Origin of the sequence: Micromonospora noduli, from assembly GCF_003264365.1 — a bacterium.
GTDB lineage: Bacteria > Actinomycetota > Actinomycetes > Mycobacteriales > Micromonosporaceae > Micromonospora > Micromonospora noduli.
Genome location: NZ_PYAK01000018.1, coordinates 1 through 57,671, shown reverse-complemented (window position 1 = coordinate 57,671; position 57,671 = coordinate 1). Strand labels below are relative to the sequence as shown.

Below are 57,671 nucleotides of genomic sequence, written 5' to 3'. Positions count from 1 at the left end.
TCCAACTCCGCGCGGCCGTCGGTGATGCGCCCGTCGGCTGGAACCCGCCCACCCGGGCGCACCAGGACCAGGTCGCCGACATCCAAGTCGCTGACCCGGACCCGTTCGGGTTGACCGTCACCGTCGAGGCGTTCGGCGTCGTCCGGGAGTAGCGCGGCCAGGGCCGACAGTGCGCCCTGGGCCTGGCCAATGGCCTTCATCTCCTGCCAGTGCCCGAGCAGCATGATCGTGACCAGAGCCGCCAGCTCCCACCAGAAGTCCAGGTCGAACGCGCCGAGCGCGGTCGCCGCCGAGGCCACGTACGCGACGGTGATGGCCATCGCGATCAGCAGCATCATCCCCGGCGCCCGGTCACGGACCTCCCGCACCGCGCCCTGCAGGAACGGCCACCCGCCGTAGACGAACACCACCGTTCCCAGCACCGGGCCCACCCAGTCGACACCCGGGAAGTCCAGCCGATAGCCGAACCACTCCATCACCATGTGGCTGGTCACCACGATTGGCACCGTCAAGACCAGGCTCAGCCAGAACTTACGGCGGAACATCTCCGGGTCGTGCCCGGCGTGCTTGTCATGGCCGTCGTGCCCACCGTGCCCGGCATGGCCGTCGTGGGTGCCGGGCTGTACCGGCTGTCCGTGCGGGCCCTCTCGGCTGCTGCGGTGATCACCGTGGCCGTGTCGGTCCGCCGTCTCGGCGGGGGTCTGCATCGTGTGGTGCTCGTCCTCGTGCGACATCCTCATCGCCTCCTCACCCTCAAGATACCCCGGGGGGGTATTTGCGTCCAGGCATGTCGATGTCTCGCACGTCACCCACACGAACTCAGCATTTGTCAGCGACGCAGGAAAGGAGACCGCAGTTCGTCACTTCGCCACCAAAGGAGCAGCGGCCGCCTCTGTGGCAGCAGATCAGACGACGACGCCATCAGGCGCACTGGCCGGTGCTTCGCCACCGAACGCAGGACCGGCCCGTCAGCCCTCGATGGGCGTTCGGCGGGCACCGACGGGCCAGAGGATCGTGGTCGGGACGCCGTGGTGCCTCGCCCAGTCGATGGTCCGGTCCGTCGACGCGGGGTGACGGCCAGGTTTGCCGTCCCATACCGCCACGAGTCGCTGCACCCGTCGGACCAGCTCCCGGTTGGCAACCACGTAGGCGGCGGTGTCCGAGCGGTCGTAGCCGGTGTGGACGACAGCTGCCGCCCGGTCGAGCAGCTCGTCGAAGGCCAGCCGATTCTCCGGGCTGATCACCGCGACCCGGTAGTCGCGGGCCGGCAGGATCACCTCGTAGGTGCCGCCCAGATCGAGGATCGTGCGCGCGAAGACCTGGTCCGCGCCGGCCGCCAGGCAGGTCACGCCGTGCACGGGCCGGTCGCTGATCCGGCCCAACTCGACGCGGAGAGCCTCGGCGACGAGCAGCTCGGTGTCGCGGGTCAGGTTGATGTGCCCGGTCACGCCGACGCGGACCGGGCCGAGGTCAGGCGGCATCCCTCGGGCCTCTCCGCTGCGCGGGCACCGGGGGCGCCAGCCGGATCAGCTCGAACCCGCTGTCGGACAGCACGTCGGGCAGTGCCCGAATCCCCTCGCGATTCTGCTCCTGCACGTCGGACGGCAGCTCCTCCCACGGCCGCAGCGCGGGATGCCGCCGCTGGACGTCATCACGCGGGTCGCCGTACGTCCAGCCGTCACCGCGCCGTTCCCGGCACCACCGGTCGTGCTCCAGGCGGGCGAGTTCCTCGATCCGGTCGTCAATGGCCTGCCCGGCGGCCGAGGCGTCACCGGTGCCACCGTGCCGGGGCGCCACGACGCAACCGAGATCCAACAGCTTGGCGGCGATGTCCTGCACGTGGGCCCGGTTGGCCCGCCGCAACGACTCGGGTAGTCGTGACCAGTCCACCATCGCCGGGGCATCGCCGAGTCGTACCCCGGCGCGCTGCTGGGCCTGGACGTACCGCTCGTGGATCAGCCGGGCCAGCCGCTCGGTGAGGTCCTCGGCGATCAGCCGGGCGTCGCAGGCGTGGGTGAGCACCGGATAGAGGCGGAGCTTGCCGTGTACCTCGTCGAGCAGGTCGTGACGGGAGTCGCCGTGGAAGGCCGCGGCGAGCGCCGCCTGCCGGTAGACCGGCACGAACACGGCACTCTCGGCGCCCTGCCACAGGGCGGGCGTGTCCAGCACGAACTGCAGGCCGCTGATCTCGTCCGGTGCGCAGACGTAGATGCGGTCGTAGCGGTCGCGACCGAGACCGACGACACCGTCGAGATCCAGGTCGTACGCGGTCAACTGGCAGACGGTGGCCAGGAACGGGTAACGCGACGACGCTAGAGCGATCTCGGTGCCGGCATCCGGTGCGACGACGTCCACCCGCAGGGGTGGCACGACGCTGCCCCCGGGGGTGTCGGCGAGGGATGCGCGCCAGTGCCGGGCGGTCTCCACCAGGAGAGCCCGGCGGAAGGTGCCGGTGCCCGCGATGAGGATCCTGGTTGGTTGGTCTCCCCCGCTGGGCAGCGGGTGGTGCCGGTGCAGTGCGCGTGCGGCGACGTCGTCGACGTGGAAGTAGTCCAGCCGCAGCCGGCTGGACCCGGCGGCACCGAGTCGTCGGGCCTGCAGGGACAGACACATCTCCGAGTCGCGAACCAGGATGTAGACCCGCGGTGGTTGCCGTCGGTCCTGGATGAGCCGGTTGGCGGTGTTGGCGATCGCGTGGTTGCGGTCGTCGTCCTCGCTGCAGGCGTAGATGGTGTGGGCTCGCGGCAGGCCGGCGCCGCGTAACACCTCGGGGCTGGTCGGGTCGCCGACCACGCCGAGGTACCGGCGCCACCGGTACTCCAGCGGCCCGAACGGTTCGGAGCGCACCACCACCACACGTTCACCGTCGGCGAAGAGCCGGTCGGCGAGCATGTGGGCGAACTGGGAGTCGCCGCAGACCAGGACGTGACCACGTGCCCGCCGGGCGCGCAGACGGCGACTCTCGGCGGCCAGCAGCAGCCGGCTGGCCTCGGCCACGGCGAGGAGCGTGAACAGCGGGGCAGCGAACCGGGCGACCTGCAGCTGCCACGGGTAGGGGCCGGCGTCCTGGAAGGGTTCGGCACCGAAGACGAAGAGCTGCAGGTCGTAGTAGAGCACGTCGTACGGATCGTGGGCGACGTCCGGTCGGGCCTGGAGCAGGCGCTCGAAGCCGACATAGCCGAGGACGAGAGCGGTCAGCCCGATCACTCCGAAGAGGACTCGCAGACTCCAGCCGGCCGAGCGGGACGAGCCGGCGACCGGATCCGTCATGAGCTCATTGTATTTGACGAGGTCGATCGGATCTCCGCTCGACGCGCACGCGTGTGCACCTACGGCTCCGGATCGATCACGGAAAGTCGTCGGGTCGGGTGTCGGGCAGCGTGGCCAGCAGTTGCCCGGCCAGCCGCCGCACCGCGCCGTCATCCTCCTGATGCGCGAGCCGCACGAGCACCTCCCGGGTCCGGGTATCCCTGTCGTAGTGACGGGTCAACGCGAGCAGCGCGGTCCGGCGGATCTCCCAGTCATCGTCGTCAGCCAGCCGCAGCAGCAGGTCCCGTACCCCCGTGCGGCCGGCCAGGCTGGCGCCCAACTGCTCCACGGCCCGGCGGCGAACCTCCAGGGCCGGATCGTCGCGGACCAGCCCGACCAGCAGCACCTGAACCTCCGGGTCGGCGCCGAAGTGCTCGCCGAGCGCGGCGGCGATGCGGGCGCGGATCGCCGGGTCCTGGTCCGACAGGCGGCGCATGAGCCGCAGCGTCACCGCCATGGACGCCGAGCCCTGCTCGGTCAGACAGCGCACGGCCGCATCGAACACGGTCGGGTCGGTGTCGGACTCGACGCATTCCAGCAGCACGTCGGTCGCCAGTTCCGGGCTCCCGTACGCGCAGAGGGTCTGTACGGCGGCCAACCGTATGCCGACGTAGCTGTCTCGGCGGGCCCGCCGGCACAGTGTTTCCATCAGGCCCGGTGCGTCGCCGTGGCGGGCGAGCGCCTGGGCGGCGGCGCACAGCACGTTCGGGTCGGGGTCCCGACTGACCTGCTCGGCAAGGCACTCCCGCACCTCAAGGTCCGCCGGGTCGGCGAGACGGGCCAGGCTACGGGTGACCCGCAGCCGGACGATCGGGTCCCGCTCCTGGGAGGCGCGGCTGATGAGCAGATCTCGGGTCGCGTGGCCGAACAGCGGTCGCCCGGTGAGCAGGTCGACCGCGGCGAGCCGGACGCTCGCGGTCGGATCGCGTCGAGCGCTCTCCAGCAGCAGTTCCCCGGTGCGGTGGTCGGGATAGGCCTCGGCAAGCGCGCGCACCGCGGCGAGGCGAACCGTCGCGTCCTCGTCGACGTGAGCCGAGCGGGCCACCACGGTCCACCCGGTGTCGTCGGCACGGTCCCGGTCGATCAGAGCGGTGACCGCGGCGGCCCGCACGGAGGACTCCTCGTCCTGCTCAATCTGATCGATCAGCCGGGCCCGGCAGCGGCCCTCCGGGTCGGGTACGAGCGCCAACCGCTGCACGGCGACCACGCGGACCCGCGCGGACGTGTCCGAGCCGGCCAGCTTCAGCAACAGCTCAGTGCTCTCCGGGCTGGGGCGCTCGGGCAGCAGCTCGGTCAGAATGCAGCGTCGGACCTCGTCCGGGGAATCGCCGGTGACCCGCTGCAACGCCGTGGTTCGTGCGGTCTCGACGTACTCCGGCAGAACCAGCAGACCCTTCAGCACGCACTGCACCACACCGGGGTCGGTGTCGGTGGCCAGCAGTCGCTGCATCGTCTCGGGTGCGTCCGGCAGGTCGGCGCAACGCGCCGTGAGCACTCCGGCGGCGGCTCGCCGCACCGCGACGGCGGTGTCCCCGGTGGCTCTGGCCAACACCTGACGGACGTCGTCGGAGAGTTCGGGCCGGGTGCCGAGGGACTGCACGGCCAGCGCCCGCACCGCGAGATCGGGAGAGCTGGCGAGGTCGCGCAGCACGTCCACGAGGTCGAGGTCGGCGCCGAAGTGGGCGACCAGTGCGCGTACGGCGGCCTGCCGCACCGCGGTGGAGACCTCGGCCTGCGCCTGGGCGAGCAGGATGTCCCGGCATCGGTGACTGCTGCCGCCGGTGGCGTCGAGGCGGCCGGCAGCCTCGGCCAGCCCGGCGACCAGGGTGAGGTGGGCCTGCCGCTCGCGGCCCTGCCCCAGCTCCCGGACGAGCAGGTCCTCCATCTGCTCCTCGGCGGTGGACAGCACCGCCGCGATCCGGGTGGCAAAGGGAGAGCCGGATCGCCAACTGGTCCGGACCCCACGGCGGCGGTACCAGTGCAGGAAGATCTCCCGGCCGGGCCAACTCGGACCGAGCGCCCGGATCGAGGACAGCAGCTCCTGCTCGGTGAGATCCACCAGGTTCGGGTCGTCGGCGGAGATGCCATGCTCGATGAGACGCACGACCTGACGCAGCACGGCATCGCCCGCGCCGGCCAGTTCGGCGGGCTGCGGCGCCTCGGCCACGCACTGCGCCGCCAGCACCAGGTTCCACGGCGGCCCGGTCAGGTTCAGCGGCGGCCACGGTTGAGTGGCCTCGGTGGCGAGCACGGTGACCAGCTCGTTGGCGGTCTGGGCGGGCAGGGCGCTGGCAACCAGTCGAAGCACCTCCCGCCACGACGGATCGGCCCAGCGCTCGCGAAACAGCGAACGCAGACGATCAGGGCCCCAGGTCGGATCGTGCTCGCATCTGTCCACGATCTCTTCGGCACAGAAGAACTCCAGGAACGCGCGGTGCACGAACCCGAACAGTCGCAGTCCGTAACGTTCCAGGATGAAGCTTCGCTGCCGCAATTTGTCGATCATCGAGTAGGCCATGGCGAGCGCCCGCTCATTCTCAAAACCGTAGAACGCGACGAGGTGGTCCCGGAAGATGCGCGCCAATTCGTCGGATTCAATGTAGTTTCCGGCGGGGCCGGACTCGCGGAACTGCATCCAATACGCCAGGTGACGCAGCAGCCGACGCTTCGCCTGCAGGTCCAGCGACGGGACGTCGCCGTGGCTCTCGCGCAGTTGCTTGGTCACATCCCACTCGGAGATCAGTACGTCGGTCACGTGCGCGTAGAGCCGGCGTCGGTTGCGGGGCAGCGGGTGACCCCGGCCGACGATCGCCATGAGCATCAGCAGCAGGGGGTTGCCGGCGATCTCGCGCATCGCCCGAGAACTGCCCACCACGTCGAGGATCTGCCGCCGCTGCCGCTCTGCCTCGGCAGCCGACGTGGGCATCACGTAGCGGTACCAGTTGCCGAGGAACCTCGCGATCTGCTCGTCGTCGAGATCCTCCAGGGTGAAGTGGTCGAAGCCTGCGTTGGCAAAGGTGTGCCGCTGGTAGCCGGCCGCCCGCGAGGTGACCACGGTCAGCACCCCCGGGTACTCGTTGGCGAACGTGGCGATCTGTGCGGCCACCTCTTCCCGCTGCGCCGGGTCGAACACCTCGTCCAGGCCGTCGAACAGGAACAGCGCCTGGCCGCCCTGGCGCAGGTACGACTCCAGCACGTCCTGGTCTATACCAGCCAGCCCCTGCTGGTGGCGGTGGCCGACGTAGTCGAGCAAGCCGTCGCACCGGCCGTCCCCATGATGGGTGGCGTAGGAGCGCAGCTCGATCAGGACGGGTAGGTACCGGTCCAGCGCACGCAGTCGAGGCTCGACGCAGACCTCGGCCAGCGTCAGCGCCAGGTACCGCGCGGCTGCGGACTTGCCGGAGCCGGGGTCGCCGAGCAGCACGATCGTGCGCCGGCCCGGGTCGGACACCACATCGAACAACGACAGCTCGTCCTTGGCCGCGTACTCCTCCCAGAGCCGCTCCACCTCCTCCGGGTTGACCACCCCGGGCAGCCCTCCGACGTCGTCGCCCGGCGTGGACCCGGCCCAACGCCACCACGCCAGCGGCATCTCCGGTCGCGCGTCCTCGTGGACGCGGGGCTCCACGAACACCTTGGGCAGCCCGACGGTGAGGTAGCCGATGGTGGGACGCGGTGAGACCGCGTCCACCGAGACGGCCTGGTATCTCAGCGACAACTGCTTGTAGTACTGGTTGCGAACGGCCGTCGGCAGGTGGGTGTCCGGGTCGGCGGGCTCGCGCGCCGGGGACCTGCCACTGCGTACGTCGGCCAGTGCGGCGGTCACCTTGGCGGTGAGGTCGTCCACGCCGGAGAAGAAGGCGCAGAGGTGGCGCTCCTTGAGCTCACGGCGCAACGCGACGATCTGCTGCCAGTCGGCATCGCGGTCGATCATGTCGACCGGCCAGGGAGTGTCCTCCGCGAGCAGGAAGACCAGGCAGGGCTTTCCCGCCGCGAGCGCCTCCCGGTACTCCAACTCGGTGATGGAGGACTCCTGGCCGGGCGGCCGGAACCCGTACCGCCAGGCGAACAGCCCCACGTAGAGGTCGCACCGGCGCACGTCGGCGAGGCAGCGTTCCAGCGGCGGCCGGATGTCGGCGCCGTACGCCTCCATGGCCACGTCGTCGATCTCGAGACGGCGAGCCACGGCGTGCACGGCAGCGCGGTATTCCAGCAGGTCCTTTTGTGTGGCCGAAATGTAGACCTTCATGAACGGCAAACTCCAGGGGGTGGCTGGCGACCGCACCATTGAAAATATCAGCCGCTGTCACGTCCGTCCGACCCGCGAACACTCCGAACGCCCGCCGTACATGGGATTCCCGCCGACCCCGGGCTTATGATGGCCATCAACAGATACGGATCCGAGGTTGAATCTCGCACTCGCGGAGTTTTGGTTGTCCGACGCGGATCCGTGTCAGTGCCGGTCACCAGGGGTGTACGTCAATCAGTATGAGCCGCAAACCGCGGGATGAGCGCGGGTCGGTTGCAGCGTTGCGGAGGAAGCCATGCTCACGGTCGGTGAGGTGCACACCAGCCTTCTGCAGCACAGCACGGCGTTGGCCCAGGAGCAGAGCGCCGAAGTGCTCGGCCTGATCGAGGGCGAGGCCGTGCTGACCTCCCGGCGTCCATCGCTGTACGCGGTGTCACCCGATGTGCGCACCGGTGTCGACTGCTGGCTCCCGAGCGCCAAGAAGCGCCAGTTACGTGGGGTGGGAGCCGTCGTCACCCGGGCCATCATCACCGGCGGCCGGATCGTGCAGGCCTCCTCGGTCATCCACGTCGTCGCCGGCGAACGCCGCCAGCCGTGGTCGCACTATCTGGCCAACCCCGGCGTCCTGGAGACGGTCGGCAAGCTGGACGTCGCCGACCTGAGCGCGGGCTTCCTGCACGGCAACAACGCCGACGTGCTGAACCTGGAGGCGATCACCGGCAGGGTGCTCGACGGTGTGCAGATGTCAGACCTACTGGACCGGCGCCCGCCACTGCGCACCGCCCGCACACGGCTGCGCTGGACCGCGCAGGCCGACGAGCGTCCGAACCGGGACGTCTCGGCGGTGGTCACCGTGGACTCGCCCACCCTGCGTACGGTCGAACTCGTGCTCGACCCGCAGGACGTGCCGGCCGCCGTGGCCGGGCTTTGCGAAGATCTCGCGTTGCACGACTGGCTGCTGACCATGCTGTCCTCGCTGGTGGAGTCCGCGGTCACCCGCTCGGCCTCCGGGCAGGAGCACGTCGAGCGGCTGCGGCCGGTGCTGGAGCACCTGCTGCACCTGTGGCTGCCCGGCGCGCGGGTGCACCCGCGGCTGCGGCCGATCTGGGACCAGTTGGAGCAGGTACCCGGGTTCAGCCGTCAGTGGAACTCGTCGGTCAACTGGATCCGGGATCAGATCAGCGTGAGCAACATGGCTCTGCTACGCGACCTGGCCGGCCGGGTGGCCGTCGACGAGCCGTGCCGACGCTGAGCACGCTCAGTCGCTGATGAACACGTAGCTCAGCCGGTCGACCAGCTCGCTGGGCAGGTGCAGGCCCTCGCCGCCGGCCCGTTTGGCGACCTGCTGCGCGACCGCCGGCGGCACCGCCACCTGGCCGAGGATGGTCCGTACGGCCAACTCCACCGGCAGGTACTGGGTGCCCATCAGGGTCAGCGTGCGATACGCGCAGAACGGCGCGGCCGCCGGGTTCAGCTGGACGATCGCCGGCAGTTCGTCCCAGTCCGTCGGCAGCTCGCCGGTGAGCTGACACGGCTGCGTCATCGTCTCGCCCCGATGCCGTAGCACGCCGAGTCGGGTCATCTGCCAGACCGAGGCGAGCAGGGCGCAGGCCCACACCCGGGCGTCCGGCTCGTCGGACCAGAGCTCGATGTCGACGAAGATGGAATGCCGGGGATCGCCGGACTGTAACGGCGGAGACCACGGACGTGGCAGGGTCATCGCCGGCGCGTCGGCGTGCCCGGGGGACCGTTTACCGTTGGACAACCAGCCCGACTCGCTCAACGGTGGACGACTCCCGGTGGTGTGCCGAGGTGGTTCCACCACCAGTGTGTCGACCACCAACCGGGCCAGTTCGGCTCCGTCGTGCCGAGCGAAGCTGGACTCCCGGGCCACGTAGTCCAGGATCAGGCCGTGCTCCGCCGCGGCGCTCTGCACCTGCGGGATCACCTCGCGGGGGGTACCGAAGCGGTGGAAGTAGTCGTCCAACATGAAGCAGGTGCTGATCCGCGGCTCCCGGTGTGCGGGCAGCCCTCGTCGGGCCAGAGCCGGGATCGCGGCCGACCAGTCCGCGATCCGCTCGAACTTGCGCCTCAGCTCCTCACACCCGTCGCCGAAGTCCTCCGCGTAGAAGTGCCCCAGCTCCACGGACAGATGCGAGTACGCCACGCTCTCTGTACGACGCACCGCAGCTGCCTCCTGGAACCTGACATCCATGCCGATCACGCGGTGTCCCATGCCGTCTCGTCGAAAAGCTTCTCGGTCAGGTCAACGAAGGCGTCCACCGTCTTGACGTTGGCAATTTTGGATTGCACGTCGTGATCGGAGATCAGCTGCTCCCGCCACTGCAGCAGAGGATCCAACGGCACCTCGCCGAGCAGCGTCGTACGCCCGACACCTCGTCGTCGGGCCAGCTCCGACAGCTCCGTGTCGCACTTGCGCAGGAACGCCTGCTGGGCGAGGCCGAGGTGGCCGACCTCCGGACCACGTGAGTCGATCACCGCCGTACGGATGAAGCGCAGCGACTCCCGTAGCCTGTCCGGCTCGTGGCCGTACTCCTTGCCCATGGCCACGATCCCACCCGCCTCGAAGGCCAGGTCCGCCGCTGCGGTGACGTGCTGGGGAGTCCACCGGTGGAAGACCAACCAGCGCACGGCGACCTTGCGCAGGGTCGAGGTCGCGGTGGCGGCCAGCGCGATCTGACTGGCGTACGACCGCCCGGCGCTGAGGTCCACCAGGGTCAGGTCGAACTCCTCCTCCAGCCGGAGGAAGAGCTCGGCGCAGCGCTTGGCGATGTCGTTGGTGAAACCGAACTCGCTACCGTTGCGTTGCCCCGGCAGGAGCACCAGCGGACCGGACCCGATGGGCCTCTGACGCAGGCTGGCACGTTCGGAGGTGCCCCACACGTCCAACTGCTCCGGAGACGGGATCTCCCCGCGCAAATATCGGTGCAGGCCGCCACCGTTGGGCCCGGCGCCCTCCACGCCATTGACGGCCTGCGGAATCTGGAACGTGATGCCGGCGGTCGGCGAGCCGAAGTCGTAGTCCAGGTAGCAGGTGGGGCGACCGGACAACGCGCTGCGGTAGGCGATGTTCGCCGCGGTCACCGACCGCCCGGTGCCGCCCTTGTGCGACGTGACGAAGACCAGCATTCAGATCCCCTCGCTGGCCTTCTGCTGCCCGGTGGCGACGTCGTTGAGCAGCAACAGGACAGTGTTCACCAGCGCGGCCGCCGTGCCGGGACGCTCGTCGACCAGCAGCTGCGCCCGGCCCAGGCTGGCTCGGATGCTGCGCATGCTGCGCTGCATCGCCTCACCGTCGAAGGTGCCTCGCATCAACTCCCGGTCGAAGAGGTATTCGGCCTCGTCGACGAGATCCTGCGCGTAGTCGGCCAGCCGGCCGGCTCGTGGGAACGGCCGCTCCCACAGCAGCTGACCGGAGGTGACCAGAGCCTGCACCACCCGCTCGGTCAGATACCAGGAGGGTGCGTCCGGCTTCGGCGCCAGGCCGGGAAAAGCACCACCGGCGTGGTCCCACAGCCCCTGGTGCCGGCCGTCCGGGATGCGCCGCAGCAGCAGGTGGTCCCACACCTCGTCGGCCAGCTCGAGCAGTTCACTGCGCCGTCGGGCGTTGCTCAGCAGACCGGCGACGGTGGTCGCCCGCTGTAGCAGCACCGTGGAGAATTCGTTCACGTTCCACGTCATGATCGGCTTTGACGTGTCGTCGTTCAGGGTCACCCGCTTGCCTGGCGCGTGCACGAACAGCGCCGGCTCGCCGGGCGACGCCCGCCGGGTGATCCGCGCCCGCTGCGCCAGCTCCACCAGCACCGAGGCGATCCGCCCGAGCTCCTCGTCACCGCCGCGCCCGACGGCGATCAGGCCCTTCACCGCCAGCGACGTGGCCTGGAGGGTGTAGTAGTCGGTCCGGTCACCGTCGGTCGTCCGCCAGGGGATGTCCTCGATGGGCCACCGCCGTCGGTTGCCGAAGGTCGCCACCGTCGCCCAGTACGTCCGGGTGAGCTCCCAGCGCAGTTGCAGCGCCCGGGACAGCCGCTGCTGCTCCTCGTTGAGCAACCCGAGCAGCCGGGTGCGTTCGGAGTTCAGGTCCTCGATGGCGTCCATCGCGATCACCGTGAAGTAGAGGTAGGGCGCATTCTCCGCGGAGCCCTCACGCTGCAGGCCGATCGGTTCGGTGGTCGGGACCTCCTCGGCCCCGGAGATGATCCCCCACGACCAGCCGCACTCGAACAGCATCTCGCTGTTGTCCAGGTCCTCGGTCACCCGGCCCGACCCGATGATCACGCTACGCAGGCTCGCCATCGTGTCCCGCAACTGCTCGCGCAGCGCCGCCACCAGCTCGCGGCGCGGCAGCTCGTCCTGGTTGACCATGTCGCACAGACGAGTGCCGTACTCGTCGGTGGAGGTGAAGACGAAGGTGCTGAAGCTGCGGAGCAGACCGACCATCGCCGCCGTGAGGCGCGCGCCCGCCATCGCCTCCAGTTCGTCCAGTTGCGCCAACAGGTCGCGCCGCTGGGTGGAGTCCCGGTAGACCTTGACGAAACCGATCGTCGCCAGCGTGAGTGTGACCGACACCGCGAACGAGTCGACGATGTCCAGGGAACGCTGCTCGTCGGTGAGCTCCGGACCGCCCTCCAGCGGGGTGAGGTAACTGCCCCCACCGAAGATCGGAGCGCCGGCGTCGTCGGTGTACCGCCGGAAATAGTCGATCATCACGCTGACCAGCCGGCGGGGAATCTCGATCGCGCCGCCGATCGGGCTGAGCGCCTCGATCACCTCTTCGTCGGCGCGGTCCGGGTCGTCCAGTGACAACACGGGGACCTTGGCCGCGGGGAGCAACAGGGTCAGCAGTTGCTCTGCGTCGCTGATCGAGTTGCTACCACTTCGGCTACCCCAGTGCCATTCACCGTTCGCCCAGCAACTGCGAACCGTAGCCCGCCAGATGTCGAGGATCTCCTGGCGCGGCTGCATCCGCATGATCCACCGCCGTCTGTTGTAGTCGTCGACTCGAAACCTCTGGTATTGCCGTGCCCACAATGGTCCACGATGACGTACAGCGTCATGGTAGCGGGCCAGTCGAGTGCCCCTTGAAAGGCTTCGATGGCCGCGTGTCGGCACTCCGGCCAATCGGGCACGATGGAATGTCCCGCCGCCACGCTGCACCGAGAGCACGACGTCGGCGCATCCCACAGGCACGCCTCGGCGCTATCCGCGGGTACGGCCGGTGGCCAGCAGCATGCTCAGATACCCGTCCCGCAGCGGCGGCTTGGGCCGCACCTCGTGGACGTCCAGGTCGTACGCGCCCGCCGCGATGCTGGCCACCACGTCGGCGCGCTGCAGTGACACCGCCGGGAACATCCGCGGACCGACGCTGTAGCCGAGGGACCCGAGCATGACCGTCACGGCGAAGGGCGACCCGGGCCGCAGCGCGTCCAGAAACCGACCGATCGCGTGCTCGGCCTCGGCCCGGTCGGCCGAGATGGAGCAGGCCACGAAGAACATCGTGCCGGCGCTCCAGGCGTGCCTCGGCAGGGTGAAAACGCTGGCCCGCACCACCCGGCCCACCTGCGCCAGGCGCCGGCGCGGGTCCGCCAGTGCCGCGTACGCCGGGTGCTCCGCGCACACCTGCCAGTACGGGTCCCAGAGCTCGTCGTAGCTGTCGACCTGCATGCGCAGCCAGTTCACGTTCGCCGTCGACCATTCACACAGGTCGACGGCCCTCGCGAACGGCAGAAGCGACAGCGCCGGATACAGATTCGCTCCGGACCCCACGTCGACGCACCGCGCGTCGGAGAGCTTCGCCTCGGCGAAGAAGTCTCGGATGCGGCAGAGGATCTCCCGATCGTCGGACCGCAGATCCGCGTAGTTGTGCCGGACATATGCCTGCGGGTCGAAGCTGTCCCACTCGACGTCGGAATTGACCGGCCTCGGCGACTGAATCGGCGAGCGTGGCGTCGACTCGCCGCAACCGCCCCCAGTCGCCGGGGTCAACGCCATGGACGGGCCTCCATCGGGTCGGCGAATCACATTGGTCGCTGAAGCGGCGCTCAGTGCACTGCCCATTATGTATCGGAGGTGGTGTTGGGTCACAAGTGTAGGAACTTCACCATCCGCCGGGAATGACGACGACAGGACGGTGGCCGGATGCCGACAACACGTCCGCACCAGCCCGATCGACACCTGGTAGGCCGCCGCCTTCGCAGCCCACCACGGGGCCGCGGTCGGGCACGTTCTCGACGCAGACCAATCTTCGTCGCCCGCAGGCCGACGCCTGCGAGCACTGCACGCACCCGTCGTCCACGCTCACGACGCGCCTCGCGTCAAGCTCCACACCTGGGGCTCGGTGCTCGTCGGCCCAATAACTGATCCCACCCGTTCGAACGCGGCTGGTAGCGTGCGCCGAACATGAAGATCATGGGGGAACATCGATGAACCGAACTCGACTCGTCCTGACTGGCTTGGCCGTTGCGGCGGCCATCGCGATGTCCGGCTGCGATCCGCAGCCCAAATCTGAGGGCACCGCAACCTCGCCGTCCCCGGCGGCCTCGAGCGCCGCCCCGACCGGCGGCGCGGCCACCACAGCGACCAGCACCGCAGCCAACGACGCGGCCACAGTGAAGGCCTGCGCCGACATCAGGAAGGACATCAAGGATAACGCGACCAAGGTCACCGAGGCCGAGAAGATCGGCCCGCCAGCCGGGCACTTCGCGGTCAGTGCCCAGTGGGCCGCCGGCTCGGTCGCGATCCTGGCGCACTCGATAGGCGCCAACGAGGCAGTCACCGCCGCCTCCGAAAAAATCCAGAACGAGATGATGGGCCTGAGCGACGCGTACAACAAGTCCGCCAAGGCCAAGCCCAGCAAGAAGGCCCTGGAAGACGCCATCAAGGAGCTGGACACCGCCTGCTCGGCCGGCTGACCGGTTCGACCACGCAATCGGCGGTGACCCTCACCCGGACGGTCACCGCCGATTCGCATGTCCGCGCGGCCTGCGGCACCTGGGTCAGCGGCCTCTGAGCAACCGACGGTCAGCCTGCGCGACGCCCAGCGAGCTACCGCGAAGAGCGGCGCGCTGTTCCCGCCAAGCCACACATCCGTCCAGATAGGTGGCTACTGCTGACGGAACCGATTCCGTACATCGGTGAAGACCGCCTAGCGAGGACCTGACCCCGCCGCTCATAGAGGCCTGGTTGTAGACGGCCACGGATCTTGCCGGCCTACACACCGACGGCGCGACGACGACCGTGCGGTTCACCCTGAACGGCTCCCCCGCTGCGGCGCTCGCCGGCCAGATAACCGATCTGACGGTGCAGTGCGGCCTTGTCCCTGTGCGGGTCGAGTCCGAGCACAGTCCCGTGTCCATCCTGTACGCGCTGCTGGCCGTCGTGACCACGCCCTCCAGGATGACCACGCGGTTCTGCACTTCGATGCAGATGCGTTCGTGACGCAACCGGGGATCCCGCTGCATGCGCTCAAGCAGTTGGCAGGCCAGACGGGCATCATCATCAGAGGCTGGCCCGGTCTGGAACAGCGATGGAGGGTCGTCGGGAAAGAACCAGGGGACGTAGGTCATGCTGCCTCCTCACAGGCGCTGCGGTGTTTCCTGCGTTCGCGCTGCAAACACCGGTCGGGCGGGGGTGACCGGGACTCAGCGTCGGATCGGGGCCACGGGGTACGGCGGAGCGTCCTGCTCGGCAGCCGCGATCGTCTGGCCGGAGTCACCGAGCTTGACCAGAATCGGTGTCGTGTCGTGTGGCATGAGCTGCTCCTTTCATATCGTCTGTTCCCCTTGCGCTACCCAAAGGACGTCCCGGACTAGACGACGAAACGATGACGGTTGCTGCCCACTTTCGTGACGCTGGCCGTGCCCGTCCGTCCCAGACGGCGGGGGTGCGGCCAGCAGATCACCAACGCCGGAGGGGTGGCGCGGCGACGGTGGCACGGTCGCCGTCGGTGCTCACTGGCGCCGCTATCCTTGATCGAGTACGACCTGTACGCATATGTCCGCTAGCTGAGGGGGAACCGTGCCCGATCAGATCGACCTCGCTCGCCTGCGGGACGTGCTTGACGGACCGTGGGCCGCAGTCCGCAACGCGCACCGGGAGCACCTCGACGCGCGTTTCCTCCCGGTCTACGGCGAGACCGGTGACCAGGCACGGGAGCGGATCACCCGGTTGCTCACCGAACTCCCCGCCGAGCTCGGTATGGCGTCGGCCTTCCCCACCGAGTACGGCGGCAGCTCCGACGTCGGCGGCTCGATCATCGCCAGCGAGATGCTGGCGCAGGTAGACCTGTCACTGATGGTCAAGGCCGGAGTGCAGTGGGGCCTCTTCGGCGGCGCGGTCGCGGCCCTCGGCACCCGCCGCCACCATGACGCCTATCTCCGGGACATCGTCTCGGGCACAATCTTCGGCTGCTTCGCCATGACCGAGACCGGGCACGGCTCCGACGTCCAGCAGCTGCGCACCACCTGCACGTACGACCCGCAGACGCAGACTTTCGACCTGCACACCCCGCACGAGGCGGCCCGCAAGGACTACATCGGCAATGCCGCCCGGGACGGGCGGATGGCGGTGGTCTTCGCGCAGCTGATCACGAACGGCCGGCGGCACGGCGTACACGCGTGGTTGGTGCCGATCCGCGACGCGCAGGGCAACCCGCTGCCCGGCGTGCGCATCGGCGACGCCGGGCCCAAGGCCGGCCTGCTCGGCGTGGACAACGGGCGGCTCACCTTCGACCACGTACAGGTGCCGAGGGACATGCTGCTGGACCGCTACGGTCAGGTCGCACCGGACGGGACGTACTCCAGCCCGATCGAGAACGACTCCCGACGCTTCTTCACCATGCTCGGCACCCTGGTCCGCGGCCGGGTGAGCGTCGGCGGCGCCGCGTCGGCGGCCACCAAGTCGGCGCTGACGATCGCGGTGCGCTACGGCGACATCCGCCGCCAGTTCGGCACACCCGACGCCGACCGGGAGGTGCTGCTCAACGACTACCTGGCCCACCAGCGCAAGCTGCTGCCCGCCCTAGCCACCACGTACGCGCTGCACTTCGCCCAGACCGAGCTGGTCGCCGCCCTCAGTGAGGTGCAGGGCGGCGACGGGCCGGTCGACGAACACCGGCAACGGGAGCTGGAGTCCCGGGCCGCCGGTCTCAAGGCCGCGCAGACCTGGCATGCGACCCGCACCATCCAGATGTGCCGCGAGGCGTGCGGCGGCGCCGGCTACCTGGCCGAGAACCGGCTACCCAGCCTCAAGGCCGACACCGACGTCTTCACCACCTTCGAGGGCGACAACACGGTGCTGTTGCAGCTGGTGGCCAAGGGGCTGCTCACCGGCTACCGGGACGAGTTCGGCTCGCTGGACGGCTGGGGGCGCGCCTCCTTCGTCGCCGAGCAGGTCCGCGAGATGGTGCTCGAACGCACCGCCGCGCGGTCGCTCATTGAGCGGCTGATCAGCGCCGTACCCGGTCGCGACGACGAGGTCGCCGTCACCGACCGAGGCTGGCAGCTCAAGGTTTTCGAGGACCGCGAGAGGCACCTCCTCGACGGCGCGGTCCGCCGCCTGCGCAACGGCGCGGCCACCAAGAAGAACCGGCCCTTCGACATCTTCAACGACGTCCAGGACCACGTCCTCGCCGTCGCCGCCGCGCACATCGACCGGATCACCCTGGAGGCGTTCGTCGCCGGCATCGAAGACACCGCCGACACCGCGGTCCGGGCGCTACTCTCCCGCGTTTGTGACCTGTACGCGCTCAGCGTCATCGAGGCCAACAAGGGCTGGCTCCTGGAGCACGGCCGGCTCACACCGGCTCGCTCGAAGGCGATCACCGGCGTCGTGAACGGATTACTCAAAGAGCTACGCCCGCACATGCGGACGCTCGTCGACGGTTTCGCCATCCCGGACTCGTGGCTGCACGCCGCGATCCTGGGCGAGGAACCCCGCCGGCAGGAGACCATGACCGCTCACGACGCCGCCGGTGACCCGGAGGCAGTCCCCGCCCAGGCGGGATGACTCCACAGGTCGATCGCCACCAAACGTCACGCGGAGCTGCACCCTGTTGCCGCTTCCGCCCCGCTGAAGCTGCTCAGACGGGTCAACGACCGCCGCACAGACAACTCGATCGAGGAGAACGACCACCCCACATCAGGTCATGGCACCGGCATGTCGCCTCGGCCCCGTAACTCACCCCACCGCTACACCTTCACTCGCGAAGAGCCCGTTTGGTACGCGTAGGCCCTCAAGGCGATCGCGAGTGATCTGGACGGCGTCGTCGATCAGCGAGACGGCGGCAGATGCGCGCACCTGATCATGGGAGAAGACCCGTGGATAAGGCCCGGGTGGTGTCGTGTGGTGCCGGAGGCTCAGGACAGGAAGCGATGCAGGGCTGCGGTCAAGTCGTCCGGGTTCTCCTCGGCGACGTGGTGGCCGGACTCAATCGAGTGCCCGCGCAGATCGGGAGCCCACGGGCGCCAAACGGCTAGCGGGTCGCCGTACAGGTCTTCCATGTCGTCCCGTGTCGACCACAGCACGAGAGTCGGGCAGCGGACAGTACGACCGTCACGCCGGTCGGCTTCCTCGTGCGCCCGGTCAACGCCGAGGCCCGCCCGGTAGTCCTCCAGCATGGCCCGAACGGTGGCCGCATCGTGGATGGCCCGCAGGAACTCCTGGTAATTCGCGGCTCCCATGCTCTCGGGCCGGGCCTTACTGGCGTACCAAGCATCGGGGTCGGCCGCGATGGCTCGCTCTGGCTTGTCCGGCTGAGCAAAGAAGAACCAGTGGTACCAGTCATGGGCGAACTTCGCATCGCACCTGGCAAGAGCCTCACTGATGGGAACACCGTCGATGACCACCAACTGACTGACCGTGTCGGGATGATCAAGCGCCAGGCGCAACGCCACGTACGACCCACGGTCATGTCCGACCGTCGCGAACGTCGGGTGGCCCAGTTTCTCCATCAGCTGGACCAGATCCGCCGCAACCACCCGCTTGGACTGCTGCGAGTGATCCGGGAGGATCTGCGCCTTGCCGGACTGCCCATAGCCGCGCATGTCGGGACAGAAGACGGTGAACCCGCGACCAACCAGCTGCGGCGCGACGCGATGCCACGTCGACCCCGTACGCGGATGTCCGTGGATGAGGAGGACCGCGGGCCCGTGCCCCGCATACCGGACCCGGAGCTCCACCTCCCCGACATCGACCCGCTCGTCCTCGAAACCGTCAAACATGCGCGGAAAGTATCCAGGCCCCCGCCAAGAAAACATCTACTCACCGGCATGTGCGGACGTCGCGCTACTGCCTCCGCCAACGCCAACGCCAACGCTGACGCCTTCGGATTCGCCGAAGAGTTCACCAGCTCGAATTGCCTGGTCAGGACGTGGCCCGTGGGATCGGTGTCTCAGATGACGGACCCGCTCCGCGGGGAAACAGGACACCGCACCGACTCTGAGCTGCGGAAACGAGGAGCCGCAGGCAGGGGGGGGTGCCGCCTTGGTTGGCACCGGCGTTGGTTCCCGTAGCCGCATCGGTCGATCGTGAAGCACGCCCACAATCGCCACGCTGTGTCAGCGGCAGACCCGCGCGTACGCGGATCGCGGCTGGTAGCCAGTGACGAGCGAGCAGCTTGCCACGGCGCTGTCGAGTACTCGGTCGAGGCACGACGTGCCTCACCGTGCGGAGTCCGGCGTCGCTCGCCGCGCCCGCGAAGCGGAGAACTCGAGCTTGACCGATAGGTCGACCATCTGCTTATGTTGATGACATGACTAGACCCTCCACGCCGATGCGCGAACCCACATATTTCATCCTCGCCGCGTTGCAGGACGAACCGCTGCACGGCTACGCCATCGTCAAGCGCGCGCAGGAGTTGTCCGACGGGCGAGTGCGATTGACGACCGGCACGCTGTACGCCGCGCTGGACCGGCTCAACGGTGAGGAGATGGTGCGGGTGGCCGAGGAGACGGTGGTCAACGGTCGCGCCCGTCGCACGTACGAGCTGACCGAGCGTGGGTTGTCCGCACTGCACGAGGAGGCGGCGCGGCTGATCGCTGCGGCTCGGGTCGTTCGAGACCGCTCCGTACGGTCGACGGCGGCAACGGTTCGGACGGCGCCGGCATGACCGGCCTTGAGCGCCGCTACCGGTGGCTGCTGCGCGCGTACCCTCGGGCCTACCGGCAGTACCGCGCCGACGAGATGCTGGAAACGCTGCTGGTCGCAGGCGAGACGGACCGGAGGCACCCGAGGCTTCGGGAGTCCATCGCACTCGTGGTGGGTGGCCTGCGGGTCCGCTCCGGTGTAGCCCAACTCCGCTCCCGGGACGCCTTGCGATACTCCGCCCTGCGATCGACCGCACTGTCCCTGCTCGTGTGCGGCGTTGCCCTTACAGCCCTGCCCCTCACGTGGCGCTTATGGCTGCTATTGCCTGGTAATTCTGCCAGCTTCTTGTATGAGCGAAGCTCGGTCACGCCCGCATTGCTGCTTCTCGCGCTGGCCGCCGCAGTCTGGGCTCGCTACCGCCTCGCACTCCCCATAACCATTGGCGCCTTCGGCTGGGAGATCTGGTACTCCGCAGCGAATGACCTGAGGTACGCGGTAGAGCCATGGGCAAGGTACGACGATGCTTTGGGGCTCCGGACAGGTCTCTACCTGATCATGCAAATTTCTACGTGGGTATGCTTGTTGGCCCTGTTGACAATGGTGCCACTACTTCGAGCGCGCCAACCACGGGCCACTCGACCATGGACCTGGCTTCTCGGTGCCACGATGACCATAGCGGCCATAACGCCCAATCCGCTCAATGGCTGGGCAGACGGTTTGACCCTACCGGTCATCATGGCCGCCGGGCTGGTGGCAGCCCTCGTCGGCGCGGCGCTTGATGTGCGGGTATCGATCGCGGCCAGCGCGGTTCTTCTGACGCTAATGCTGCCTATGCTGGCCTATCAGCCGACCAATTGGACGCTCTACGGTTGGAACTCGAACCCGCGAAATGTGCTCCTCGAAGCCGTGGTCGGAGTTTTCGCCATCAACGTCGCGGTCAGCAGAATGGCCGCCCGCCGGCAAGTCACCCTATGACGGTGTGGTCGCTCTACACGGATGTGACTGCTGAGCCGAGCGTCCCTTGCGGACGCCGACGCCTGGCCAGCGACCGTTAGCCTCAGGCATTCCCGTGGCGAACTGGACGAAGGACTGGTCATTGATCGGTTTCCCGGCCACTCGTGCGGGTACCGCCGCTGGTCAGGACCGAGGAAGGGACGCCCATGGCCGAGTGGGAGCAGCGTGACGGAGAGCAGACCGGAGTGCCGCAGGACGAGGCGGCCCGTGACACCCGGGCGGTACAGGACGCCCACGGTGGCAGCATGGCGCCGGGGCTGGTCGACGACACCGGTCACCCGGTAGCGCAGGCGCCGGCCGACCGGTTGGCTGAGACCGAGGGCGCGGACAACCCGTTCGGACACGCCGAGGAGGTCATTGCAGAGGACGGGACCTAGGGAAACGTGGAGCCACAGGCGGGGTGGATGCAGTAAGCGCCGTTGGGCGCAGTTCACGGCCGTTCAGGGCACCCTGTTGCTTCCGACTCGCTCCCCCATCCGCAGTCTGCACCGGCCTGCCGGGCGCGATGCTCTGGCCACATGCGTGAAGCACGGGTGGCCCTGGTTGTTTCTCACCGCCGAAGCAGGCGGCGATATCGTGCCCCGCCGACAGCAGGGCGCTTCCGCAACGAGAGGCGACCAGACTTGTCGGGAGGACTTGTTCGTGGGCATGGGATTGAGCGGGCGTCGGCTGTCGGCTTAGGAACGGCACGCCCTATTGGATGATCCGACGACGGTGAGTTTTGCTGCTCTTCGGTGACCTCGACGCAGCATCCAAGGAACAAAGGCGCACGAGTGCTGGGAGACTCCCGACGTGCACCTGAACCCCGTAGCGCCGAGCACGAGAACCCCAGCGCCTGGTGTGGTGGTGGCAGCGTGTGTTACGTGAGCGGACCATCGTGGAGGACTACGCGATACGGCCTGGTGCTCGAATCGCCACCGAGTCGCCTACCCGTCAGCTCGGCATGCGACGCTCAAGCTCCGCGACCAACGGGCCACGCCGCGTGGCCCCCGGCTACTACCGCCCAAGCCCACACAGTTCCTGGCATGACAGAACGGCACCCCCCAACCCCACACCCCTTGTGCCCGGAGGAACGCAGACCATGGACCACGCATCTCAGCTCATCCAGGAGCGGAGTGCCCCGCCGGCCACGCTGGTGATCTTCGGTGCCTCCGGTGACCTGACCCGGCGTAAGCTGCTGCCCGCAATCGAGAGCCTGGCTCGGCACGAGCGGCTCCCGGACCAGTTCGCGTTGGTCGGCGTCGCGCGCACGTCGATGACCGACGAGCAGTTCGCCGAGAGCGCCCTCGGCGAACGCACCCTCGCCAGCAAGCGACAGCTCCAGGGCGGCGTGCGGTACGTGGCCGGCGGCTACGACGACCCGGAGACCTACAAGCGGCTCGTGGAGACCCTCGACGAGCTGGACGCACAGCGGGGCACGTCCGGCAACCGGCTCTTCTACCTGTCCACCCCGGCCGGGGCCTTCGAGCCGGTGATCAACGGACTGGCCGGTGTCGGGCTCAACCACCCACGCGACGGCTCCTTCTCCCGCCTGGTCATTGAGAAGCCGTACGGGCGCGACCTGGTCACGGCCCGCGAGCTCGACGGCGTCGTGCACAGCGCGTTCGAGGAGCACCAGGTCTTTCGTATCGATCACTATCTGGGCAAGGACACCGTCCAGAACGTGCTGGCGCTGCGCTTTGCGAACTCGATTTTCCAGCCCATCTGGGATCGCTCCTGGGTCGACCATGTGCAGATCACCGTCGCCGAGACCCTCGGCGTCGGCAGCCGCGGCGGCTTCTACGAGGACGCCGGCGCGATGCGGGACATCGTGCAGAACCACGTGCTTCAGGTCCTCGCGCTGGCACTGATGGAGCCACCGGCCTCATTCGAGGCTGAGGGCCTGCGCAACGAGAAGGTAAAGCTGCTGCAGGCGATCCGGCTCCCCACCGACCGGGACATCGCCGAGGCCGCGGTCCGGGGACAGTACACCCGGGGCGGCACGCGGGAGGAGCTGATGGCCGGCTACCGCGAGGAGGCCGGCGTCGACCCCCTGTCGCGGACAGAGACCTACGCCGCGATGCGGCTCAACGTGGACAACTGGCGCTGGGCCGGGGTGCCGTTCTACGTACGCACCGGCAAGCGCCTGCCGGCCCGGCTCACCGAGGTGGCACTGCAGTTCCAGAGGCCGCCGCACCTGCCGATCCCGACCGACCAGCTCACCGGCCTCGATGCTGACGCGCTGATCCTGCGGATCCAGCCTAACGAGGGCATCTCGCTGCGCTTCGGTGCCAAAGTGCCGGGCCACTCCTTCCGGGTCCGCACCGCCACGATGGAGTTCTCCTACGACCAGACGTTCGTGGAGGAGTCCCCGGAGGCGTACGAGCGTCTGCTCCTGGACGCGCTGATCGGTGACGCGTCGCTGTTCATCCGCAGCGACGAGGTGCAGCAGTGCTGGCGGATCGTCGACCCGATCATCGACAACTGGGCGAAGGACAACTCGCCGATCCCCACCTACGAGGCCGCCTCCTGGGGCCCGATCGATGCCGACCGGCTCATCGGCGGGCACGGCCGCAAGTGGCGCAACTCCGCGTGACCCTGCCACAACGAGTGGCACCGCGCTGCTGAGCCCGATCGCTTGGTCGCACCATCGACGCGCAGCGGTGGGTGGGGGCCGGCTCCCACCCACCGCTGCGCCGTACGCCGGCTGGAGCCGGGTGAGCGGCAGCCGCTGCCCGGCACGGCCACCCGTACCCGGTGGTGGCGATCCAGGACGCGAAGAACGTGGTGCAGGCCGTGGAGGCACCCGCGTCGACGCGGACGTACCCACCGTCGGCTCATCTATCGCGACGCGGACACCGTCCACATGCTCAGCAATGTGGGCAGCACCAGGTCCATGGCGCGCCTGGTCGAACTGAAGTAACCGCTGGCACGGTAGTCGGACACGAAAACCGGCATTCCGGAAAAACCACCGCATTAAGGTGCGTAACGTGCCGGACATGGTCTCTCGCACATGGCGTAACCTGTTGCTCACAGCGCTCGGGATGGGCATGCTCGCCGGTGCCGGTCAACTTGGCATCGCGTTCAGCTTCGGCATCGTCCAGCTCGCCGGCGCCTCCACCGGCGCCGCCGTCAACCAGTGGCCTGCCCAGCTCGTCTGGGTGGGCTGGTTCGCGGCACACGCCGCCGTAGCCGGCACCGTCGTCGCCGCGCGCCTGGCCCGCCGGTACGGGGTATTGGGGAGCACGGGCAGATTGGTGGCCGTCGCCGCCGCCGCCGCGCTGGGCGCCACCGTCGTGGCGCCGCTCTGCATCCGGCCAGCCCAGGCCGCCGAGCGCTTCTCTGTGGACCCGATCTGGGCCGTCGGCATCTGCGCGACCCTCGGCGCGCTGGTTGGCGCGGGTGCCGCGATCGCCGTACTGGTGAAGCCGCCGCTGGGTTGGAACATGGCCGCAGTGGGCGGCGTGGTTTGGTTGCTGGCGCTCGTCTCGGTCGTCCCGTCGCTCGCAACCGCCGGGCCGTTGCCCGCCGTACGGCTCGGTGTGCTGGAGCCGGCCGGGCTCGACGCCGACGCGGCACACCGGCTGGCGATCCTGACTCTGCCGTCGGTGGCCCTGCTCATCGGCGCGACGACCGGCGGGCTGGCCCGCTGGCGCGGGCATCCGCCGCTGGTCAACGGCGTGACCGGCGCGGTCGGCACCGTGCTGGTCGCGTTCACCTATCTGACCGCCGGTCCCGGCGACGCCGTCGACCGGTACCAGATCACGCCGTACTACGCGGCGCTGCTCGCCGTCGCCGCCGGTGTGCTCGGCTCGGCCGCCGCCGCGTCGTTCCGCTGGCCGTTCCTGCCGCGCACCGCCGAAGCACGGGTCGCCGAGTCAACCGACATTCTCCGTCCACTGGCCGCCGGTCCCGCCGTGCGACAGGCCATGAGGCCGGCCGTTGGTGGTACGACCGACGAGCCGGAGCCCGTCGACCTGGCCGGCACGGGGCCGGTCGCCGGCGCGACCGCAGCGAAGCTCCCGACCGCAGCCGAACCGCTGAGCCTCGGTGCACCGGCTGTTACCGCCGCATCGGCCGCACCCGCCGACCTCGCCACACCGACCGACCTCGACGACACCCCGGAGACATCGGAACCGGCCCCCGCGACGGCGGCCCACCTTCCCGCGGGACCTGGCGGGGACGGCTCCGGGACGGCGGAGGCCCCGGTCGACAACACCGAACCCGAAGGGATGCCGCCCGACGGGGCGCTCGTCGCCCCGGGGACCCTCCGGATGTACCAACCGCCGAAGACCGACCGGACGCGGGTTCAGGCGACCTGGCCGGTCGTTCCGGCACGGCGGGTGCCGCCCTCGGCCGAGCCCGCTCCCGGCGGCGAGGCGACCCAGTCAGCCGGCACGCAAGAGAGGCCCGAACCGGCGCCTCCACCTCGGCACCGGCCGCCCCTGCCCAACCTGAGCCGGGCCGCGAACTGGGACGCCCTCGCGACCGCCCGGCGCGCCGGGCCCCCGCCCACGACCGATGCCGTGCCGGCCCGCCCCGCCGGGACCGACCCGGTCCCCGCGCCAGCCGACCCGGCATCCGTCGTCGAGGCGGGACGGGCAAGCGGGCGGCTGGGCCTGTTCCGACGCAACAAGTCCCGGGCCGACGGGGACGGCGCGGGCACCCCGGCCGACGGCGAGCCGCTGCCGAGGCAGGATGCGGAGTTCGTCGACTGGGTGACCCGGCTGGGCAATCCGGTGGCGGACAACGAGCCGGATCAGGAAGGCGGTCGCCGGTCACTCCGCTCCACCGGCAGCCACCACAGCGACCGTTAGGAGTTCTTATCTCCAGCCACACCTGGTGGAGTTGGAGTCTCGCTCGCTCAGGACGCTGCCCGTGGGATCGGTGTCTCGAATGACGGAGCTGCGGCAGACCCCAGCGAGGCTCACCCGCAACGCTCCACATCGGTCTGCAGCGCGTATGCGGATTCGGTAGGCGGCGCCCCGACGTCTTGCGCGCCGTCGGCGCCGGCATCGGCGGTCGGGCTGGTGTCGCGCTCGATCGCGGACCGATCTATGCCGGCTCGCGCACGCCGCCGGCGTTGCCACCGTCGTCTGGCATCGGTTCGGCCGGGGCTTCGGGCAGCTCGTCCGGCGCGCCAGGCAGAAGGACGCCCGCGTCGTCGGGCACCGGTTCACGCGGGTCGATGGGCGGATACTGTTCGGGGTCGAGATCCGGTCCAGTCATCAGGCGAGTATCCGTCGTCTTCCGGACTGCCGCTCGTCGGGCCCGCGAGCCGGGCGGCCTTCCCCTCGCCCTAGGCGACTGGCGGCACTGATCCGTCGGCTGCCTGTCACCTCGGGCGGTGCTCATCGGCGTCGGCCTGAGCCCACTCCGGCGTCCACGTCAACCGCGCTGTCGGCCCCACGGGGCTAGCTACTCCTCGCGGTCATACTGCTCATCATGGTCACGCGGTGGCCGAGTCCCCGGCGGACGGGGCCTTGGTCGGTGACCAGGGCGTGCGAGGCCCAGACTCAGTCGTTGTCCCGGCGGGTCGCTCCGGTCCCGATCACGCGCAGGTGCGCCAGCCCCTGCGACCAAGACTGGATCAGAGTGGTCTCGTGGTAGGCGATGCCATAGTCGGCGCAGAATTGGCGGATCAGTGGCTGGGCGTGGCGCAAGTTCGGTCGAGGCATGCTGGGGAACAGGTGATGTTCGATCTGGTAATTGAGCCCGCCGAGTAGTACGTCGAGGATCCGGCCGCCGCGCACATTGCGGGAGGTGAGGACCTGCCGGCGTAGGTAGTCGAGGTCGTCGGCCTCGCTCAGGATGGGCATCCCCTTGTGGTTCGGGGCGAAGGAGCTACCCAGGTAGAGGCCGAAGAGTGCCTGGTTGACCAGGATGAACACGATCGCCTGCGGAACGCTCAGGACAAGGAATACGGCTGCGAGGTAGCCGGCGAAGTGCAGGACGAGCAGGCCGGCCTCCGCAGGTCGGTGCCTGAGTCCGCCGCGACTGACGACCGCCCGGACGCCGGCGGCGTGCAGATGCAGACCCTCCAGCATCAGCAGGGGAAAGAACAGCGCCGCTTGGTGTCGGACGAACAACGCCCGCAGGCCGCGCTGCGTCGCGACCTGGCCCGGGGTGAATGACAGTGGAGCCACGACAATGTCGGGGTCGCGGCCTTCGGTGTTCGGGTGGGCGTGGTGGCGGTTGTGCTTGTCGACCCACCACCCGTAGCTGATCCCGGTCATCAGGTTTGCACAGACCATGCCAAGCACGTCGTTCGCCCGGCGGGATCGGAAAATCTGTCGATGCCCGGCGTCGTGACCGAGAAACGCCAGTTGCGCGAGCAGCACCGCGACCCCGACCGCGGTAGCCGTCTGCCACCACGAAGACCCGAGCCGGACGAACACCACGCCCATCAGCACGAGACAACCCAGCAGAACCGTCACCCGGGCCGCGTACCGGCCGGGCTGCCGATCGAGGAAACCCGCGCCTCGGACCAGGCGAGACAGCTCGGCGTACGCACTGCCACGGTCACTACGGGCGCCAAGATCTACATTACTCACTCTCGCCACTCCCTGTACGACCGCCAGTTCAGGTTAGGGGTCTGCCAGCAGCGCGAGCGGGCAGGCACACGACCCATTCGGGGTGCGACAGACCCAAGCCGCATGGTTCCAGTCTCACTCAAAGCCGCGTCTCGCAGGAGCAAACGTCAGCTCACAGCAATCACGACGGAAGCACCGTTCACCTCCATGCAAATCCGCCGATAAAAGCCTGACCTTCGCCGACGAGTCCGACAATCAGGTCGGTGAGGTCACGTCGGATTCAGGGGGCTGTCATGGCGCGCAAGAGGAAATCCATCGCACGGCAAACGCTCATCCTTGCCTTCGCGGCTGGAGCGATGACCGGAGCGGCGAGCATGCTCACGCTCCGAGGTCGCCGCCAGGATGGTGACTTCCGGGCGGCTGACGTCACGAGCCAGCTCGACGACGCACTCGCACCGTCGCTTGACAGGCGTATCGACGCCTCGGCGCAGGGACCAAAGGGCATGCCCGCCGCGCAGCAGCACTGACCCAGGCAGCGCCTGGATCACCCCCTCCGCGAGAAGCTGATGCCAGAACGACCCAGCGGCAACCCCGGCACCCCGTCTGCTGACACGCCGGTCGCCGAGTTGGTGCAGCGTGCCACCGATCAGATCACCCGGCTGGTGCGCGACGAATTGACGATGGCGCGGGCGGAAATGACTGCCAAGGGCAAACGCGCGGGCATCGGCGCCGGGCTGCTCGGCGGCGGCGCGATGCTCGGAATCTTCGCCGGCGCGACCGCCGTCGCCACGATCGTTCTGACCCTGGCCGCGATCATGCCCGACGCCGTGGCCACCCTGATCGCGCAGACCACCGGCAAGGCCGAGTCCACCCTGATCACCTCCGCTCGCGCCGCCACCACCAAAATCGGCAGCTTGGTTCGCACGAAATCCGTGCCAGTCCTCGCCGCCACCGGCACTGCGGCAGCCCTCGCGGTCGTTGCCTCCCGCCGTCGCCGGTTCCGGTAGACAGTTCGGCTGAGTGCCGCGACCCGCCTGGTCGGGCTGAACCTCCCCCGGCGGCAGGCCAACGGCAGCCACGTCGGCGTCACCGACACCACCCGACCTGGCACCGCTCGCCCCACCCGCGCCGGTCCGATCGCCCTACCTCTTCGGACGCTCCGCACAGGCGGTCATCCGGACCAGAACCTCGCCGGGCCCGGGGGTGGGCACATCCGGGCGTCTGGTCGTCGGTGGGTCGATCCGATCGGGCCCGACCCAGCGGGACCCGGTCTGCGGAATCACCAGGCGGTGGTGGTTGTGGTCCGGAACCGGCGCTGGTAGACCGACGGCGGGATGCCGTACGACGCGGTGAAGGCCCGCCGCAGCGTTTCGTCGCTGCCGAACCCACTGCGCCGGGCCGCCTCGGTGACTGTGCCGCCCCGCTCCAGCAGCGCGCGGGCCGCCTCGACCCGGGCAAGTTCCAGGTAGCGCGCCGGGGTGAGCCCGAACTCCTGTTGGAATAGGCGGCGCAGGTGGCGGGGGGTCACCGTCGCATCGTGCGCCATCGCCTCGATCGGATACGCCCGGGCCGGGTCGGTGGCGACCCGGTCGGCAACCCGGCGTAGCCGCTGGTCGAGGGTCGGCGGCAGGTCCTGCCGGACGGAGAACTGGGACTGCCCACCCGGCCGCTGCATGAACACCACGAGTTCCCGGGCGACCTCGCGGGCCAGGTCGGCACCGTGGTCCTCCTCGACCAGTGCGAGGGCGAGGTCGATCCCGGCGGTGACCCCGGCGCTGGTGGCGAATCGGCCGGAGCGGACGTGGATGGCGTCCGGACGGACCTCAATCTCCGGGAATTCGGCCTGTAGACGGCCGGCGTGCCGCCAGTGGGTGGTGGCCGGGTGGCCGGCGAGCCAACCGGTCCGGGCCAGCACGAACGCGCCGGTACAGACGGCGGCGAGCCGGGTCGGCGGCGCGATCAGTGGACCCAACCGGGCACGTAGGTCCTCGGCGTCGGGCAGCGCGGTCAGGTCTTCGGCGCCGGTCAGCACGAGCGTGTCCAGCGGCGTGGACTCGGCCACGGTGGTGTCGGCGGACAAGCGAACTCCGGACGCGGTACGCACCGAATCCGACCGCCAGCCGAGCAGGGCCACCGCATAGTCGGCACCGCGCCGGGTAGCTCCGCTGAAGACGTCCACCGGTCCGGAGACGTCGAGTAGCTGTACCCCGTCGAAGACGAGCACGCCGACCCGGTGTGACCGCCCTCGGCTCATCCGACCCGCTCCCTCCAGCCGATCTGATGTCCGTATCTGTGGGATGGCTGTCCTTCTGGACATGGTCCGGCCGAGTCTAGCCCGGCAGCATCGGTGGCGAGCCTCAGCACCAGTAGAAACCTCCGTAGGAACAGGATGAGCACACCATGGCCGAAACCATCGCCGGGATCACCATCCCGGACACCCCGCTCGTGGCTGCCGCGACGGACCTCGTCCGGGCAGCCACCAACGACCTGTTGTTCCGGCACAGCCGCCGGGTGTTCCTGTTCGGCGCGCTTCAGGGTGAGCGGCGTGGTCTGAGCCCCGACCTCGAACTGCTGTACGTCGGTGCCATGTTCCACGATCTCGGCCTGACCGAGCGGTACGGCAGCACCGACCTGCGGTTCGAGGTCGATGGAGCACATGCCGCCGAGCGGTTCCTGCTCGACCATGGCCGACCTGCTCAGCAGGCCCGCAAGGTTTGGCTGGCCATCGCGTTGCACACCACGCCGGGGGTGCCGGAGTTCCTCGACCCGGAGATCGCACTGGTTACCGCGGGAGTGGAGACCGACGTGCTGGGCATCGGTTACCGCGACCTTGATCCGGAACGGATCGCCGAGGTCATCGCCGCCCATCCGCGCCCCGACTTCAAGCGGCAGATCCTGGCCGCCTTCAACCAGGGCAACAGGCACCGCCCGCAGACGACGTTCGGCAACGTCAACGCGGACGTGCTCGCCCACTTCGACCCGAACTTCGTCCGGGACGACTTCGTGGAGATCATCCTGCGCAGCGACTGGCCGGAGTGACGGTCCGCTCGGAGGGAATCTCCGCTCGGGATGGCCGACCTGTCCGCTGTCGGACGCTCGGCGGCCGCCGGGTTCAAGTCGTCGATGTGCCGGACCCCGTTGGCGGCGGGCTCGTCATAGCGCATGTCCATCTCGCGCGCGACCCAGTCCAGCGAGTCGGCCGCCTTCTTCGCGTTGGTCACAATCGGGGTGGCCAGGTGTGGCGACCGTATGGGCACCGGGGTCAGCTGGTGTGTTGCAGCACCGGGACGATCCGGAAGTCGACCGTGGCGTGGTCGATGGTGGCGTGCACCGGGGAGCCGGCCATCTCGGTCATGATCCCCGAGGCGCTGCGCCGGCCGTCGGCGGCGGAGTCCCACGCGACGATGTCGGTGATCGTGCCGTCGTCGTCCTGCACGATCCGACGCCACCGGAAGCCGGGCTGCCGTCGCAGGTATTCGTTGATGTCGTCGTTGGCGTTGACGAAGTCGGCGCCGGTGAGGCCGGAGACGAGCCGGAACGTCGTCATCTCGAGTGCTTCGCTCATGGGTGCCCTCCTCGTGGTGTGCGGTCAGCCCTGCACGGTGGACCGCATGATGATCTCGTTGACGTCGACGCTGTCGGGCTGGGTGATGGCGTAGGCGATCACGTCGGCGACTGCCGAGGCAGGCATTCCCAGCTCCTCGGCCGCCGCGTGGGCGGCAGCACGCACCTGAGGGTCGCCTCCCCGCTCAGTGAGTTCCGAGTGGGTGTAGCCGGGGCTCACCAGGGTTACCCGGACGTCCCGGCTCTCCTGGCGCAGCCCTTCGGTAAGCGCCCGGACCGCGTACTTGGTGGCGCAGTAGACCGCGGCCGTCGGGTCGACGCGGTACCCGGCGGTAGAGCCGATGTTGATGATGTGCCCTGCGCCGCGGGCCCGCATCAGCGGCAGTGCGGCGGCGATGCCGTTCAGGGTCCCGCGCAGGTTCACCTCGACCATCTGGTCCCACTCGTCGACCCGCAGCGCGTCGAGGGTCGACAGGGCCATCACGCCGGCGTTGTTGACCAGTACGTCGATGCGGCCGTGCCGGTTGTGGGCGCTCTCGACGAAGGAGAGCACGCTGTCACGGCTCGTGACGTCGAGCTCGTGGTGCTCGGCGGTGCCACCGGCGGCGCGCAGTTCGTCGACGAGTGCGGCGAGCCGGTCGACGCGCCGGGCACCCAGCACGACGTGATGGCCGTCGGCGGCCAGCCGGCGGGCGGTTGCCGCACCGATACCACTGCTCGCACCGGTGATGAGAATGATCTTCGAGCCGGAACTGTCTCCCATTGATCCTCCTGTTGTGCTTCGGGCCTGCGGCCAAGCGCCGCTGCTCAACGATCCGGCCGGTACGCGGGCCCGGGAAGGGCGAGGTTTCCTGGGTGCGCGACACCCTGGCACCACGTACGTTTCATTCGAGTCGGGGCGCTCTGTCCCGTACGCCTCGACCTGCGGATCGGGCGATTCAGCGGACGGGCCAGCAAAGCCGGCAGCTGGCCGGGGATCTCAGCCAGGAGCCTTAGGCTGGTCGACATGCCCGATTCAAACCGGCTCGGGGAATTCCTTCGGGCCAACCGCGCCCGAGTGGACCCGAAAGAGGCCGGACTGCACGGGGGCGGCGACCGCCGGGTACCGGGGCTGCGCCGCGAGGAGATCGCAGTCCTGGCCGGGGTGAGCGCCGACTACTATGCCCGCCTCGAGCAGGGTCGGGAGCGCAACCCCTCGGCGCAGTTGCTCGACGCGATCGGCCGGGCCCTGCGCCTCGACCCGGACGCGCGCGGCCATCTCTTCCGGCTCGCCGGGCTCCACCCTCGCCTCGGCCCGGACAACACCCGGGACTCCGTCCACCCCGCCCTGCTGCGGCTGCTGGACGCCTTTCCCACCTCCGCCGCCTACGTGCTCAGTCCAGCGTTCCAAGTGCTGGCCACCAACAGCGTGGCGGCTGCCCTGCTGTCTCCGTTCACGGGCCCGACCAACATGGTCCGGGTGCTGTTCGAGCATCCGCAGGCCCGCACCGTCTTCCCAGACTGGCCGGCCCTGACCGAGAACGTCGTACACGCCCTACGACTCAACGCCGACCTCTTCCCGGAAGATCCCCAGATCCGGGCGCTCGTAACTGACATGCGACGGGACTCGCCGGAGTTCGGCGCCCTCTGGGCGGACCAGACCGTGCAGAGCCTGACCCGCATGTTCAAGGTCATACACCACCCCGAGGCAGGGCGGGTCGAGCTGACGTACCAGACCTTTGACGTCCGGGATGCTCCCGGTCAGCAACTGTTGGTCGGCACGCCTGAGCCGGGCAGCCGCAGCGCCGAGGCCCTGGCCGCTCTGACAGCACCGGATCGGGAGGTCGCTGGCCAGCCCCCGGGGGGTGGTCAGCCACCCAAGAGCTGATGGCAGCCGCAGCACTTCATCCGCCGACGCGCGTGCTCGCGGGCCGGCGGGAGTCACCTCCAGTCCCGCCCACGCCGACCGCCAACACGTCCCATCATTCGCCCCCACGTCATCGTGGGTACGAAAGAGGCCGTGTCGGGCGGAGATCCGCGACAACGAATCAACCCCAGGCTCGTGGCACCAGTGGCGCTCAATCCAGCCAGCGAGGGAGGTCACTGACTCCCTCGCCGCCCGCAGCACCTCCGCCCCGCGCTTACCCCCCGCCTACTCAAACCTGAGAGCATGCGGCATACGATCACGCCTACGGATGGTCAGAGTGACGACCAGGCCTGTTCAGGTAAGAGAGTCGGCCACTGTCGACTTGCCGCAGAGCGCGGATGCGGTGTGGTCGTTCATGTGGGATCCGGCATCCTGTCTCAAGCTCTTCGACAAGGCGGAAGTAGCCGTGTCTCTCCCAGGCCGGGAGGGAATCGGCGAGATTCAGGCTGTCGTGGAGCGGGCTGCAGGCGGGCGAGTGGGTGTGCTTCACGAGGTGGTCGAGCTCGATCATGGCCATCGTGCCGTGACCCGTAGCCTTGTCTCCTGGTGTCCTAGCTGGGGGGCAGTCACCGTCGAGGCGCTCGGGCCTGAATCATGTCGTCTCACTCAGGAGTTCTGGGCAGATGTTCCGGCGGGAGTCCCGCCAGCAACGGAGAAACACATGCGCGACGAGTTCCGGCAGCGGCTCGAACCGATGATGCAACGGCTAGCTGAGTGGGCAGCTGGTCGACTCAGATAATCCCGACGTGCGATGAAGGCATCACCCGATCTCGAGGTTCAGGACGTGCCTGCTACGTACCGCATACCCCCTGTTCGGACGTCGCGATGACCTGACGCCGACGAGCGGGCAGCCCGGACTGCGCAGGTGCTTGGCTCAGCTGACTATGGGGCATACGTTGCCACACCGTAACTGGGTAGGTCTTCGGGCCGGTTCGAGTGTCTGTTGTGGAGACTGGTAGCTTGATCGGCTGTATCCGTCTGTCCAGCCGCCGCCGTCGTCGTATGACGATCGTTGTGCAGTTCAAGACTCGGAGGAACGGTGACATCAGTACTCATCGTTGAACCGGTATCTTCCGGCAACGAGCTCGTCGTCCGAGCCGCGGCCATGGGTTGGAACACCGTGGTGGCCAGCTTCGACGCCGAAGACCGAACTCTGACGGCGGCGACCAAGGATCTGGCATCCACCCTCGTCCAGGTAGATACGAATGACGTGCACGCCATCGTTGAAGCGGTTAGTCGCTCGCCTGTGGGGGCTGGACTCGATGGTGTCGTTGCGGGTTCGGAGTTTCACGTCGAGATCGCGGCCCAAGTTGCGGAGAAACTCGGTCTGCCGGGCCTGACCACCACCGATGTCGCGCTCGTTCGGAACAAGGCCAAAATGCGTGAGGCGCTGCAACGCGCCGGCGTCCGGTCGCCCCGGCACCGGGAGGTGGCCTCCCGCGCCGAGGCGGAGCTCGCGTGCGCGGCGCTGACGTTCCCGGTGGTGGTCAAACCGGTTGAGTCGTCAAGCAGCATCCACGTCTTGAAGGCGCGCGACACGGCCGAGGCTGTGCGGGCGTACGCCGCCATCGAGGCCGATGGCATGATCGACCTCGGCAGGCCGCTCGGTGACGAGGTCGTCATCGAGGAATACGTTTCCGGCGACGAATACAGCGCCGACGGATACGTTTGGCGCGGCGAGGTGCGCATTGCCGCAGTGACCAGGAAGCTCCTCGGCCCCGAGCCGACCTTTGTCGAGCTCGGTCACATCACACCCGCTCCTCTGGGACCGAACGATCTGGGCGCGATCGAGCGGTACGTCGGCCAGGTGGTCCGGGCGGTCGGGCTGGAAAACAGCGTGTTCCACTGCGAGATGCGTTTGTCGGCGAACGGACCGGTACTCATGGAGATCGCCGCACGACTGCCGGGAGACCAGATCGTGCACCTGGTAGCCGACGCCACAGGTGTGTCGATGGCGGACGCCGCCTTGTTGATGGCGGTCGGCGCGAACCCGGAGACCTGCCTCGACGAACACGCGGCATTCGGGGGGGCTGCGGGCATTCGCTTCGTGGACCCCGGCAGCATCACCGCCTACACGCGTATCGAGGGATGGGACGACGTGCCGCGCTACGCCGATGTCGTGGAGCGAAAGGTGCTGGTCCCCGCCGGCGAGCAGATTCCCTCGACCTATGAGGCCCTTCGGCGCGTGGCCTATATCCGCTATCGCGCTTCCGATCCAGACACCGCTTTGGCGGTCAACGAGCGACTGGGCCGGGAACTGCGACCAGTCGCAGCGTATTTGTCGTGAGTATCGCCAAGTATTATGCGATGCGGTTCGCCAGCTGGCTGTGCGACTACCTGGTCCTGTTCGCGGTGCCAGTGCTCGCCTACAGCGTGACCGCCGATGTGCGCTGGTCGGGCGCGGCGGTCTTCTTCCAGTGGGGACCGAGGCTCCTGGGACTGTCGGCAGCGATCCTGCGGCTCGACAACATACGGCAGCGGACCCTGATGGTCGTGGCGGATCTGACCAGGACCGCGACGGCGCTGGTGGCTGGGCTGATAATGGCGGTGTATCCCGGTGCGGTGCTGCCGGTGCTGATGATATTCGCGATGGTCGTGGGCCTCTGCTTCGAATTGACCTTCGTCGGGGGCGAGAAGATCGGACTGTACTTGGTCCGCCCCGAGGGACAGGAGCGATTCCAATCGCAGCTGACCGCCTTCGAGCAGGCGGCGATGGTCCTGGGGCCGGCGGCGGCGGGTGTGGTGCTGTCGTTCCCACCGCCGGTGCTGATGTTCGTGGCGGCGGGTCTGTTCGGGGTCTCGCTGCTGATGTCGATATCGGTCCCCTCGGGCGGCACGGCGCCCACTTCGACAGCGAAGCGCACCCTGCGCGCGACCGTACGCATTGCGCTCGAGGACCCCGTCCTGCGCCGGATCGTGCTGGTCACCATGGGCCTGAATTACGTGCTCGCGCTGATCAACGGGGCTGCGCCCCAGATCGCGTTCGGAACGTTCGGGACAAGCAGCAGTGAGCTGGGCCTGATGTACGCGGCGAGCAGCGTGCCGGCCATCATCGGCCTGTTGGTCTTCCACCGGCTGACCTCGCGTGTGTCGCTGTCGACGATCGGGGTCGCTGTCGCGGTGGGGATGTGCCTGGCCGCGTTGGGCGTCGCGGTGGCGGCCCGGCTTTGGGTTTTCGCTGGATGCCTCGGTGCGTTCCTGCTGCTCGACTCGTTCTTCAGCGTGTACATCAGGGTCGTCAGAGCGCGTCGGGTGCCACTGGAGAACTACGCGGCGACCGTGGGGCTTTTTGGCATGCTGCTGATTGTGCCGATGCCGCTCGCGGGGCTCACACTGGCCGCCGTCGGGAATCTCGTTGACCCAGCGGTGCTCATCTCGGCGTCTGCTGCGGCCGTGCTTATCGGCGCCGTCATCACATTACCGAGAGGGCGAGGCCTCCTAGTGGCCCCCGTCGCCCTGGGGGTAGGGACGACCCGCATCAATCACGATTCCTGAGCCAGCGACAATGGCCCCCGTTGGGCTGCTGCAAACTTCCGGACAGTGGTTGGAGCCCGGGAGCGGGGTGCGGCAGGTATGGGCCGCCTACTCCCCCGCGGCCCGCCACGGCGCCGAGGTGACCCACACCCTGAACAAGGGACTGACGTCGTTGCGGGCGCACGAGGAGTACCTGAAGGGCCTCGGCCAACCCGACTTCGACCACGAGTAGTTTTTGGAACAGCTGGCCCGGGAGGCCGGCAACCGGATGGGCTGCCGGTTCGCCGTCGCTTTCGCGGTCATCACCATCACCGGGTGACCTGCTCGGCCGACCGGCCTACGCTGGCCGGCCGGACGATCAGCGCCGCGGGCCGATCCCGGATTGCGCCTGCTCGAGACCGGTCAGCCTTTCCCGCACCGTCTCGGCGTCGGGGTGGTTCAGCTCGTCGAGGATGACCACGGCCTGCTGCCAGCATTCCTTGGCACCCGCGAAGTCGCCCAGCGTCATGAGAGTGTTGCCGAGGTGGTGCTGGCTGTCGGCCTCGGCGTAACGGTTCGCGGCGTCCCGGTTCAACCTGATCGCCTCGCGGTAGCACTCGATCGCCTCGGCCGGATGGCGCAGCTGGTGGTTGATGTAGCCCAGGCTGTCCCAGGTCGCCGCCTGCCCAGACGGGTCGTCGAACTCCCGCAGCACCACCAGGGCCCGGCCGCAGTAGTCCTTGGCGGCCTCGTACTGCTCCAACATGGCCAGCGACCAGCCGACATTGTTGAGCGAGACCGCGTGCGCCAGCCGGTCGTTCGCGATCTCGGCCAGCATGAGGGCGGCCTGATCGTGGTCGAGCGCCTCGCGGTGGCGGCCCTGCCGCTCGAAGACGCGCGCCAGGGCCAGATGCGCCTGGGCCTGATCACTCGTCGAACCGACCTCGCAGGAGAGGTCGAGCGCCCTCCGGCTGTGCGTGTAAGCGTCGTCGTACCGGCCCAGCCAGGCATGGGCCACCCCGGTGCCGCGGTGCGCCTGACCCATGGCGCGCCGGTCGCCGAGCCGCCGGGCGGCGTCCAGGGCGAGCCGCTGCGTGTTGATCTGGTCCCGCCAATGGCCCTGGCGGTTGAAGTACTCCATCAGCGACCGAGCGAGGCTGCACAGGCTCGCGTCATGACCCTCGTCCCCGGCCCGGCGAACGATGTCGAGCAGCAACGCGTGCTCGGCGGTGAACCACTCCACCGCCTCCCGGGCCGTCGTGATACGGGGAAATCCGGCGTCCTGGCCCTCCCCAGCGTCCTGGGACAGATGCGGCTCGAGCAGTACGGCGGCGCGGCGTGACAAGGTCACGTAGTGGGTGAGCAGCCGGCGAACAGCGGCGGACCGCTCCTCCGCGCTGTCCACCGCGCGGACCAGGTCCATCGCGTAGCCCCGGAGCAACTCGTGCAAGGACAGCCGGGTCAGCTTGTGCTCGCTGACCATCTGGGCGTCCTTCAGCTCATTGAGCAACGTCCGCGTCGCGGGCAGGTCCAGCGCCGCGAGGTGGGCCACGGCCAGTTCGTCGATGTCCGGACCGGGCGAGAGCCCCAGCAGGCGGAACAGTCTCGCCGCGGCCGGGCTCAGCGTCCGGTAGGTCCACACGAATACGACGTGGACGTCCCTTTCGGCCTCGGCCGGCGGCCCGGCCGATCCAACGGCCGCGTCGAGCTCGTCGGCGAGCGTACGAAGGTCCAGGTCAGGGTGGGTCGCAGCGCGTGCGGCGACGAGGGCCAGGGCGAGCGGCAACCCGGCGCATCGGGCGATGAGCCGGTCGACGGCCGCGCTGTCCGCCGTGACCCGGGCGGCGCCCAGCCGGTTGGAGAGCACCCGCCTGGCCTCGTCGTACCGCAACGGGCCGACCGCGATGGGATGAGCGCCCTCGGTCGCCACGAGGCTGGGCAGCGCACGGCGGCTGGTGACCAGGACCAGGCAGTCGGGGGTGCCGGGCAACAGGGGCCTGACCTGGTCGACGTCACGCGCGTTGTCCAGAACCACGAGCATCCGGCGACCAGCGACGCAACTGCGGTACAACGCCGCCTGTGCCTCCAGGCTGACCGGGATGCTTTGCGGCGGCACCTGGAACGCGTCTAGGAACATGCGGGTGACCTCTTCCGGCCGCACCACCACGCCGCTCGGCTCGAAGCCCCGCAGGTTGACGTAGAGCTGCCCCTCCGGGAACTGCTGCGCCACCCGGTGTGCCCAGTGCACCGCCAGTGAGGTCTTGCCTGATCCAGCGGCACTCCAGAGCACGCACAGCGCGGGCTGCTTCTCCGCCTGGGAGGTTTCGAGGATGTCCGACAACTGGGCCATCTCCGATTCGCGGCCGGCGAACCCCCGGACGTCGATCGGCAGCTGTGCCGGGACGACCAGGGGCCGGCGCGGTGCGGGCCCGACGACGGCATGGGTCGGGCGCCGGGGCGGGATCCGGACCTGCGGTGCGAGAACGGCGTCACGGCTGATCGCCGGGCCGCTCCGTCCCATCCGGTCGCCCTGCAGGATCGCCTGCTGCACCTGCTGCAGCTCGGGGCCGGGCTCGATGCCGAGCGCCTCGACCATCTGCCGGCGCACGGCCGCGTAGCGGTCGAGGGCCTCGCTCGTGCGCCCAGCAGCGTACTGGGCCTGAATCAGCGTCGCCGCCAGGCTTTCCACCAGCGGATAGTCGTAGGCCAGCACGTTCAGCTCCGCGATGACCGCCTGGGGGTCCCCGATCGCCAGCTCCGTCCGGGCCCAGGCGACCACGGCGTCCAGCCGCTCCAGCGTCCACGCGTCCCGAGTGCGTTCCGCCCAGGCGCTGGTCAGGCCGGCCAGTGGCTCGCCGCGCCACAGAGCGACGGCTTGCCGGAGCAGTGCCCGTGCTTCGGCCTCGGAGCACAGCCGTCTGTCGGCCCGCTTCACCAGCCTGCGGAAACGGTGCAGGTCGATGTCGTCGGGCGCCATGTCGAGGCGGTAGCCCCCGGAGCCCAGCAGCAGGCGGGCCGGATTCCCGGATCTCGTGTCGATCATCTCCAGCGACCGCCGGATGCGGGTGATGTGACTGTGCAAGGTGCGCCGCGCCCGCTCGGGTGGCTCCTGGCCCCACACCCGCTCGACGAGCACGTCGGCCGGCACCGTCCGTCCGACCTCCACGGCCAGCGCGGCCAGAACCGTGCACTGCTGCGGTCTTCCCATCGACGACGGTCGACCCTGCGATCGACCTTCCACCGGCCCAAGAATCATCAAGCCCACAGTGCCCCCGTTGATCACCTAAGCCCGACAGCCAGCGGCTCAGGTCGCACCTCACCGTGTCGACACCGCTGTCAACTCGCCGTCAAGAAATCAGCCTACATCACTGACCATGCTTACCCAAGGCAGATGGAGGCGGGTCATGTATGTGCCTATATCACGGTGGTGCAACCAAGTTACGGGGTATTTCAATGGCTCGACAGGATGAGTTTGTCCAGAAATCTGGACGTCTGACATCAGCATTCGAGGATTGGATTGCCGGCACCGCCTTCTCCTGCCTCGGTGCGCGCGCGTCGGTACGCCAGAAGCAATTATATTGCGTCGAACTGAAGTCGATGCTCGACGTCGACAGCACTCGGGAACTGCACCGGGAAATTGTCGACTTTGTCGACCAGGCCCGGCTGCACGAGACCAGGTTCAGCTCTTTCGCGGCGATCTTCGAAAATCCGCGGCGGCTGAGCGAGACGGAGTTCGAGCACACCCTCTGGGCGCAGCTCGCCATGCTTCGTCAGGTGGATCGGGAGAAATACGCATGGGCGCCGGGCGTCTCCAGTGATCCCCATTCCCTGGACTTCGCCTACAGCGTCGCCGGACATCCGTTCTTCGTCGTGGGTCTGCACTCCCAGGCATCGAGGATCTCCCGTCGGTTCACGCACCCGGTGCTCGTCTTCAACTCCCACATCCAGTTCGACCAGTTGAAGCAGGAGGGGCTCTACGCCTCGCTCCAGGACAAGATCCGGGCCCGCGAGCTGCGGCTTCAGGGGTCCATCAACCCGAACCTCGCCGACTTCGGGGAGCAGCCGGAGGCCCCCCAGTACTCGGGGCGGCCGCAGCCGGCGGAGTGGCGGTGCCCGATCTCGGGCGGGTCGGCGACGTTCGACGAGAGGGCTCGGTGAACACCTCCGTCAGTCAGACTTCTCTCCTGTCGCTGCGACGAGCCCGTCGGGCGGACGCGGAGGCCCTGCACGACCTGTCCGCTCCGTTCGTCGCGCTCGGTCGGCTGCGTCATCGCGATGTCGGTGAGTTCGCCCGGCGTCACGCCGACTTCCTGGTCGTCGAGGACGACAGCCGGATAGTGGCCTGCGCCGGCGTCCAGCGCTTCGGGGGTGACTGGGTCCTGGACAACCTGTGCGTCCACAGCAGCTTCCAGGGCCGTCGGACCGGGAGCCTTCTGCTCGACCGGACCCTCCAGGAGGCGGCCCGGTCATCGGCGCGTGCACTGTATGCGGCGTCCAGCCCGACCAACGCGTGGTTCCTCGGACACGGGTTCGCTGAGGTTGAGCCGGCTGCCGGGCCTCGGCGCTGGGTGAGCCAGCTGGATCCCACGCGTAATTCCGTCGTCTACCGCCGCTGGATCTGACGGTCGTCGGCCTACGGGAAAGGGTACAGAACAGTGACAGACCTGCCTTCTGCGATAGTGACCGGCGCGTCGTCGGGTTTCGGCCGGGCCGTCGTCGAGCGACTGGTGAAGACCGGGCGGCCCGTCGTGGCGCTGGCCCGTCGCACCGAACGGCTCACCGAGCTCGCCGACCGCCTCGGCCACGACCTGGTGCATCCGCTGACCGTCGACGTTCGGGACGGAGACGCCGTCGCCCATGCTTTCGGCGACCTGCCCGCACCGTTCTCCGATGTGGGCGTCCTCGTCAACAACGCCGGTCTCTCGAAGGGCTTCGGCCCGATCCAGGACGCCGAGCTGCGCCACTGGCGCGAGATGGTCGACACGAATGTGCTGGGGCTCCTGCACTGCGTCCGCGCGGCCCTGCCCGTCATGCTGGCCGCCGGCCGCGGCCACGTGGTGAACATCGGCTCCATCGCCGCGGTGTATCCCTACCTCGGTGGGAACGTCTACGGCGGCACCAAGGCATTCGTCCACCAGCTCAGTCTCAACATGCGCACCGATCTGGAGGGCAGCGGCATCCGCGTCAGCTGCATCGCCCCCGGCATGGCCCGTACGGAATTCGCTCTGACCCGGTTCGACGGGGATCAGGAGCGGGCAGACGCCTTGTACGACGGTAGCGACCCGCTCACCCCGCAGGACATCGCCGAGGCGGTGGAGTGGTGCATCTCCCAGCCTCAGCGAGTCAACGTGAGTCTCATCGAGCTCATGCCCACGGATCAGCCCTTCGGCCTCAGCTTCCGCCCGAGTCAACCCAAGGAGCAGTGATGACGCACACCGTCTGGAGTGTCAACGACTGGGATCCGCTGGAGGAGGTCGTTCTGGGCTCCGCGGCCGGCCTCACCCCGCCTCCGGTGGACGTTTCGCTGAGGCACTTCTTCGAGCCCCCGGCGGACGCCGGGGACGAGCGGATCGACGCCGGCACGCTGCAACGCGTGGTGGACGAGACCGAGGAGGACTTCGCCGAGCTGACCGAGACGTTGACGAGTGCCGGTGTACGGGTGCGCCGTCCGGACACGACCACCGTGGGCCGGCGTTACGCCACTCCGGAGTGGGAATCCGTCGCCATGCATGCGCTGATGCCACGGGACTGCCTGCTGGTGATCGGCGACCGCGTCATCGAGGCGCCGATGCCGATGCGTGCCCGCTACTTCGAGACCGCCCCGTTCCGGTCCCTGCTCCGGGAGTACTTCGACGCGGGCGCCTCCTGGTTCTCGGCGCCGAAGCCCCTGCTGCCCGACGAGACCTACGTGTACGAACCTGGTGCCTCGGTCGTGGCGGAGGATGAGCCGTTGTTCGACGCGGCCAACATGCTCCGGTGTGGGACCGACATCTTCTTCAACGTGAGCAACACCGGCAACCGGCGGGGCGCGGCCTGGCTGCGCCGGCAGCTGGGCTCGGACTTCCGGGTGCACGAGATCTCCATCTGCAGCGATCACGTCGGAACGACGTTGCACATCCTGCGGCCGGGGCTGCTGCTGGCCAACTCGGAACGCCTCACCCCGGATCGGATTCCCGGCCCGCTGCGGTCCTGGAAGACCATCTGGGTGGACACACCAGAGGACGACGGCTATGCCTTCGACTGGCCGCGCGCGTCCGTCTGGGTCGGCATGAACATTCTGGCCCTCGGCCCCGACACGGTCGTGGTGCCGGCGAACCAGACCCGGGTGATCAAGCAGCTGGAGAACGCCGGCATCACCGCGGTCCCCACCAGCTTCCGGCACGGCCGCACGTTCGGCGGCGGACTGCACTGCTGTTCGCTGGACGTCCGCCGGCGCGGCGGACTCGAGACGTACCTGTGACTCCGTCGCGCCGGCGACGTTTTTCCTGAGCAGAAAAGGCCAGCAAGTTGACGCTCACCATCCTTGCCTCGTTCGCTCTCAGTGCGTTCCTGCTGAACCTGAGCCCCGGGCCGTCGATCCTCTACGTGATGTCGCGCAGCGTCGTCAACGGGCGGATCGCCGGAGTGTTCGCGGCCTTCGGGCTGGCTAGCGGGAGTGCGATGTGGGCGCTCCTGACGGCGATCGGCGCGTCCGCCCTGATCGCCTCGTCCGAGCTGGCCTTCACGGTGCTGCGGTTCGCCGGTGCCGCGTACCTGCTCTATCTGGGCATCTCTGGGCTCCGTGACCAGCCGTTCACGGTAAGAACCGAGAGACCGGCCAGGGTGTCCGGCTTGCGCAGCTACCTTCAGGGCTTCGTGGTGGAGGGCACGAATCCGAAGACGGTCACCTTCTTCCTCGCCCTGGTCCCGCAAATCATCGTCAGTCTCGACGATCCGGGCCTGCTGGTCCTGATCGGGTTTTGCCTGATCGTTCCGCTGACCGCCCTGCCCATCGACGTCACCGTCGGAGTGACCGGAGGCACCCTGGCCTCCAAGATCGCCACACGTCCCCGGGTGGGGCGTGCGCTCAACTACCTGTCGAGCGCCGTCCTCATCGCCCTGGCCAGCCTGGTGCTGTTCGACCGATGACCCGGCCCGGCCAACCGTCCGGGCCTCGCGCGAAGGAGTCTCTCGTGTCCGCTGTCGAGGCGACAGTCGAAGCGCTCTACCGGTATCCGTTCAAGTCCATGCGGGGCGAGACGGTCGATGACGTACGGCTGGACGGCCGCGGAATGGCCGGCGACCGCGAGTGGGCCGCCACCTTCCCGGATGGGCGGGTGGGCAGCTGCAAGACCTGGAAGCACGTCCGTCGCCTCGACGGCCTGCTCGCCTACGCGGCGCGCACACGCCACGGTCGCGTCGAGGTTCACACGCCGACCGGCGCCGTGCTGGCTGCCGGCGACCCCGACCTGGACGCGGCCCTCACGGCGCTGGCCGGTGAGCCGGTGCGGGCCGCCCGAGAGTCGGGCACACCTCACTTCGACATCGGCGCGGTCCACCTGATCTCACGTTCGTCCCTCACCGCGCTGGCGGCCGAGGTGCCGGGAGGAACCGTGGTCCCGGTGGCCCGCTTCCGGCCCAATATCGTCATCGCCGGGAAGTGGGGGCCGGGATTCGAGGACGACTGGATCGGCCGCGAGGTGTCCATCGGGGAGACCACGAGACTTGAGATCACCGAGCAGACCGAGCGGTGCGTGACGGTCACGCTGCCGCAGCCGGGCGTGCCCCGCGACAAGGAGGTCCTCCGGGTGCTGGCCAAGGGGAGAAACACCAACTTCGGGGTGTACGCGAAAGTCATCTGTGCCGGCTCGGTGCGGTTCGGCGACCGCGTCCGTGTGAGCTGAAGCGGTCTTCGCCCGAGACCCCGGCTCCCGAACTGACACAGCCCCGGAATTCTGACGCCGGTGGGCGTTGATCCAACTGCGCGCGACCTCAAAGGCGTGGACGTGCCCGGCTACTGCCACCTGATCGAGGGGATTGCCGATGACCGTGAACGCTGTGTGGAGCAGTAACGACTGGGACCCGCTGGAGGAGGTCGTGCTGGGCACAGCCGTCGGCTTCACCCCCCCGCCCGTGGACCCCTCCCTCCGCCACTTCTTCGAACGACCCGACGAGGCGGAGCGCGAGAAGATCCCCAGCGCAATGCTGGATCGAGTCGTCGACGAAGCGGAAGAGGACCTTCGCGATCTCACCGCGGTACTCGAGTCGCACGGTGTCGCCGTTCGACGCCCCGAACGCCCGGTGCCGGGACAGCAGTATTCGTCACCGAACTGGGCGTCCGTCGCGATGCATGCGCTCATGCCGCGAGACTGCCTGTCGGTCATCGGTGACATGCTGATCGAGGTCCCGATGCCGATGCGGTCCCGGTACTTCGAGGTCTTCCCGTTTCGCGACCTGCTGCGCGAGTACTTCGATTCCGGAGCTCGATGGCTGTCGGCACCGAAGCCGAGGCTGCCTGACTCCACGTACATCTACGAGTCGAATGCCTCCGTAGTTGCCGACGATGAACCCTTGTTCGATGCCGCAAACCTCCTGAGATGCGGGTACGACATTTTCTTCAACGTCAGCAGCACCGGTAACCGGCGAGGTGCGACTTGGCTCCAGCGAGCTTTGGGGCCGGATTTCACGGTGCACGAGATGTCCATCTGCGCCGATCACGTGGACACGACACTGCACATCCTTCGGCCGGGCTTGCTGTTGGCCAATGCCTCTCAAATGAAGCCCGAAATGATACCGAGCCCGCTGCAGAGTTGGAAGACACTGTGGGTCACCGATATCGAGGATGACGGTTTCGCTTTCGACTGGCCACGCGCTTCTCGCTGGGTCGGGATGAACCTCCTGGCGCTCGGCCCGGATCGTGTGCTCGTCCCGTCCACCCAGGTTTCCCTAATGCGTCAGCTGGAACAGGCCGGGGTGGAGCCGGTACCCGTGCGGTTCCGGCACGGCCGTTCCCTCGGGGGCGGACTGCATTGCTGTTCTCTCGACATCCGGCGCCGGGGAGAGCTGACCAGGTACTTCTGATCAGGTCGGCGGCGGTCCTCGATGCTAGCGGTATCGCGGGCTTCCGGGCGTCCTTTTGCCGTTGAACATTTTCGGTAAGCAAAGTTTCGTACGGACGGTCTTGACGCCCACGAGGTCCAATGAATACTATTCGCATAGTCCGATATGGATGCTTAGGTCATCATAGGACGAGGAACGAGTCGGCGACGAATCAGGTTGACAACGACGACCCCTGAATCATCTCGCCGCCACCCCGATTCGGTCAATCGGCACTTCTCCCGAACACTGCTGAACAGAACGGAAGGTTGCATGTCAACACTCGCCGACGGTTATGACATCATCGATCTGCCTCCGATCTCGCGGGAGGTGCTGGACAGTTACGACAATCTCCCGCTCGATGTCTACATGGGAAACCAGACGCGCTACAAGCGCTTCTCGCAGTACAAGCTCGACCACACCTCCGACGCCTGGTCGTTCGAGCTGCTCGCGCACCGCGCCTACAGCCAGTCCCGCCAGCACAACACGGTCGCGGGCGGCATCCTGCGCGAGTACGAGCCCTTGCAGGCCGACTTCCTCCCCTACGTGCACGCGGTGGCCGCCAGTCTGCCGCTGGACCGTTCCGAGAGCTGGCAGGTGAACGTTCATCAGAACCGCAGCCGCGCCACGGAGGCGAAACCCGGGCTGGTCACCCCGGAGGGCGTCCACAGGGACGGGCACGAGTACGTCGGGATCCTGGTCTTCAACAGGCACAATGTGGCCGGGGGTGAGATGCGGCTGTGGAAGGCCCTCGACTCCTCCGAGCCGTTCTGGCGTGGCACCGTCCAGCCTGGCCAGGCTGCGCTGCTCGATGACCGCGCCGTCGCACACGACGTCACAGATCTGCATCCGGCTACCCCCGGCCAGGAGGGGCACCGCGACATCATCATCGCTGCGTTCTCGCGCTGGTCACGGGGTAAGTACGGTGAGGAGTACGAGCAGGCGGTGCTCGACAGCGAACCCTTGGCGCCATGAAGGCGACGGGTGGACGTGTCACTGTGGTCGACCGTGAGGTTGCGGGTGGATGCCCGTTGGACTGCCCGGACGCCTGCAGTTGGATAGTGGGCGTCCGCGACGGTGTCGCCGTCACGTTGCGCGGTCGCCCCGAGCACCCCTTCACCCACGGCACTCTCTGCGTGAAGGTCAACCAGTACCTCGACCACGCGGCGTCACCCGATCGTCTCCGTCATGCACTGCGTCGCTCCGGTCCGAAGGGCACCGGCAGGTTCACGAGGATCAGCCTGGACTCGGCGTTCGACGAGATCGCCGAACGGTTCAACCGGGTTCGTCACGAGTACGGCGGCGAGTCGATCTGGCCGTACCAGGGAACGGGCAACCTTGGGTACCTCCAAGGGCTCCAGGGCCAGGCCGGCGCACGGTTGTGGAACGTGCTCGGCGCCTCCGAGCACGACATGACGATCTGTTCGGCGGCTGGGCTGGTCGGCGCGGACCTGGCCACCGGCACCCACCGGGGCATCGATCCGGAGTCGCTGGCCCACTCACGGTTGATCTTGCTGTGGGGCGTCAACACCCTCACCACGAGCCATCACCAGTGGCGGTTCATCAACAAGGCACGCGAGCAGGGCGCGCACGTCGTTGCGATCGACCCAGTGGCCACAAGGACCGCCCAGCAGGCCGACGAACACCTGGCACCGCGGCCCGGTACCGACGCCGCCCTCGCGCTGGGCCTGCTCAACGTGGTGGTCGCCGCCGGCGGGGCGGACCGTGGCTACCTGGCCGACCACACACTGGGGTGGCCCGAGTTCCACGCCCGCATCGAGCAGTTCCCTCCGGAACGGACCGCGGAGTTGACCGGCGTTTCCCGCGCACAGATCGAGCAGCTGGGGGAACGGATCGCCACCACGAGACCCACCGGCATCCGCGCCGGCAGCGGGATGCAGCGCCACGCGGGCGGCGGCGCGGCCGTCCGCGTGCTCGCCTGCCTGCCCGGCGTCACCGGTGACTGGGGCAGGCTCGGTGGTGGCCTCACCTACTCGACCGACGGGTACTTCGGCGGGAACCGGGAGGCTCTCCTCCGCAGCGACCTGCGTGCGGCGCCGGTGCGTCGGCTCTCCATGACCCGGCTCGGCCAGAACCTCCTCGACCTGACCCCGCCGGTCAAGGCGCTGTTCGTGTACGGGGCCAACCCGGTGGTCAGCAACCCCGATCAGCAGCGCGTTCGCCAGGGGCTCGCCCGCGAGGACCTGTTCACGGTGGTCGTCGACCACTTCCAGACCGACACCGCCGACTACGCCGACATCGTGCTGCCCGCGACCATGCAGACCGAGCACCTGGACGTCCTCGACGGCTACGGCCACATGTACATCGCGTGGAACGAGCCGGCGACGGTCCCTCCGGGCGACTGCCTGTCCACGACGGAGACGTTCCGCCGAATCGCCAGGCACATGGGGTTGTCCGAGCCGAGACTCTACGATTCGGACCAGGAGATGGCGGCCCAGTTGCTGGCCTCGGACCATCCATCGCTGGACGGTATCGATGTCGAGTCCCTGCGCCGAGACGGGTGGGTGAGACTGAGTTATCCGGCCGATTTCGTGCCGTTCGCCGACGGCTTCCCGACACCGTCCGGCAAACTGGAATTCCGGTCCGAGCGAGCCGTGGAGGCCGGGTTCGAGGCAGTGGCGGGATACACGCCGCCACGCGAGTCGACCGACCCGGAACTGGCCGCGCGGTACCCGCTCTCGCTGATCGCCGGTGCCTCGCACTTCTTCCTCAACTCGGTCTTCGCCAACAAGCCGGAACTGCGGCGCCGGGCTGGTCCGCCACGGGTCGAGCTGCACCCGGACGACATGGCGGCTCGTGGGCTCACCGACGGCACACCGGTCGTGGTCTTCAACGACCGCGGTTCATTCGTCTCCACCGCGCACGCCTCCGCACACGTCCGCAGCGGAGTCGTAGCGACCACAAAGGGCCATTGGATGAAGCTCACAGGCGGCTCGACCGTCAACGCGACGGTGAACGAGCGGGACGCCGACATGGGCGGCGGTGCGGTGTACCACGACAACCGCGTCGAGGTCGAGGAATGGCAGCCCTCCGCGCCGCAAGACTGATATCAGACGACACATTATTTCCATGGGGGTACGACCGTGCAACGAACAGCTTCTGTCGTCGACGACATCTCGGACTGGCTGTCGATATCAGCGGATCAGCTCGACCGGGCGGTGCGCGGTGAGCTGCGGGAACAGGTTCTCCAACGGGTGGGAGAGCTGAACGACCGCGCTACCGCCGGTGACCCGGATGCATTTCTGCAGCAGCAACAGCTCCTCGCCCGAATCTATGATCTCGGGTTGCGGATCGCTCCGGGTGAACCAAGCGCTGAGGGATCGGTCGTGATTCACGAGATCGCCCGCCTGGTGGAGTCGGCCACCGGCGCCGCAGAGGATGCCCGCATCGAAGCCGGCCTGCTGGACGGCATGCCGACCGAACCGGCCGCTTACGTCTCCTGGTTGAAGGCGCTGGCCAAGCAGCACCGGGTGTACAAGCATCCCTACTACACCGATTTCATCAGCAACCACGCAGACTCCGAGGACCTGCGTCGGTACATGATCCAGGAGTCGGTCATCGACGCGAGGTTCGACGACCTGCTCGCCCTCATGCAGGTCGGTACCGACGGTGCCGCGAAGCTGGAGATCGCGGCGAACTACTGGGACGAAATGGGCAACGGCCGGCCGGACGAGGTGCACACCACGCTCTTCAGACGGATCTTCGAGGTCTTCGACGTGCGGGAGGAGGAGGTCGCCGACCAGCTCACGGGCACGGCGCTGCTGTCCGGGAACCTCGCGGTGATGTTGTCGCGCTACCGGTGCCGGTACGCCGAGGCGGTCGGATACCTCGGGATGACCGAGTGGCTGGTGCCGGACCGGTTCGTGTGCGTCGTGCGCGCATGGGAGCGACTGGGGCTGCCGGAGGTCGGGATCACCTACCACAGGCTGCACATCACGGTCGACTCCCAGCACGCAGCCGGGTGGTTCCACAACGTGGTGAAGCCGGCGGCGACCTCCGAGGCCATGCGCATCGGCATCGCACGCGGGACCATGTGGCGGCTCAACTCGTCCGCGCGCTACCTTGACGAGCGGTTCGCCGAGACCGGCGCGCGGTGGGCTGACGGCAGCCGCAGGTGACCTCGCTGCAAGGGGAAGGCCTTCCGCGCTTCGCGAAGTACCAGGCGATGGGCAACGACTACCTGGTCGTGGATCCCGAGGACGCGCTGCCGGCCGCACCGGCGACAGCGGTCGCGATGTGCGACCGGCACTTCGGGATCGGCGCGGACGGAATCGTCTTCCGGGGACCGCCCGCGGGCGCGGGCCAGCCCATGCCGGTCCGGTTGTTCAACCCGGACGGGAGCCCGTGCGAGCGGAGCGCGAACGGGCTGCGCATTCTCGCCCTGCACCTGTCCCGAGGCGGCGGTACGGAGTTCGTGCTGGACACGGGGTTCGGCCATACCAGTGTCCGGGTACTGGACCGGTCCGCAGGGCTGGTGTCGATCGACTTGGGTCGTCCGGATTTCGACGCGGACGCCGTCGGCCTGGTCGGGGGTTCCGGCCCGGTCGTCGACCATCCGTTGTCCGTCGCCGGGCGGACCCTCCGGGTGACCTGCGTCCACAACGGAAACCCGCACGCGGTCGTCGTCCTACCGGCCGACGACGAGTCGGCCGCGCGGGAGCTGGGGCCGCTGATCGTCCGGCACTCTGCGTTCCGCACCCGGGTCAACGTGGAGTTCGCGGTCGTGCGCGATCGGAGTTCGCTCGAGGTCGTGGTGTGGGAACGCGGTGCCGGGCCAGTGCTCGCGTCGGGGAGCGGGGCCTGCGCGGCGGCAGCCGCGGTGCGGCGTCTCGGTTTGGTGGGCGACGAGGTCAACGTCCGGATGCGCGGTGGTGCCGTCACCGTGTCCGTCGACGCCGGCGGCGCGGTCCGGCTTACCGGACCGGTCGAGGAGGTCGCCACCGGACGGGTCTCCGCCGGACTCGCCGCTCGAGCGGGTCGACCGACCCGCCCGGTGCCGACGTCAAGCTCCTCCTGAGGCAGCAGGAGCCGCCACGGTGGCGGTGTGGCGGGCGCGCAGAAGTCGCCGATCGGATTTGCCCGACGGGAAGCGGGAGAGGTGCTGCAGGACCCAGGACGCGCTGGAACGGGCCACCGGCTCTATCGATGAATGGCTATGCTAAGGATGTGCGCCGAACGTACGCGCCACAGCGAAGAACTCGAACGGTATTGGGGTGAAACCCCGTTTGTGCGGCCTATTCCGGCAACGTTGGCGGAAGGGTGATCACCATGTTTATGGACGAGTAATCATCGTGCTTCACCCGGGGAGATGCGCGATTGCGCCATCTTCACCCCGAAAAATCATGGAGGACCAGCTTGATGAACAACGCTGTCGACATACAGCCCCGTGACACCTTCACCGTGGTGACGAAGGACGGCGTCGCGCAGGTTTCGTTCGAGGGCTCGCACCAATCCAACGCGATGAGCAACGGCCGGATGCGCGCACTCACCGGGATCCTCCGCGAGCTCGAGGCCGACGACGCGGTCGCCGCCGTGGTGCTGCACGGCGGCGAGGGCAACTCCTTCGCCGTGGGTGGCGATTTCCACGAGGTCAGCCACTTCTCCGGCGGTGACGAGGTGGACGAGTGGATCGACAACATCACCGAGCTCTACGTCGCCAGCCTCGAAGTCACCAAACCCACAGTGGCCGCCGTCGAGGGTTACGCCATCGGTATCGGTCTGCAACTCCTGCTGACGTGCGACTACCGCGTCGGTGCGGACTCGTCGATCCTGCGCATGCCTGAGTTCAAGGTCGGTATCGCATGCAATTTCGGCGCGTTCATGCTGGAACGCTCGGCCGGGCGTTCGGTCATGCAGAACATGCTCCTGTCGTGTGACGAGTGGCCCGCCGAGCCCTCCCTGCGGGACGGTCTGCTGCACCGGGTGGTGCCCGCGGCCGAGGTGCTGCCGACCGCGCTGGCCCGCGCGGCGGCCTTCGCCGACTACAACCCGGCGGCCGTGCGCAACACGAAGCCGCAGATGAACCGCGACTACATCCAAGGGTTGCACGTTCTACGGGACAACGCGAAGAGATCACATCGGGCAGGATTCGCCTCGGGGCGGCCGCAGCGGGAAATGCGCCGGATCGTGGGCAAGGCATGAGCGGCGGCTGGGTGGTCGTCGCCAACCGGCGCGTGACCGGACTTGAGCCGATGGGTGAGTGCGTCGAGGTCGGTGATCTGTTCGTCTACCACCGTGGCCTCGCGGCGGGGCTGCCCTCGGCCGCGCCGTTCGACATCGACGTCCGTACGCTGACGGCGGCGCCCGCGCTCGGCGAGCTGCCCACGAAACCGGCGCAGCGGACCGTGCTGCAGGTGGCCGAGGACGCCGTGACCGCGTTCACCTCAGTGTTCAACGAGGACGCCATCTATGTCGCCGAGGACCCCGCGACCGGTGGCTTCGCCTTCTTCACCGACCTGCTGCTCGCCGCGGCTATTCTGCCCGCGTGGGGCTCCGCCGCCCGCGTGCGCTCGGCTCCTGCGGGCACCGATCCGGAAGCCACGCTGGTCGACGGGATCCGACGGTTGGACCACTCGGTCCGGCAGCGCCGTGCCCGGACCGCTTCGGGCTGGCTGACCAGCACCGCCCCGCGAGCCGAGGACTTCCTCGAGCAGTTCCGCACGCCGTTTCGGGACGATCCGCTGGCCGCCGGGCAGGCGCAGCTGGCCGAGCTGGACGCGGTGATCGCCGGCATCTCCGCCGCCCGCCCCGAGGCCACGTACGCGTCGCTGCTCTCCGGCGGGATCGACTCGGGCACCGTGACCTACCTGGCCGCGGCGCGGAACCTCGACGTGCGGCCGTACAGTGTCGGAACCCCCTGGGGAGACGAGTTCTCCGACGCCGCGGAGCTGTGCGAGGTCGCCGGTCTCAAACTGCATCCGCTTCTGCTCGACGAGGACAGCATCATCCGTGCCGTCCCGGCCGCCGTCCGCTGGCTCGGCGTGACCACGCCGGAGGTGGTCGAGGTCGCGCTCACGGCCACGGCGTTCTACCAGTCCGGCGTCCTCGAACCGGGTCGCGTGCTGCTCACCGGGTACGGCAGCGACCTCATCAATGCCGGGCTCTTCACCCCGTTCGAGCACCCGGACGAGCTGATCGGCCAGGGCATCGAGGCGGTCGCGCGAACCCGAACCAGTGGTGAGCTGGCCAACCGGATGGCGCTGGCGTACGGCGTCGAGACGTTCCACCCGTTCTGGACGCTCCCGGTGATGCGCACCGCGCTGGAGACCACTCCCGCGTGCAAGGTCCGCGACGGCCGGGAGAAGTTCCATCTGCGGACCGCGATGGCCGCCCACGTCACCCCCGCCATCGCGTGGCGCCGCAAGATCGCCGTACATCACGGTGGGAACCTGCAGGACGGGGTGCGGCGGCGGCTCGCTGCGGACTCCGGGCAGAGCGACCCCTCCCGCGTCTACCAAGCATGCTTCGCCGACCTTCTGGCGCTGGCCGGTCAAGGACACCTCGACGACTGGAACCCCGACGAGGTCTACGCACGCGCGCTCGCCGCGATCCGATGAACGAGGAGATGGTGATGACCGAGAACACACTGACCGGCTCGGGTCTTGGCACGGTGTTGCCGTCGCCGCCCGGGGAGGCCGTCGAAGAGCTGGCCCGGCGGTCCCAGGAGGCGGCGCTGACCAGCGGGGCCGCGTTGACCCGCGGCCTGGACTTCACCGAGGAGGCCTTCCAACGACTCGTCCACCTCCTCGGCCAGACCGTGGATCACAAGTTCGGCGAAGGCCAGGCCGATCTGCTGCTGCTCAACGCCTCCAGGGACGAGGGAAAGGTCGTCACCGGCCGCGGCCCCCTCCCGCTGCACACCGACGGACTGCTGGTGGGCGAGCAGGTCGACCTGATCGTCCTGTTCGCCAAGGACTTCGCCGACGAGCCCGGTTCCGGCGAGACCACGGTGTGCGACCAGCTCGCCGCGTGGCGCGAGATCCCGGCGCACCTCGGCAAGGTTCTCGCCGACGGCCGGCTCGAATACCTCGTCGAGGAACGCGGCTACTTCCCGCAGGTGCCCGCCGACTGGTACGAGATCCCGACCACCCGCGACTACGGCCGCGTGCGCTCACTGAACCTGGCACTCGGATTCCCGCCGGATGTGCCGCAGGGCTGGCAGGTGCGCGTCGCCGGCATGGACGCCCACGACTCCGCCGCATTCTTCGCGGAGCTGTCAGCGCACCTGCACTCGCCGCGCTACCTCTATCAGCATCGTTGGCAGACCGGTGACCTGCTGGTGATCGACAACCAGCGGACGCTGCACGGCCGCACCGCGATCGGGTCCGACGGGGTGCGGCTGCTCTATCGCGGCCAGGTCACTCTGCCGACGACCGCCTGAGGAGAAACGATGCTACTGACCGAGTTCCGTTCCGTGGTGGCCCGCAGAGCCGACGCCCTCGCGGTGGTGGTCCCCGACGGCGAACGCCTGACCTACGGCGAGCTGTCGCTGCGGGTCGACCGTGCCCTCGGCTGGTTGCGGGCCCGCGGCATCGGCGAGGGCCAGGTGGTGGCGACCTGGCTGGACAACGGAATCGACTACGTGGCATTGGTGTTCGCCCTGGCGGGCAGCGGCGCGATCCACGTGCCGATCAGCCGGTCGGCGACGCCGGAGCACATCGCCTGGCTGGTCGAGCGAACGAAACCGGCGCTCGTCGTCGGCGCGGAGCCGCTGCCGGACGTCGTCGTCGAGCAGGTGACGACCGCAGAGCTGGCGGCCGGCTCCGAGCTGATCGGCGCGCGGCCGTTCGGAGCTCACGAGGGCGCGTTCCGGCTGCTGGAGACGTCCGGCTCCACCGGGAAGCCCCGGCTCGTGACCTGGCGCCAGGACGACCTGCTCCACGACCGGCGACAGTGGATCGCCTACACCGCGACGACCGCCGTCGACGTGCTGTTCAACCGCCACACCCTGGACGTCGCACACGGCTGCGACGTCCACCTGTTCCCGGCGCTGCTCTCAGGCGCCCTCCTGGTGCTGGCCGATCCGTCCGCCTCGCCCGACCAGCTGCTGCTGTGGCTGCAGGAGACCGGCGCCACCGTGTCCAGCGCACTGCCGAGGCACTACGAGTTGCTGACGCAGGCGGCACGCGGCCGGTCCGTCGACCTTTCCGCGATGCGGATGCCGCTCTGCGGCGGTGCGTACCTGAGCGGCCAGGCCGTCGCCGACGCGGCGGAGGTGCTCGGTATCCACATTCGACGCATCTACGGCTCGACCGAGTTCGGCATCGTGCTGGGGAACATGGACGATGCCGTGCAGACCACTCGCGGTATGACCCCGGTCACCGGGGTGGAGATCAGGCTCGCTCCCCTGGACGCGGCGTGGCCGTCGATCGGTGAGGTGCTGGCCCGCTCGGCGCACACGAGCGTCGGCTACTTCGGTGACGCGGCGGCGACCTCCGCCACGTTCCGCGACGGCTGGTACCACACGGGGGATGTCGCCGAGTTCGACGGCGAGTACCGGATCCTCGGCCGTGTCGCCGACCTACTCGGCGGCTCGGCCGGTCCGGTGTTCTGCCCTGGCGTCGAGGCCGCGCTGACAGCCGCATGCCCGATCACCGAAGCCGCCGTACTGGCGCCGCTGCCCGGGGAGACCGAGGGTGGGGCGCTCGTGGTGGCGACCCCCGCGGCCGGGGTCGAGGACGAGCGCGTGCGCGCGACGATCCGTGCCGTGCTCGAGGACCTGGGTGTGCGTGCGGAGATCGTGCTCGCCGCCACCATCCCCCATACCGCCGTCGGGAAGGTGGACAAGCCCGCCCTGCGCAAGGGGCGGACGTCGAACGTGCGCCAGCGCTGACCGATGACGGACCGAAACCTGTGAAGCCCAGCGAGACAATGCTTGATCTTGTTCTACCTGGGCGTTAGCGCTGGTGGTGGGCTGGTCGGTGGTGTCGGGCTTGTTGATCCCTGCCCGGTCTGGCAGGCGGCGTGGTCGGGGTCGGCGGGTGAACCGCTCGGGATGCGCCGCCCAGGCCGTGTCGAGGGTACGTTGCCGCTGGCAACTTCCACGGCACCTGGGACGGTGGGGAACTCAACCAGGCCGACCACATCGCCACTGGGCGCGCCATTCTCGACGGCGGCCGCGACGCGGGCAACCGCTGGGTCAGCCTCGCTCGCCAGGCCGGACACCGTCTGGGGAGCCGCTTCGCGGTCTTTCCCTCCACGGCTGATCCCCGGTCGCGCGCGGTGCGCCCAGGATCCGCGGCCTGATCAGGTCGTGTAGTCGGCGTTGATGCGGATGTAGCCGTCGGTGAGGTCGCAGCCGTAGACGGTGAACGAGCCGGCGGCGATCCCGAGGTCGATGTCGATCGTGACTTCCTTGCCGCGCATGTATTCCGCGGCCCGGTCCAAGAGGTCGTCGGCGGAGCTTTCGGGGAACATCAGCAGATCGCCGAAGCGGATCGCTACCCGGTCGGGGTCGATGTCGGTCTCGTCCTCCAGCTTGCCGATCGCCATCGCGACCCGGCCCCAGTTCGGATCAGCGCCGTGCACGGCGGTCTTGACCAGCGGCGAGTTCACGACGCTCTTGCCGACCAGCTTCGCCTGCGCGTCGTCGCGCGCACCACTCACCCGAACCTCGATGAGCTTGCTCGCGCCCTCGCCGTCGGAGGCAATGTCCCTGACCAGGTGCAGGGCCGCCCGGTGCAGCGTCTGCTCGAACTCTCCGAGGTCGGCCGGGCCGGCAACGCCGTTCGCGAACACCGCGGCGGTGTCACTGGTCGAGGTGTCGGTGTCGATGCTGAGCGCGTTGAATGTGCTGTCGACCACCCGGCGGAAGATCGCGTCGAGGTCTTCCCTGCCGACCCGCGCATCGGTGAAGAAGAACGTCAGCAGCGTCGCCATGTTCGGCTCGATCATGCCGACGCCCTTGGCGATGCCGACGATCACGGCGTCACCACAGCGCAGCCGGACCACCTTGTGGCGGGTGTCCGTCGTCATGATCGCGCGCGCACTGGCGTCGAAGTCGGCGGCGGGGAACGGCCACGACAGCTCGTCGAGCCCTCGCCGGATCTGTGCCATCGGATAGGGCCGCCCGATCACTCCGGTCGAGCCGATCAGGAGCTCGCCGGCGGGGATCCCGGCGACCCCGGCGACCCTGCGCTGAATCTCGGCGGCGTTCTCAGCGCCGACCTTCCCGGTCGCGACGTTGGCATTGCGGGAGAGCACGACCATGCCCCGGAGGCTCCCGGCCGCCGCGGACTGCCGACTGAGCTCGACGCTGGGCCCGGCGAACCGGGAGCGCGTGAACACCGCCGCCGACGTCGCGGGAACCTCGGACACGATGGCGGTAAAATCGTCACCGACGTCTTTGAGGCCCAGGTTGCTCGTCACGCCAAGGAAACCCTGTGGCACAAGAGAAGCCCGCGGCTCAAGGAGATATTGCGATTCAGCTGTCGACGACATCCGCTCACCAGTTTCATCCGTTGACGGCATTGTCCCATAGCCGCGTCCGGCCCTCTACGGATCAGAAGCCACCGTGGGACACCGGGGTGACGTCGCCCGAGCTGGTCGACCTGGTAGGGGGGCACGGCGCGCTGCCGCCCGGCCGCGCCCTCGAACTCGGCTGCGGCACGGGGACCCACCTACCTCGCACGGCACGGCTGGGAGGTGGCGGCCGTCGACCTGATCGATCGCGCCGTCGACCAGGCCAGGGAGAAGGCCGCGGCGGCGGGAGTGACGGTACGGCTGCTGCACGGAGACGCCACCCGCCTCGACGAACTGGACCTGCCGGGCCCCTTCGACCTGAGCTGCTACTGCGGGGTCCCGCTACACCGCCGCGACGCCTACGCCGCCGGGCTCACCCACCGCGCCGCTCCCGTAGCACGATTGCTGATGTTCGGGTACGGCCCCGAGCCGCTCGGCAATCCGATCCCCGAAGTCACGTCGTGGGCGGTGGGCGTCACAGCCGACGAGCTCCGCTCCAGGTTCCCCGGCTGGGAACTAATCGACGTCACACCGGGTACCAACTCGGTGCCGACCTTCTGGTTCACGCTGCGCCGCGACGCCTAGCAATCCCCCTGACCGAAGAGGCTGCCGCCACCACGCTGTCACGGTGCTGCCGGCCGAGCCCACCCGACCGATCGTGAGCTGCCGGTCCAGTGCTCTGGTTGGCGCTAGCGCTGGCTTCCGCGGCCGCATCGGTCGATCGGGGAACACGCTCACTATCGCCGCGCCTTGTCAGCGGCAGATGCGCACGTCGGGGATGACCCCGTGACGTTGCGGATGAGCGGGATGTTTGCTCGATCCGGACGGGATGCGAGGCTGAACGCGTGGCTTCCGGAGCGACGTACACGTGGACAACTCCGGCTGCCCGGCGGCCTGGTACGCACCTTGAACGCGTCGGTATAACTGGAGACCGGCGAAAGCGCGGTGGAGTGTTACGCAACCGGGTTCACCCTGCGCAGGTCGATGACATCCTCGCCCAGGT

At 68.6% G+C, this 57,671-nt stretch carries 48 protein-coding genes and 2 pseudogenes (1 of these 50 running past the window's edge); 32 read left to right on the top strand and 18 right to left on the bottom strand.

Annotated features, from left to right (window positions below):
• The 4 genes from GUI43_RS16195 to GUI43_RS16180 all read right to left on the bottom strand — a co-directional run.
• Window positions 1-734, bottom strand: partial view of a heavy metal translocating P-type ATPase gene (locus tag GUI43_RS16195; RefSeq protein WP_249037768.1) — the start only. The gene continues 1,477 nt to the left of window position 1, outside the view; 734 of the gene's 2,211 nt are visible here — the first part of the coding sequence; its start codon is at window positions 732-734; its stop codon lies off the left edge, out of view.
• 234 nt (window positions 735-968) lie between these two features.
• Window positions 969-1,481 (bottom strand): hypothetical protein, encoded by a 513-nt coding sequence (locus GUI43_RS16190; RefSeq protein ID WP_112699151.1) that lies wholly within the window; start codon window positions 1,479-1,481, stop codon window positions 969-971.
• Complete coding sequence (locus tag GUI43_RS16185; protein ID WP_146754558.1) at window positions 1,471-3,270, bottom strand: RyR domain-containing protein; 1,800 nt, start codon at window positions 3,268-3,270, stop codon at window positions 1,471-1,473. Before GUI43_RS16185 ends, GUI43_RS16190 begins: the two co-directional genes overlap by 11 nt.
• Window positions 3,271-3,346: 76 nt before the next feature.
• Window positions 3,347-7,558 carry a HEAT repeat domain-containing protein gene (locus GUI43_RS16180; RefSeq protein WP_170158739.1) on the bottom strand — a complete coding sequence of 1,404 codons (4,212 nt, stop codon included), beginning with the start codon at window positions 7,556-7,558 and terminating at the stop codon, window positions 3,347-3,349.
• Between the two features lie 295 nt (window positions 7,559-7,853).
• On the opposite strand from GUI43_RS16180, the gene GUI43_RS16175 reads away from it, so the two are divergent.
• Window positions 7,854-8,810, top strand: a complete 957-nt coding sequence (locus GUI43_RS16175; RefSeq protein WP_112583164.1) for an SCO2521 family protein — start codon at window positions 7,854-7,856, stop codon at window positions 8,808-8,810.
• Window positions 8,811-8,816: 6 nt separating this feature from the next.
• Here GUI43_RS16175 and GUI43_RS16170 read toward each other — a convergent pair whose 3' ends face one another.
• From GUI43_RS16170 to GUI43_RS16155, 4 genes are all read right to left on the bottom strand, one after another.
• Complete coding sequence (locus tag GUI43_RS16170; RefSeq protein ID WP_258398252.1) at window positions 8,817-9,773, bottom strand: SCO2522 family protein; 957 nt, start codon at window positions 9,771-9,773, stop codon at window positions 8,817-8,819.
• A 5-nt stretch (window positions 9,774-9,778) separates the two neighbouring features.
• Window positions 9,779-10,708, bottom strand: a complete 930-nt coding sequence (locus GUI43_RS16165; RefSeq protein WP_112583163.1) for an SCO2523 family variant P-loop protein — start codon at window positions 10,706-10,708, stop codon at window positions 9,779-9,781.
• Entirely contained in the window at window positions 10,709-12,550 is a 1,842-nt protein-coding gene (locus tag GUI43_RS16160; RefSeq protein ID WP_112602244.1) for an SCO2524 family protein, read from the bottom strand. It abuts the gene before it with no gap.
• 228 nt (window positions 12,551-12,778) lie between these two features.
• Window positions 12,779-13,570, bottom strand: coding sequence for an SCO2525 family SAM-dependent methyltransferase (locus tag GUI43_RS16155; protein WP_112602245.1), 792 nt, complete (start codon window positions 13,568-13,570; stop codon window positions 12,779-12,781).
• Between the two features lie 461 nt (window positions 13,571-14,031).
• Between GUI43_RS16155 and GUI43_RS16150 the strand changes: the two genes are divergently transcribed.
• Entirely contained in the window at window positions 14,032-14,490 is a 459-nt protein-coding gene (locus GUI43_RS16150) for a hypothetical protein (RefSeq protein ID WP_146765913.1), read from the top strand.
• An 84-nt stretch (window positions 14,491-14,574) separates the two neighbouring features.
• Here GUI43_RS16150 and GUI43_RS35135 read toward each other — a convergent pair whose 3' ends face one another.
• Complete coding sequence (locus GUI43_RS35135) at window positions 14,575-15,039, bottom strand: hypothetical protein (protein ID WP_428842215.1); 465 nt, start codon at window positions 15,037-15,039, stop codon at window positions 14,575-14,577.
• 556 nt (window positions 15,040-15,595) lie between these two features.
• Between GUI43_RS35135 and GUI43_RS16140 the strand changes: the two genes are divergently transcribed.
• A complete protein-coding gene (locus GUI43_RS16140) occupies window positions 15,596-17,584 on the top strand; it encodes an acyl-CoA dehydrogenase family protein (protein WP_112699147.1) in 1,989 nt (662 codons plus the stop codon).
• 350 nt (window positions 17,585-17,934) lie between these two features.
• Here the strand turns inward: GUI43_RS16140 and GUI43_RS16135 are convergent, their stop codons facing one another.
• Window positions 17,935-18,798, bottom strand: coding sequence for an alpha/beta fold hydrolase (locus GUI43_RS16135; RefSeq protein WP_112699146.1), 864 nt, complete (start codon window positions 18,796-18,798; stop codon window positions 17,935-17,937).
• Window positions 18,799-19,328: 530 nt separating this feature from the next.
• On the opposite strand from GUI43_RS16135, the gene GUI43_RS16130 reads away from it, so the two are divergent.
• The 6 genes and pseudogenes from GUI43_RS16130 to GUI43_RS16105 all read left to right on the top strand — a co-directional run bounded on the left by GUI43_RS16130 (window position 19,329) and on the right by GUI43_RS16105 (window position 25,473).
• A complete protein-coding gene (locus GUI43_RS16130; protein ID WP_112583157.1) occupies window positions 19,329-19,685 on the top strand; it encodes a PadR family transcriptional regulator in 357 nt (118 codons plus the stop codon).
• Window positions 19,682-20,638 (top strand): hypothetical protein, encoded by a 957-nt coding sequence (locus GUI43_RS16125; protein WP_112583156.1) that lies wholly within the window; start codon window positions 19,682-19,684, stop codon window positions 20,636-20,638. The genes GUI43_RS16130 and GUI43_RS16125 overlap by 4 nt, the downstream gene beginning before the upstream one ends.
• Before the next feature lie 185 nt (window positions 20,639-20,823).
• Window positions 20,824-21,054, top strand: coding sequence for a hypothetical protein (locus GUI43_RS16120; protein ID WP_112583155.1), 231 nt, complete (start codon window positions 20,824-20,826; stop codon window positions 21,052-21,054).
• A 704-nt stretch (window positions 21,055-21,758) separates the two neighbouring features.
• Window positions 21,759-23,252, top strand: coding sequence for a glucose-6-phosphate dehydrogenase (gene zwf, locus GUI43_RS16115; RefSeq protein ID WP_112583154.1), 1,494 nt, complete (start codon window positions 21,759-21,761; stop codon window positions 23,250-23,252).
• Window positions 23,253-23,360: 108 nt separating this feature from the next.
• Window positions 23,361-23,579: pseudogene (locus GUI43_RS34605) on the top strand (cupin); the annotation flags it as partial.
• Window positions 23,580-23,655: 76 nt separating this feature from the next.
• Window positions 23,656-25,473 (top strand): hypothetical protein, encoded by a 1,818-nt coding sequence (locus tag GUI43_RS16105; RefSeq protein WP_146758773.1) that lies wholly within the window; start codon window positions 23,656-23,658, stop codon window positions 25,471-25,473.
• Window positions 25,474-25,711: 238 nt separating this feature from the next.
• Here the strand turns inward: GUI43_RS16105 and GUI43_RS33890 are convergent, their stop codons facing one another.
• Together GUI43_RS33890 and GUI43_RS16100 are read right to left on the bottom strand one after the other, a co-directional pair.
• Window positions 25,712-25,885: a hypothetical protein gene (locus GUI43_RS33890; protein WP_167457586.1), complete on the bottom strand. Its 174-nt coding sequence runs from the start codon at window positions 25,883-25,885 to the stop codon at window positions 25,712-25,714.
• A 287-nt stretch (window positions 25,886-26,172) separates the two neighbouring features.
• The gene (locus GUI43_RS16100; protein WP_244220362.1) at window positions 26,173-27,093 is read right to left on the bottom strand and encodes a fatty acid desaturase family protein; all 921 of its coding nucleotides are present in this window, start codon (window positions 27,091-27,093) and stop codon (window positions 26,173-26,175) included.
• Between the two features lie 389 nt (window positions 27,094-27,482).
• On the opposite strand from GUI43_RS16100, the gene GUI43_RS16095 reads away from it, so the two are divergent.
• Together GUI43_RS16095 and GUI43_RS16090 are read left to right on the top strand one after the other, a co-directional pair.
• Complete coding sequence (locus GUI43_RS16095; protein WP_112583151.1) at window positions 27,483-27,716, top strand: hypothetical protein; 234 nt, start codon at window positions 27,483-27,485, stop codon at window positions 27,714-27,716.
• Window positions 27,717-27,818: 102 nt separating this feature from the next.
• Window positions 27,819-28,196 (top strand): phage holin family protein, encoded by a 378-nt coding sequence (locus GUI43_RS16090; protein ID WP_428842214.1) that lies wholly within the window; start codon window positions 27,819-27,821, stop codon window positions 28,194-28,196.
• 272 nt (window positions 28,197-28,468) lie between these two features.
• On the opposite strand, the gene GUI43_RS16085 is transcribed toward GUI43_RS16090, so the two are convergent.
• Window positions 28,469-29,443, bottom strand: coding sequence for a GlxA family transcriptional regulator (locus GUI43_RS16085; RefSeq protein ID WP_112583149.1), 975 nt, complete (start codon window positions 29,441-29,443; stop codon window positions 28,469-28,471).
• Window positions 29,444-29,589: 146 nt separating this feature from the next.
• On the opposite strand from GUI43_RS16085, the gene GUI43_RS16080 reads away from it, so the two are divergent.
• The gene (locus GUI43_RS16080; RefSeq protein WP_112583148.1) at window positions 29,590-30,228 is read left to right on the top strand and encodes an HD domain-containing protein; all 639 of its coding nucleotides are present in this window, start codon (window positions 29,590-29,592) and stop codon (window positions 30,226-30,228) included.
• A gap of 56 nt (window positions 30,229-30,284) precedes the next feature.
• On the opposite strand, the pseudogene GUI43_RS34600 reads toward GUI43_RS16080, so the two are convergent.
• The 3 genes and pseudogenes from GUI43_RS34600 to GUI43_RS16065 form a co-directional block, all read right to left on the bottom strand.
• A pseudogene (locus GUI43_RS34600) lies at window positions 30,285-30,431 on the bottom strand (FtsK/SpoIIIE domain-containing protein); the annotation flags it as partial.
• Between the two features lie 20 nt (window positions 30,432-30,451).
• Window positions 30,452-30,754, bottom strand: a complete 303-nt coding sequence (locus tag GUI43_RS16070) for a hypothetical protein (RefSeq protein ID WP_112583147.1) — start codon at window positions 30,752-30,754, stop codon at window positions 30,452-30,454.
• Window positions 30,755-30,778: 24 nt separating this feature from the next.
• Window positions 30,779-31,516, bottom strand: a complete 738-nt coding sequence (locus tag GUI43_RS16065) for an SDR family oxidoreductase (RefSeq protein WP_112583146.1) — start codon at window positions 31,514-31,516, stop codon at window positions 30,779-30,781.
• 243 nt (window positions 31,517-31,759) lie between these two features.
• Here GUI43_RS16065 and GUI43_RS16060 point away from each other — a divergent pair, with 243 nt between their 5' ends.
• The 4 genes from GUI43_RS16060 (at window position 31,760) to GUI43_RS33885 (ending at window position 36,365) form a co-directional block, all read left to right on the top strand.
• Window positions 31,760-32,620 (top strand): helix-turn-helix domain-containing protein, encoded by an 861-nt coding sequence (locus GUI43_RS16060; RefSeq protein ID WP_112583145.1) that lies wholly within the window; start codon window positions 31,760-31,762, stop codon window positions 32,618-32,620.
• A gap of 1,078 nt (window positions 32,621-33,698) precedes the next feature.
• Window positions 33,699-34,946 carry an ATP-grasp domain-containing protein gene (locus GUI43_RS16055; RefSeq protein ID WP_146754536.1) on the top strand — a complete coding sequence of 416 codons (1,248 nt, stop codon included), beginning with the start codon at window positions 33,699-33,701 and terminating at the stop codon, window positions 34,944-34,946.
• Entirely contained in the window at window positions 34,943-36,154 is a 1,212-nt protein-coding gene (locus GUI43_RS16050) for an MFS transporter (protein ID WP_112583143.1), read from the top strand. Before GUI43_RS16055 ends, GUI43_RS16050 begins: the two co-directional genes overlap by 4 nt.
• A 67-nt stretch (window positions 36,155-36,221) precedes the next feature.
• Window positions 36,222-36,365: a hypothetical protein gene (locus tag GUI43_RS33885; protein ID WP_170158738.1), complete on the top strand. Its 144-nt coding sequence runs from the start codon at window positions 36,222-36,224 to the stop codon at window positions 36,363-36,365.
• Window positions 36,366-36,491: 126 nt separating this feature from the next.
• On the opposite strand, the gene GUI43_RS16040 is transcribed toward GUI43_RS33885, so the two are convergent.
• Window positions 36,492-39,320 (bottom strand): AfsR/SARP family transcriptional regulator, encoded by a 2,829-nt coding sequence (locus tag GUI43_RS16040; RefSeq protein ID WP_167457587.1) that lies wholly within the window; start codon window positions 39,318-39,320, stop codon window positions 36,492-36,494.
• A 245-nt stretch (window positions 39,321-39,565) separates the two neighbouring features.
• Between GUI43_RS16040 and gntA the strand changes: the two genes are divergently transcribed.
• The 15 genes from gntA to GUI43_RS15965 all read left to right on the top strand — a co-directional run bounded on the left by gntA (window position 39,566) and on the right by GUI43_RS15965 (window position 55,040).
• On the top strand, window positions 39,566-40,270 hold the full coding sequence (gene gntA, locus GUI43_RS16035; protein WP_112583140.1) for a guanitoxin biosynthesis heme-dependent pre-guanitoxin N-hydroxylase GntA: 705 nt from the start codon (window positions 39,566-39,568) through the stop codon (window positions 40,268-40,270).
• The gene (locus GUI43_RS16030) at window positions 40,267-40,734 is read left to right on the top strand and encodes a GNAT family N-acetyltransferase (RefSeq protein WP_167457588.1); all 468 of its coding nucleotides are present in this window, start codon (window positions 40,267-40,269) and stop codon (window positions 40,732-40,734) included. The genes gntA and GUI43_RS16030 overlap by 4 nt, the downstream gene beginning before the upstream one ends.
• A gap of 33 nt (window positions 40,735-40,767) precedes the next feature.
• Window positions 40,768-41,538 carry an SDR family NAD(P)-dependent oxidoreductase gene (locus GUI43_RS16025; protein ID WP_112583138.1) on the top strand — a complete coding sequence of 257 codons (771 nt, stop codon included), beginning with the start codon at window positions 40,768-40,770 and terminating at the stop codon, window positions 41,536-41,538.
• A complete protein-coding gene (locus GUI43_RS16020; RefSeq protein ID WP_112583137.1) occupies window positions 41,538-42,572 on the top strand; it encodes an inosamine-phosphate amidinotransferase 1 in 1,035 nt (344 codons plus the stop codon). Before GUI43_RS16025 ends, GUI43_RS16020 begins: the two co-directional genes overlap by 1 nt.
• A 47-nt stretch (window positions 42,573-42,619) precedes the next feature.
• The gene (locus tag GUI43_RS16015; protein WP_112583136.1) at window positions 42,620-43,240 is read left to right on the top strand and encodes a LysE family translocator; all 621 of its coding nucleotides are present in this window, start codon (window positions 42,620-42,622) and stop codon (window positions 43,238-43,240) included.
• A 44-nt stretch (window positions 43,241-43,284) separates the two neighbouring features.
• A complete protein-coding gene (locus GUI43_RS16010; RefSeq protein ID WP_167457589.1) occupies window positions 43,285-43,995 on the top strand; it encodes an MOSC domain-containing protein in 711 nt (236 codons plus the stop codon).
• A gap of 139 nt (window positions 43,996-44,134) precedes the next feature.
• Entirely contained in the window at window positions 44,135-45,172 is a 1,038-nt protein-coding gene (locus tag GUI43_RS16005) for an inosamine-phosphate amidinotransferase 1 (RefSeq protein WP_112583134.1), read from the top strand.
• A 288-nt stretch (window positions 45,173-45,460) separates the two neighbouring features.
• Window positions 45,461-46,162 carry a 2OG-Fe dioxygenase family protein gene (locus GUI43_RS16000; RefSeq protein ID WP_112583133.1) on the top strand — a complete coding sequence of 234 codons (702 nt, stop codon included), beginning with the start codon at window positions 45,461-45,463 and terminating at the stop codon, window positions 46,160-46,162.
• On the top strand, window positions 46,159-48,255 hold the full coding sequence (locus GUI43_RS15995) for a molybdopterin-containing oxidoreductase family protein (RefSeq protein WP_112699144.1): 2,097 nt from the start codon (window positions 46,159-46,161) through the stop codon (window positions 48,253-48,255). Before GUI43_RS16000 ends, GUI43_RS15995 begins: the two co-directional genes overlap by 4 nt.
• A gap of 279 nt (window positions 48,256-48,534) precedes the next feature.
• Window positions 48,535-49,326: an iron-containing redox enzyme family protein gene (locus GUI43_RS15990; protein ID WP_225855006.1), complete on the top strand. Its 792-nt coding sequence runs from the start codon at window positions 48,535-48,537 to the stop codon at window positions 49,324-49,326.
• Window positions 49,323-50,225 carry a diaminopimelate epimerase gene (gene dapF, locus GUI43_RS15985; protein WP_112583131.1) on the top strand — a complete coding sequence of 301 codons (903 nt, stop codon included), beginning with the start codon at window positions 49,323-49,325 and terminating at the stop codon, window positions 50,223-50,225. Before GUI43_RS15990 ends, dapF begins: the two co-directional genes overlap by 4 nt.
• 341 nt (window positions 50,226-50,566) lie before the next feature.
• Window positions 50,567-51,349, top strand: coding sequence for an enoyl-CoA hydratase/isomerase family protein (locus GUI43_RS15980; protein WP_112583130.1), 783 nt, complete (start codon window positions 50,567-50,569; stop codon window positions 51,347-51,349).
• Window positions 51,346-52,764 (top strand): asparagine synthase-related protein, encoded by a 1,419-nt coding sequence (locus GUI43_RS15975; protein ID WP_112583129.1) that lies wholly within the window; start codon window positions 51,346-51,348, stop codon window positions 52,762-52,764. The genes GUI43_RS15980 and GUI43_RS15975 overlap by 4 nt, the downstream gene beginning before the upstream one ends.
• A gap of 14 nt (window positions 52,765-52,778) precedes the next feature.
• Window positions 52,779-53,588 carry a TauD/TfdA dioxygenase family protein gene (locus GUI43_RS15970; RefSeq protein ID WP_211326705.1) on the top strand — a complete coding sequence of 270 codons (810 nt, stop codon included), beginning with the start codon at window positions 52,779-52,781 and terminating at the stop codon, window positions 53,586-53,588.
• A 9-nt stretch (window positions 53,589-53,597) separates the two neighbouring features.
• Window positions 53,598-55,040, top strand: a complete 1,443-nt coding sequence (locus tag GUI43_RS15965) for a class I adenylate-forming enzyme family protein (protein WP_112583127.1) — start codon at window positions 53,598-53,600, stop codon at window positions 55,038-55,040.
• Window positions 55,041-55,453: 413 nt separating this feature from the next.
• Here the strand turns inward: GUI43_RS15965 and argJ are convergent, their stop codons facing one another.
• Window positions 55,454-56,647 carry a bifunctional glutamate N-acetyltransferase/amino-acid acetyltransferase ArgJ gene (argJ, locus tag GUI43_RS15955; protein ID WP_112583126.1) on the bottom strand — a complete coding sequence of 398 codons (1,194 nt, stop codon included), beginning with the start codon at window positions 56,645-56,647 and terminating at the stop codon, window positions 55,454-55,456.
• A gap of 204 nt (window positions 56,648-56,851) precedes the next feature.
• On the opposite strand from argJ, the gene GUI43_RS34270 reads away from it, so the two are divergent.
• On the top strand, window positions 56,852-57,253 hold the full coding sequence (locus tag GUI43_RS34270) for a class I SAM-dependent methyltransferase (RefSeq protein WP_211326704.1): 402 nt from the start codon (window positions 56,852-56,854) through the stop codon (window positions 57,251-57,253).
• The last annotated feature ends 418 nt before the right edge of the window (window positions 57,254-57,671 follow it).

What these genes read in the sequence shown, in the direction of transcription:
- GUI43_RS16190 (WP_112699151.1), bottom strand. Translation starts at nt 1,481, where the DNA reads ATGCCGCCTGACCTCGGCCCGGTCCGCGTCGGCGTGACCGGGCACATC.
- GUI43_RS16185 (WP_146754558.1), bottom strand. Translation starts at nt 3,270, where the DNA reads ATGACGGATCCGGTCGCCGGCTCGTCCCGCTCGGCCGGCTGGAGTCTG.
- GUI43_RS16180 (WP_170158739.1), bottom strand. Translation starts at nt 7,558, where the DNA reads ATGAAGGTCTACATTTCGGCCACACAAAAGGACCTGCTGGAATACCGC.
- GUI43_RS16175 (WP_112583164.1), top strand. Translation starts at nt 7,854, where the DNA reads ATGCTCACGGTCGGTGAGGTGCACACCAGCCTTCTGCAGCACAGCACG.
- GUI43_RS16170 (WP_258398252.1), bottom strand. Translation starts at nt 9,773, where the DNA reads ATGGATGTCAGGTTCCAGGAGGCAGCTGCGGTGCGTCGTACAGAGAGC.
- GUI43_RS16165 (WP_112583163.1), bottom strand. Translation starts at nt 10,708, where the DNA reads ATGCTGGTCTTCGTCACGTCGCACAAGGGCGGCACCGGGCGGTCGGTG.
- GUI43_RS16160 (WP_112602244.1), bottom strand. Translation starts at nt 12,550, where the DNA reads ATGCGGATGCAGCCGCGCCAGGAGATCCTCGACATCTGGCGGGCTACG.
- GUI43_RS16155 (WP_112602245.1), bottom strand. Translation starts at nt 13,570, where the DNA reads ATGGCGTTGACCCCGGCGACTGGGGGCGGTTGCGGCGAGTCGACGCCA.
- GUI43_RS35135 (WP_428842215.1), bottom strand. Translation starts at nt 15,039, where the DNA reads ATGCAGCGGGATCCCCGGTTGCGTCACGAACGCATCTGCATCGAAGTG.
- GUI43_RS16135 (WP_112699146.1), bottom strand. Translation starts at nt 18,798, where the DNA reads ATGTTTGACGGTTTCGAGGACGAGCGGGTCGATGTCGGGGAGGTGGAG.
- GUI43_RS16130 (WP_112583157.1), top strand. Translation starts at nt 19,329, where the DNA reads ATGACTAGACCCTCCACGCCGATGCGCGAACCCACATATTTCATCCTC.
- GUI43_RS16125 (WP_112583156.1), top strand. Translation starts at nt 19,682, where the DNA reads ATGACCGGCCTTGAGCGCCGCTACCGGTGGCTGCTGCGCGCGTACCCT.
- GUI43_RS16120 (WP_112583155.1), top strand. Translation starts at nt 20,824, where the DNA reads ATGGCCGAGTGGGAGCAGCGTGACGGAGAGCAGACCGGAGTGCCGCAG.
- zwf (WP_112583154.1), top strand. Translation starts at nt 21,759, where the DNA reads ATGGACCACGCATCTCAGCTCATCCAGGAGCGGAGTGCCCCGCCGGCC.
- GUI43_RS16105 (WP_146758773.1), top strand. Translation starts at nt 23,656, where the DNA reads ATGGTCTCTCGCACATGGCGTAACCTGTTGCTCACAGCGCTCGGGATG.
- GUI43_RS33890 (WP_167457586.1), bottom strand. Translation starts at nt 25,885, where the DNA reads ATGACTGGACCGGATCTCGACCCCGAACAGTATCCGCCCATCGACCCG.
- GUI43_RS16095 (WP_112583151.1), top strand. Translation starts at nt 27,483, where the DNA reads ATGGCGCGCAAGAGGAAATCCATCGCACGGCAAACGCTCATCCTTGCC.
- GUI43_RS16085 (WP_112583149.1), bottom strand. Translation starts at nt 29,443, where the DNA reads ATGAGCCGAGGGCGGTCACACCGGGTCGGCGTGCTCGTCTTCGACGGG.
- GUI43_RS16080 (WP_112583148.1), top strand. Translation starts at nt 29,590, where the DNA reads ATGGCCGAAACCATCGCCGGGATCACCATCCCGGACACCCCGCTCGTG.
- GUI43_RS16070 (WP_112583147.1), bottom strand. Translation starts at nt 30,754, where the DNA reads ATGAGCGAAGCACTCGAGATGACGACGTTCCGGCTCGTCTCCGGCCTC.
- GUI43_RS16065 (WP_112583146.1), bottom strand. Translation starts at nt 31,516, where the DNA reads ATGGGAGACAGTTCCGGCTCGAAGATCATTCTCATCACCGGTGCGAGC.
- GUI43_RS16060 (WP_112583145.1), top strand. Translation starts at nt 31,760, where the DNA reads ATGCCCGATTCAAACCGGCTCGGGGAATTCCTTCGGGCCAACCGCGCC.
- GUI43_RS16040 (WP_167457587.1), bottom strand. Translation starts at nt 39,320, where the DNA reads ATGGGAAGACCGCAGCAGTGCACGGTTCTGGCCGCGCTGGCCGTGGAG.
- gntA (WP_112583140.1), top strand. Translation starts at nt 39,566, where the DNA reads ATGGCTCGACAGGATGAGTTTGTCCAGAAATCTGGACGTCTGACATCA.
- GUI43_RS16020 (WP_112583137.1), top strand. Translation starts at nt 41,538, where the DNA reads ATGACGCACACCGTCTGGAGTGTCAACGACTGGGATCCGCTGGAGGAG.
- GUI43_RS16005 (WP_112583134.1), top strand. Translation starts at nt 44,135, where the DNA reads ATGACCGTGAACGCTGTGTGGAGCAGTAACGACTGGGACCCGCTGGAG.
- GUI43_RS16000 (WP_112583133.1), top strand. Translation starts at nt 45,461, where the DNA reads ATGTCAACACTCGCCGACGGTTATGACATCATCGATCTGCCTCCGATC.
- GUI43_RS15995 (WP_112699144.1), top strand. Translation starts at nt 46,159, where the DNA reads ATGAAGGCGACGGGTGGACGTGTCACTGTGGTCGACCGTGAGGTTGCG.
- GUI43_RS15980 (WP_112583130.1), top strand. Translation starts at nt 50,567, where the DNA reads ATGAACAACGCTGTCGACATACAGCCCCGTGACACCTTCACCGTGGTG.
- GUI43_RS15975 (WP_112583129.1), top strand. Translation starts at nt 51,346, where the DNA reads ATGAGCGGCGGCTGGGTGGTCGTCGCCAACCGGCGCGTGACCGGACTT.
- GUI43_RS15970 (WP_211326705.1), top strand. Translation starts at nt 52,779, where the DNA reads ATGACCGAGAACACACTGACCGGCTCGGGTCTTGGCACGGTGTTGCCG.
- GUI43_RS15965 (WP_112583127.1), top strand. Translation starts at nt 53,598, where the DNA reads ATGCTACTGACCGAGTTCCGTTCCGTGGTGGCCCGCAGAGCCGACGCC.
- argJ (WP_112583126.1), bottom strand. Translation starts at nt 56,647, where the DNA reads ATGTCGTCGACAGCTGAATCGCAATATCTCCTTGAGCCGCGGGCTTCT.